This window comes from Blautia acetigignens (assembly GCF_025566865.1).
In the GTDB taxonomy this organism is placed as follows: Bacteria; Bacillota; Clostridia; order Lachnospirales; family Lachnospiraceae; genus Blautia_A; species Blautia_A acetigignens.
Map to the genome: position 1 here is coordinate 57,672 of NZ_JAOQJM010000002.1, position 56,624 is coordinate 114,295.

The window sequence follows — 56,624 nt, forward strand, 5'->3', positions numbered from 1 at the left end:
AAGGCAGAAGAATTTGTGGAAATGAGCCGTGCACGTCTCAATGAAATCATGAAAACAGAATATCCGGGAAATGACACAGAGCGTGAAGCTGCATATCTTGCAGATGTAATGGCTGCAGTAACAGATGCGGATAAAACAAAGCGTCCAAGTGTAGAGGCCTTGCTTCACAATTTATTTGCCTACACCTATGTGCTGCATGTTCATCCTACACTTGTAAATGGTCTGACATGTGGTAAAGGCGCAAGTACACTTTCCAGGCAGCTTCTTGGAAACGAGGTTCTCTGGATCGACATCTGCAAACCGGGATACACACTTGCACGTATTTGCTATGAGAAGATGAACGCTTACAAAGAAGAATTCGGAAAAGACGTTCAGGTTCTTCTGCTTCAGAATCATGGTATTTTTGTTGCCGCCAATACAGTAGAAGAGATTGGCGTTTTATTTGACAGCGTGATCTCCAGGCTTGAAAAGCAGGTAAAAAGAACAGCCGACGTAACCGATGCTGTTACACCGGAAAAAGAAGCTGCTGCACAGAAGCTTTCCCAGTTACTTGGACATGCGGTGGAGGTTGTTCCGGCTGCTGAAGCTGATAACTTCGTAAAAAATAAGGAGACTGCTGCACCGCTTCTGAAGCCTTTCACTCCTGATCACATTGTATATTGTGGCCCGTATCCTTTATTTGTTGAGAACATAGATCAGGCGAAGGAAGCACTGGATGCGTTCATGACCAAAAACGATAAGGAACCAAGATTAATTCTGGTTCAGGATGTCGGTGCGTTTATTATGGAGGATGATAAAGGCAAAGCTGCCAAGGCTCAGCTTCTGGCTAAAGATGCTATCAAGCTTGCTGTATATGCCCAAAGCTTTGGCGGTCCTCTGCAGATGACAGATGATATTACATATTTCATCACACATTGGGAGGCAGAGGCTTACCGCAGTAAGAAATAAATAAAAGAAAAAGATTCTGGTAAAAACAGGAGATTACGTCTTGTTTCTACACAGAATCTTTTTTATTTGCTATAGCTTTCGCATTTCTTTACTGAGGCATAACAGCCTCTGCTGCCTCGATGTACGGGTTATCAATCTCATCGAATGCGCCTTCATCTACCTTGGCTGCATAGGCCGGGTCAATTGGCATCTTGCCAAGTACCGGAACATTTAAGGATGCTGCAATCTCATCAATGTGGCTCTCACCAAATACCTTCAGTTCCTTACCGCAATCCGGACATTTCACATAGCTGTAGTTCTCCACAAGTCCTAAAACCGGCACATTCATCATTCCAGCCATATTGTATGCCTTCTTCACGATCATGCTTACCAGATCCTGAGGAGAGGTTACAATCACGATTCCCTCAATCGGAAGGGACTGGAATACAGTCAGCGGAACATCGCCAGTTCCCGGAGGCATGTCCACAAAGAGATAATCTACATCACCCCAGATTACATCTGTCCAAAACTGCTTTACCATATTTCCAAGAATAGGTCCTCTCCAGATAACCGGTGTATCCTCAGTTGGAAGAAGCAGGTTAATAGACATTACCTTGATTCCGTTTTTGGTCTCCATTGGGAAAATGCCACTGTCATTTGCCTGGGCAGCACCCTTCAGTCCGTACATTTTCGGAATAGACGGTCCTGTAATATCAGCATCCAGGATACCTACCTTGCAGCCTTTCTTTGCCATCTGGTTTGCCAGAGAAGCTGTAACAAAGGATTTGCCAACACCACCTTTACCGCTTACAATGCCGATCACATGCTTAACATTGGAGGATGCATTCATAGCAGCCTGCATGCTCTGTGGATTTTTCTTGCTGCTGCAGCCTTCACAGCTTGTTTTGTCACAAGTCTTGCTGTCACATTCTTTTGCCATTTCTATATCTCCTTTTCCTTATATTTCAGAATCTATTTGCAACTGTTCAGTATCTTCCCAGCTATATTATTTCATAAATCTGTCAATTGCACGTTCCAGTTCCTTAAGTGCTTCTTTATCACCATGCTCTACTGCATCTACAATACAGTGTTCAATATGATCCTGTAAAATGATCTTGCCTGTATTATTAATAGCAGACTTCACTGCGGAAAGCTGAATCAGAACCTCGCTGCAGTCGCGGCCATCCTCCACCATACGCTTAATGGATTCCATATGTCCGATTGCTCTGGAAAGGCGGTTTAATACAGCCTTAGTCTGTGCATGACTGTGATGATGTCCGTGTTCTTTGTGGGAATGGGTGACTGTAGTGCCATCTTCCAGAACATGGGTATGAATATGTGTCTCCCCATCTTCATGTGTATGGGTATGGTTGCTCTCCTCGATCATGTCATCCTCCTGTAATCACCTGTCAGTATTCCTTTGAAGCACATTTTATTATTATATCATAGTTTGACTGATTATGCACTATTTCTCAAAAATATAATTATATTTCTGTAAACGAGCATCTCTGCCTGATCTGCGATGTCTGAATATCAAATACAAGGGTTCCGTCATCAAGAACTGTTTTTTCATAGGATACTTCCCCACCTTTAAATTTTTCTTTTACATATTCCTCCGGATTCTCCAGTTCAAGTTCTTCTACAAATACATCCCGCATCTGATTTCTTGGACACTTATTAAAAATTTCCCAAATTACTTCATATTCTTTCATTTTATTTTCATCTCCTAAGCTATTATTAAGTTTATTATAGATATTTTGTATTTTTTTGTCAAAAATAATTGCACTTCTTCTAATAATGTCGTATCATAGAAATATTAAAATCAGTCGAAGCAAATCGAAAAGGAGAATTGAGCCATGCAGCTTTTAAAAGATCGAATTCTGAAAGATGGCGTTGTGAAGCCAGGTAATATCCTGAAAGTAGACAGCTTTCTCAATCACCAGATGGACATTGATCTGATTAATGAAATCGGAAAAGAATTTAAAGCACGTTTTTCAGATTGTCCCATTACCAAAATTCTTACTATCGAGGCTTCCGGTATCGGCATTGCCTGTATTGCAGCCCAGTATTTCCATGTTCCGGTAGTATTCGCCAAGAAGTCCCAGAGTGTGAATCTGGACGGTGAAATGTACTGTACCAAGATTGAGTCCTTCACTCATAAGAAGGTATATGATGTTATTCTTTCCAAGAAATTCCTTGGACCTGAGGATCATGTACTTCTGATTGATGATTTTCTTGCCAACGGCTGTGCACTTCTTGGTCTGATCGATATTGTGAAGAAGTCAGGCGCCACTCTTGAGGGAGCAGGAATTGTAATCGAGAAAGGTTTCCAGCAGGGCGGACAGCAGATTCGTGATATGGGCGTTCGTCTGGAATCTCTTGCCATCATCGATTCCATGACAGATGATTCCCTGACTTTCCGGGAATAAAATCTTTAGGAAAAACCTCTCTTTCTGTAATGGGAGATTCCAACGGAATTTCCTATTACGAAAAAATATCCTGTCAAATCACTTCGTCACCAAATGCGTTGTGATTTGTACAGGATATTTTTATTATAAATGTTCTTCTTTCACAGACGGAACTTCTTCGGTTGTAATCTCAGGACCATCCCCTGAAGCAGGAGCCGCGTTTTTCCCATCTGTAGTCTTCTTATTATCTGGCGCAGGACTTGCTTCTGGAACCCCCGTTACTTCTGCTGCAGGAGTAGGGCTTACTTCCTCCGGTGCAGGTGAAACTTCCGGTGTCAGCGTAGGCGAAGCTTCCGGGATCTGTGTAGGAGAAGCTTCCGGCGCAATCATCTCCGCCAGATAGAATCCATTGTCCACAAGAATCTGGTAATTGTCCTTGTCGATCAGTTTTCCGTCACAGGTCACAGTGCCGATGATCTTCACCCCGTTGTCATACTGGGAGTAATTGCTGACTTCCACGTCATCGCCCTTCAGATAAGTGTCCACAAGGGTCGCACACGCCTCTGCAAGGTCTCTTCTGTCCATCATCACAGTAAATCCCATTTTGCCCTCTGCAACGCTTTTCACGGCGTCTGTATCTGCATTTAGCCCTGTGATCAGAGGCCAGTTCTCATCTCCCGGATAAATCTCCTCATTTTCCAGAATGTCCATTGCAGCCAGGGCGAAAGCATCGGAAGCAGTACAGATAATATCCGGTGTCTTTTCCAGAGAATAGAATTCACTGATCACAGAATTCAGCTGTGTCATGGCATCAGCTGTATTTTCATCCGCAATTCCATTCTGGTCAAAGGTAGTTCTTCCGGAACGGCACACCAATGTGCCATCCTCCACATATTCTCCCAAAACCTCCATGATTCCGTTAAACAAAAACAGGGAAGCATCGTCATCCAGGGAGCCCATCAGAAACTCAATGGTGCGGCAGCCTCTGTCCTCCCGGACTTTATCCAGCTCTGCCTGCTTCACAATGTTTTTGCCAATCTCATTTCCAATGGCACGGGTATTAAAGGTCACATAATATTTGATCTTATCCGTATCCATGATCAGATCATCATAATCAATGACCGGAATAGACTGATCAGACGCCTCCTGAAGCACATCAGATAAAGAATAGGGATCCACAGGTGAGATCACAAGTGCCTTCAGATTCTCATCCTGCAACAGCTCCCGAATCTGGCTGATCTGGGTATCTGCATCCTCTTTGGCGAAATAAAGGGCTGCGTCATAACCATTCTCCTCAAGACGGGATTTCAGCTCTGCACGCTCCAGACTGCCGTTCATATCACTTCTCTCTTCTGGCAGCAAAATTCCAATCTTGTCCAGAACTACTTCCGGTGCCTGATCTTCTCCACTGCTTTCCTCTGTGCTGCCATCCGTTTCTTCTGCATCGGATTTTTTGTCCTGGTCTTTTCCTTCTGCTTCTGTAGATTCTCCGTTTCCTTCTTTTTCTGTTTCCACGCTCTCCTTTACTGCCTGGGTGGCCTCATTTTTGCCGCAGCCGGCAAGGAACGCACTGCAAACAAGAAGTCCGGTAAGAATTCCTGCGATTTGCCTTTTCATAAAAAGTCCTTTCTGTTATTTATATTCTTTCAAAATACCCTTCAGATAATCCCGGTATGCCTGCACAGCCTTTTTGGGCTTCACAATCACCGCATCACGTCCCAGACCTGCCAGCCAGCCGAAAAACTGCGGAGTCTCCTCTGCATAAAATGCTGCAGTAAAAGTACCAGATTCCTTCTCTTTATACTGGGCACGGTTTCCAAGAGCCTCTGTGATCTCATCTTTTCTTTTGCTGCTGTAAAGAAGCTTCACCGGCTTGTCATCCTCCGAATCGGAAAATGGGAGAAGCCAGTCCGGTCTGGAGTTCTTCTGTACCGGAGGCATCTCTGCCGCATCTGCGGCTTCTGGAATTTCTACTGCCGCAGTCTGGGAGCGCTCTTCCCGTACACCATCTGCCAGCGCTTCTGTCGCTGCTTTTTGTCCGGTTACATAATAACCTGTGGACTTTCCTCTTTTGAACTTAATGTCCATGCCAAAGCTTCTAAGCACTTCCATGTCATCATAAATACTTTTTCTTTCTGCACTTATCCCATATTCCTGGAGTCTGCCCAGGATTTCCTGCATGGTGCAGGGATGGGTCTCATCGGTTCCCTGAAGAATTTTTTCAAGATAAAGGATTTTCGCTTTCTGATTCGTTGATTTTGCCATATCGTTCCCCTTATTTCTTATCTGTGTGTATATTTCTGTCTGCTTTTTCTGAATGTTTCTGAAAAATCAGCTTTCTTTTACAAATCTGTGGTATACGTAGTCGTTTGCAGCCTTCTCTTCTGTGTCATCAAGAGGTGCAAGCTCCACTGCTTTGCCATACTTTTTCTCAAGCGCGTGAGCGATCAGCCAGTCTGCCAGCTGCGGGTTCTTGGGAAGCAGCGGGCCGTGAAGATAGGTTCCGATCACGTTCTTATAAACTACGCCCTCATAGCCTGTCTGGCCGTCGTTTCCGGAGCCGTACAGAACTTTTCCAAGGGGCTTGCAGTTGTTGATGCAGGTCCTTCCGCCGTGGTTCTCAAAGCCTACGATGGGCATGTCAAAAAGGTCGCTTTTCAGCACGATGTTGCTGATCAGGCGTCCCTCGCCCTGCTCGGTATAAAGATCCACCAGATCAAGGCCTGTGATGGTTCCCTGTTCGGTCTTGTAGTATTTGCCGAGAAGCTGATAGCCGCCGCAGATGGCGATAACTACGCCGCCGTCCTCCACATATTTCTTGAAATCCGGCTGGATCTCTTTGAGCTTCTCGCAGACCAGCATCTGCTCCCTGTCGGAGCCTCCGCCCAGAAGCACAATGTCCAGTCTGGAAAAATCAATTTTGTCGCCTAACTCAAATGCAATTGTCTCTGCCTCGATTCCGCGCCACTGGCAGCGTCTCATCAGGCACTGAATGTTTCCTCTGTCTCCGTACAGGTTCAGGAGATCCGGATATAAATGTCCGATCGTCAGCTTCATTCCTTTTCTCCCTCCATTTTCTTCAGTATATTGTGAGTACCAAACAGTGCAGTGTAGTTTACCAGCACGTATAGGTTGCCCACGCCGTCTGCAATACGCTTGCGGATGGCTGTCTCCACATCTGCCTCCAGCTGCACCGGAATGTCCACATATTTCATACGCAGGCGCATATCCTGGCAGCGGATTCCGCTGACTGTAATGGAATGGATGCTCTCATCTCCCAGAAGGTCAAAGTCCACATCCCAGAGCCAGGAAATATCGGTGCCGTCCTGGGCATTGTCGTTAATGGTAATAATAATATCCTTGGGTGATTTATCCTGCATCACTGCGGAAATATTCTGGTTAAAGCCTGCCGGGTTCTTGGCAAGGTTCAGCATAACCCCTGTGCCCTTAATGCGGAACTGCTCCATACGGCCGTTCTCCGGATTAAACCCATTTAACATATCCTGGAAATGCTCCCCGGAAAAACCAGCAGTGCGAAGTCCTGCATAGGCAGCCAGAATATTGTATACATTGTAAAAGCCCTTGTAATTGGCTGTAAGGTGCTTGTCCTCCACCTGGAAGGAAAGCTGGTCGCCTACCTTTACATCATGGGCATCATACTGGATCGCCGGTCTTGCAAAACCGCAGGACGGGCATTTATAATCCCCTAACTGGCTGTAATGGTAAAAGCTGTATTCCAGCTTGGCTCCGCACTTCTTGCAGAAACGTCCCTCACGGATCTCGTTTGCGGCACTTTTCTGGACCGGTTTGCTGATTCCATAGGTAATGTACGGATTGCCGCTGTCCATGGCAAGGTACGCGGAAAGTGCATCATCAACATTGACGATGACCTGCATCTTTGGCACTGTGCGGATCATCTCTTCCAGAATATTCATGGTAATATCGATTTCCCCGTAACGATCCAGCTGATCACGGAACAGGTTTGTAAGAAGCATGTAGTCCGGCTTCAGGCCTGGGAATACATGCCTTGTGGAAGCCTCGTCAACCTCGATGCAGGCGTAATCTGCATCCAGCCTGCCTGTAGGTCCGGCAGCAAGCACAAAAGCCGCTACAACGCCGTTCAGCATATTGGAGCCGGTATGATTGCACACTACCTTCTGGCCTTCCCTTTCCAACGCCGCACAAAGCATATTGTTGGTTGTTGTTTTTCCATTGGTTCCGCAGGTTACGAAGATTTTGCCCCGGATCTGGGAGGAAAGGTCTTCCAAAATATGGGGATTGATCTTCAGTGCGATCTTGCCTGCCCAGGTAACACCCTGGCGTCCCATTTTCCTGCAGATAAAGCCTGCAGATTTCGCCGCACATACGGCTGCCATTGTTCTTATATTCATGTGTATTCTAATCCTTTTTCAAGTGTTGTGTTCGTTGTAATAGTAATGCTATTCCAGATTTTCTGAGATCAGGGTATCTGTGCAAACGCCCTTTGCCCCTGCTTTCACATACTCTCTGGCTTTCTCTTCATCATTTATGGTATAAATATATACCAAAATGTCCCGTTCGTCAAAAATTTTCTGCACATCTTCAGACCAATACTCGCAGTACAGGCTGACAGCCTGAATTTGGTTAGCCTGACAAAAATCAGCAATGTCGTTCAGCTCCTCTATGGAATACTCCTGCCACAGAGAATAGAGATAGGCCGGGAACTTGTACACAAGCGTTGTGCCGGAATACATGGCAGAATTGTAAAGCTCCGGGATGATCTGCCCCAGCGTGTGCTCCAGCCCTGCATTAATTGCAATTTCCCGGTACTGTGCATAGTCCTCCAGGGTCCGCTGATAATTGCGCACAGAATACTGTTTGGAATCTATGGTCACAAATGCATCCGGATATTCGTCCAGGAGCTTCAGAAGGTCTTCGAAGGACATTGGCGTATATTTCCCGTAAATGGGTGTGTTCAGAAATTCTTCTGCGGAAAGTACTTTCTTTTTGTCCCCTTCCCACTGTCCCATAGGTTCCTTCCAGTTATGGCGGCATACCCATACTCCATCGCTGGTCTGGGATAAATCCACCTCAAAAAAACGGCAGCCCTTGTCGTAATGGTTGATAAAGCTTTCCCGGGAATTTAAATAAGTGTAGCCATCAAGGCCACCCAGCGCGTGGGTTATGATATTGTAATTTTCCCAGTTAAATTCCGGCGTATTCACAGCAATTTCTTCTTTGGCATTCCCATATGGGACAGAACCTGTAAAGAGGCAGGCTGCCAGAAGGATTTCGATCAACAGTATAATTCTTTTCACGAATGCCTCCATATAGAAAAAAAGAGATATCTACGAAACGTAAATATCTCTTTTAATATGATCAGTAATTCAGTTTCGGATTAAACCAGCTCGATGAGCACTTCCATAGCGCCATCACCTTTACGCTGTCCAATCTTAACGATTCTGGTGTATCCACCGTTACGGTTAGCGTATTTTGGTGCGATCTCCTCGAACATTTTCTTAACCATATCTACTTCTTTAGTGTTTTTCTTCTTGCCAGCGCCCTTAGCCGGAACTTCTTTAACCGGGTAGAACACTTTCATCATCTGACGACGAGCGTGAAGTCTGGAAGGAGCGTCTTTTGTGATCTGCTTCTCAACTTCGTCATATACGGTTTTCTTCTTTCCGTCTACAACTTCTTTTACTCTCTTGCCTTCAGCGTCTTTTCTTGCAACCTTAGCTGTTACAGTAACAGTCTCAAAGTTGTCTTTCTCGCGAACTGCCATAGCAACAAGACCCTCAGCGATTTTGCGGATCTCTTTTGCTTTCGCTTCTGTTGTAACAATCTTGCCGTTGTATAACAGGTTTGTTACCTGGTTTCTTAACAGAGCTTTTCTCTGGTCAGCTGTTCTGCTTAATTTTCTATATTTTGCCATTTTAATTTTCCTCCATCTGTGGGACAGCAGTCCACGCTTGTTCGGTCTTACTGGACTGCTGCTTAGCAAATCCCCACTGTAATATGCTTACGAAGTGTCTTTGCAATCACTGCGATGCAGCGGTTCTTACTCCTCTGTTGGCTGAAGCTGTAAGCCCAGCTCTTTCAACTTGGCAAGTACTTCCTCTAAAGACTTACGTCCAAGGTTACGTACTTTCATCATGTCGTCGGAAGTCTTGTTGCAAAGCTCTTCAACTGTATTGATACCAGCTCTCTTCAGACAGTTATAAGAACGTACGGAGAGCTCAAGTTCATCAATGCTCATTTCAAGAACTTTTTCTTTCTCATTGTCTTCTTTCTCGATCATAACCTCAGCGGTCTTCGCATTCTCGGAAAGGTCAATGAAAAGGCTTAAATGCTCGCTTAATACCTTAGCAGCAAGGCTTACTGCCTCATCAGGATCCAGCGTGCCGTTTGTGTATACATCAAGTGTCAGCTTATCAAAGTCAGTCACCTGTCCTACACGTGTATTCTGCACGACCATGTTGACTCTGTCAACCGGGCTGTAGATCGCATCAACTGCAATCACGCCGATCGGCATGTCATCAGATTTGCCCTTATCCGCACTCACATATCCGCGGCCTTTTGTAATGGTAAGTTCCATTGCAAGTCTGCAATCCTTACCACCGTTTAAGGTAGCGATTACCTGATCCGGATTCATGATCTCGATATCCTGGTCAGCCTGAATATCAGCAGCTGTTACAACACCTTTGCCCTCACACTCGATGTATGCGGTCTTCGGCTCATTGTCAGCACTGTTATTCTTGATTGCAAGACTCTTCAGATTCATGATGATCTCTGTCACGTCTTCTTTCACGCCCGGGATTGAGCTGAATTCGTGAAGGACACCGTCAATCTTAACCTGGCTTACTGCTGCTCCCGGCAGGGAGGACAGCATAATTCTTCTAAGAGAATTGCCAAGTGTCGTACCGTAACCTCTCTCAAGAGGCTCTACAACGAATCTTCCAAATTTTTTATCTTCAGATATCTCGGTAATTTCGATTTTTGGTTTATTAAAATCAAACACTATAAGTTTCCCTCCTTCTGGGTATTCAACATGTTGAGGGTATTATTAGGGCTCATTATTTGGAGTACAACTCGACGATAAGCATCTCATTTACAGGAACGTCGATTTCTTCTCTTGTAGGAAGCTCTTTAACAACGCCCTTAAGGTTCTCCTGATCAGCCTCAAGCCAGTTCGGAACAAGTCTTCCGCCTGTTACTTCCAGGATTCCTTTGTATCTCTCAGAACCTTTGCATTTCTCTTTGATCTCGATGCTGTCACCAGCTTTTACAAGATAAGAAGGAATGTTTACGCATTTTCCGTTTACAAGAACATGCTTGTGGTCAACGATCTGACGAGCTTCTTTTCTTGTTCTTGCGAATCCCATACGGAAAAGAACATTGTCAAGTCTGGACTCAAGCATGATCATCAGGTTCTCACCAGTCTGACCTTTCATTCTGTCTGCTTTCTTGTAGTAGTTACGGAAAGGTTTCTCCAGAACGCCATAAATGAATTTAGCTTTCTGTTTTTCTTTTAACTGAAGACCGTACTCAGATACTTTACGGTTTGCACGTTTTAACTGTCTTGTGGATTTTTTATCAATTCCTAAATAAATTGGATCCATTCCAAGGGATCTGCATCTTTTCAGGACCGGTGTTCTATCTACTGCCATCTTGGCTTACCTCCTAATTCAATTAGACTCTTCTACGTTTTGGTGGACGGCATCCGTTGTGCGGAACCGGAGTTACGTCACGGATACTTGTTACTTCAAGACCGCATGCCTGAAGGGCACGGATAGCAGCCTCACGACCTGATCCTGGTCCTTTAACCATTACGTCTACTGTTTTTAATCCATGAATTAAAGCAGCCTTTGTTGCAGTCTCAGCTGCCATCTGTGCTGCATAAGGGGTAGATTTCCTTGAACCTCTAAATCCCAGACCGCCGGCACTTGCCCATGAAAGAGCATTTCCTTCGTTGTCAGTCAGAGTAACAATTGTGTTGTTAAAAGAAGACTGGATATGTGCCTGTCCGTGTTCAACGTTTTTCTTGACACGACGTTTTGTAGTCGCTTTCTTAGTTGTTTTTGCCATTTTAAAACTAACCTACGCTTTCCTTAATCAATTAAAATTTATAGTTAGGATACTGAATTATTTCTTCTTATTTGCTACTGTTCTCTTCGGACCTTTGCGAGTTCTTGCATTAGTCTTAGTCTTCTGACCACGAACCGGAAGTCCTTTACGATGACGGATTCCTCTGTAGCATCCGATTTCCTGCAGTCTCTTAATGTTCAGGGCGATTTCTCTACGAAGATCACCTTCTACCATCATTGTCTCATCAATGACAGCCTGAAGTCTCTTAACTTCATCATCAGTCAGGTCTCTGACACGTGTGTCAGGATTTACATTTGCCTGAGCAAGGATTTTGTCTGCACTTGGTCTTCCGATACCATAAATATAGGTAAGACCGATTTCAATTCTTTTCTCTCTTGGTAAGTCTACACCAGCTATACGAGCCATGTACTGTTTCCTCCATTTTCTTTACTGAAAGTCCTGCGTCCTGTACACCACTTGTATCAGATACAAGGTGAAATGGGGTGCATCTTAACGCACTCTTTCTTCTTTTTTAGTTCCTAATTGGGGTGCCTCGGTAAAACACCCAGCTGCTTTTGGCGATTCGCAGCCTTTCCGAAATTTGCGGCCAACGGGCCAACGTTGCCTCCGGTATTAGGCAATACATGCTTAGTTCATTATTTGTCAGATGTTACAACCCGTCCGGGTGTTCCATCTACAGCCGCATTCACAAACTAATCGGATTCATCAACCCTGACGCTGTTTGTGTTTTGGATTCTCACAGATAATTCTGATAGAACCTTTTCTCTTAATGACCTTGCATTTCTCGCAGATCGGTTTTACAGATGATCTTACTTTCACTGGAAATCCTCCTTCCGTAAAATATAGCATTAAAATCTGCAGTTTAGGCGCAGCTATACATAGGTACAGGCGCGTCCGCATTGTATTGTAGCATTATGGTCTACAAAATGCAAGCAGTTTTTTTATTTATTTGCAAATTTTTTTCATCTTTTTGGAAATCCGCTCCCATAAGATGAGAAACGAATAGAAAAACTCCTACATCCGGGAATCTGGGATTCACAGAGGCAGGAGCTTCGTTTTATAAAATCATTTTCTATTATAGAAGAATAAGCGAATAATGATTATTTATCTCTCCAGATGATTCTTCCCTTGGAAAGATCATATGGGGAAAGCTCCATTGTTACTTTGTCTCCCGGAAGAATACGGATAAAGTTCATGCGCAGCTTGCCGCTGATGTGTGCAAGTACAACATGCTTGTTCTCAAGTTCCACTTTAAACATTGCGTTTGGCAGCTTCTCTAAAACAGTGCCTTCTACTTCAAGTACATCTACTTTTGACATTTTATACCTCCTGTATCGCCTTATATAATGATGTCAGGGTCAGAATCCTTTCCCTGATTCAAGTCTGGTGCCTGAAGCATCAGAACTTTGTGAGTGTCAGAATCTCCGGTTCGCCATCTGTAATCAGTATGGTGTTCTCATAATGTGCGGAAAGGGAACCATCCATGGTCACCACTGTCCATTCGTCATCCAGCCAGCATACATCTGCCCTGCCCATATTGATCATAGGCTCAATGGCAAGCGTCATGCCTGGAAGTAATTTCACTCCCCTGCGTTTCTGAGGGAAGTTGGGAATCTGCGGATCCTCGTGGAGATGGGTACCAATCCCATGTCCTACCAGATCTCGTACAATACCATAACGGTATTTTGCCGCATACGCGCCGATTGCCTTGGAAATATCATTGAGATGATTTCCTGCTTTCGCGAATTTTATTCCTTCAAAGAAGCACTGCTTGGTTACGTCCATAAGCTGCTTGGCTTCTTTGGAAACTTCTCCGACTGCATAAGTACGGGCCGCATCAGAATGATATCCTTTGTAGATCAGACCTGCATCGATCTTTACCAGATCACCATCCTGGATAATTTTGTCCTCCGAAGGAATTCCGTGGACCACTTCATCATTCAGGCTGATGCAGAAGGAGCCAGGAAAGCCTCCATAATTCAGAAAGTTCGGAATGCATCCCATGGAGCGGATCATATCTTCACCGATACGGTCGATCTCCTTGGTGCTCATTCCCGGTTTGATATAAGGGATCAGTCCGTCATGGACCTTTTCCAGAAGATGTCCAGACTCCCTCATAAGTTCAATTTCTTGTGCTGTTTTTATTGAAACTGACATTACTTCTTATCCTCTATTCTATTCGCCAAGGATCTTAACAATATCACCAAATACCTCATCCAGGTTCTTGGTACCGTCTACAGTTTTGAGTACGCCCTGTCCGGTATAGTAATCGATAAGCGGCTGAGTCTGCTCATGATATACGTTCAGACGCTTCTGTACAGTCTCCGGCTTGTCATCATCACGCAGTACAAGCTCTTCGCCGCATGTATCGCAAACGCCCTCTGTCTTCGGAGCTGCGAATACAACGTGATAGGTTGCGCCGCATTTTACGCATGCGCGTCTTCCGCCCATACGCTTTACAATGTTCTCATCCGGAACATCAACGTCGATTGCATAGTCGATCTTGCTTCCCAGCTTGCTTAAGGCATCGGTAAGGCACTCTGCCTGCGGAATGGTTCTCGGGAAACCATCCAGTACATAGCCGTTCTTGGCATCCGGCTGCTGGATTCTGTCCACAACAAGGTCGCACGTAAGTTCATCCGGTACAAGCAGACCCTGATCCATATAAGTTTTTGCTTTCTTTCCAAGTTCTGTGCCATTCTTGATATTGGCACGGAAAATATCGCCTGTGGAAATGTGCGGAATGCTGTATTTCTCAGCGATTTTCTTTGCCTGGGTTCCTTTGCCTGCACCTGGTGCACCTAACATGATAATTCTCATAAAAAGCCCTCCACTTTCTCATACTACGAATTAAGGCTGTGACGCATAAGCACCACAACCTTTATTCTTTTAGTTGTTCAGGAAACCTTTATAATTGCGGACAAGCATCTGTGACTCGATCTGCTTCACAGTCTCCAGGATAACTCCAACAATAATGATGATGGAAGTACCGCCGAAGGATACGTTTGCTCCGAATACTCCATTGAAGAAGAACGGAATAACCGCAACGATAATCAGGCCTACTGCACCTATAAATATAATATAATTTAAGATTTTAGTCAAATAGTCTGACGTAGGTTTTCCTGGACGGATACCAGGAATAAAACCACCCTGCTTTTTGATATTGTCTGCTACTTCCAACGGGTTGAATGTGATGGAAGTATAGAAATATGCGAAGAATACGCATAATACAATATACAGAAGCAGTCCCCAGCTATACTGAAGCTGATTTGGATTACACCAGTTATTGGATGATAATCCTCGGATGATCTCACTGCCGATTCCAGTTCCGTTTGCTTTACCTGCAAGCTGTGCGATTACGCCCGGGAAGGACATAATTGAGGAAGCAAAGATAACCGGGATAACACCAGCAGTATTCACCTTCAACGGGATATTGGTAGTCTGACCGCCCATCAGTTTTCTGCCGACCATCTTTCTGGAATACTGAACAGGAATTCTTCTCTCAGCACCGTTGAGGATCAGTACGAATACGACCATAACAACAATGATTGCAAGAATAATAAGTCCTGCAAGCAGTCCTTTCGCAATTGTTTTACCTTTGATGAAGTTCTCATAAAGCAAAGATAAATCACTTGGGATTCTGGAAACAATATTAATAGTCAGGACGATGGAAATACCATTTCCAACACCCTTCTCAGTAATACGCTCACCGATCCACATCAGCATGGCTGAACCAGCTGTGAGACAAGCAACTACAGTTAAGCCCTTGAAGAAATTCATATTCGGGATCAAGCCCTGGCGACCGAAACCGATTGCCATAGCTACTGACTCAAACAACGCAAGACCAACAGTTACATAACGGGTAATGGCAGTAATTTTCTTTCTGCCCTCTTCTCCATCTCTCTGCATCTCTTCCAGTGCCGGAATGGCAATGGTAAGAAGCTGCATGATAATGGATGATGTAATGTATGGCGTGATGTTCAATGCAAAGATTGACATCTGGGTAAATGAGCCTCCGGTGAACGCATCAAAGAAGTTAAATGCGTCACCGGTGTTTTTTGCAAACCACTCTTTAAAGAAATCGCTGTCTACTCCCGGAACCGGAAGCTGTGATCCAATACGGATGACAAGAATCATCCATATAACATAGAGGAGTTTACGTCTCATCTCTTTTACTCTGAAAACGTTTTTGAGAGTTTCAAACATTTGATCACCTCTATTAGATCAGCTCTACTGTACCACCTGCTGCTTCGATTTTCTCTTTTGCAGTTTCACTTACAGCGTTAACCTTAACTGTAAGCTTCTTGGTAAGTTCGCCGTTTCCAAGGATCTTAACACCGTCGCCGGCTTTGGAAATAGCGCTGCTTGCGAGTAAGCTCTCAACTGTTACCTCTGCACCGTCCTCAAAACGATTCAGAACATCAACATTGATAGCAATGATCTCTTTAGAGTTTCTGTTTGTGAATCCTCTCTTAGGAAGACGTCTGTATAAAGGCATCTGTCCACCTTCAAATCCCGGTTTCTTGTGTCCGGAACGTGCTAACTGTCCTTTATGGCCTTTACCGGCTGTTTTGCCGTTTCCTGAACCATGTCCACGGCCTCTTCTGAAGTTATCGCTGTGCTTAGAACCCTCTGCTGGTCTTAAGTTTGATAATTCCATTATGGCACCTCCTTTTTGTAATTATGCTTCTTCTACTTTTACCAGGTGCTGTACCTGCTGAATCATTCCTCTTGTTGCCGCATTGTCTGGCATTTCAACTGTTTTGTGCATTTTGGTAAGACCCATTGCCTTAACAGTAAGTTTGTGCTTCGGAACTGCGCCAATCGGAGATTTTACTAAAGTAACTTTTAATGTATTTGCCATTTTAATATTCCTCCTTAAGCCAGAATCTCATCAACAGATTTTCCACGAAGTTTTGCAACTTCTTCCGGAGTTTTTAACTGTCTTAAGCCTTCGATGGTTGCAAGAACAACATTCTGCTTATTTCTGGATCCCATACATTTTGTACGGATGTTTTTGATACCAGCTAACTCGATAACGGCACGAGCCGGGCCGCCGGCGATAACTCCAGTACCTTCCGGAGCTCTCTTAAGAAGCATGGAAGCGCTTCCGTAAGAACCTACGAAGTCATGTGTGATGGAACCATTCTCATCTCTTGCTACGGTTACTAATTTCTTAATAGCGTCCTCTTTTCCTTTGCGGATTGCTTCCGGAATCTCGGCTGCCTTTCCAAGTCCTGCACCAACGTGTCCATTGCCGTCACCTACAACAACTAAAGCTGTGAAACGGAAGTTACGACCACCTTTAACAACCTTGGTAACACGCTTGATTGATACTACTTTATCTTCTAACTCTAACTGACTAGCATCAATAAGATTACGTTTCATGTGTTTCGCTCCTCCTTATTAGAATTTCAGTCCAGCTTCTCTTGCTGCATCTGCCAGTGCTTTTACTTTACCGTGGTAAATGTATCCGCCTCTGTCAAAAACAACTTCCTCGATGCCGGCTTCCACTGCCTTCTTACCGATTACAGTGCCAAGATATGCTGCTGCTGCAACATCGTCGGTGTTCTCAAGCTGTGCTTTTACGTCTTTCTGAAGAGTAGAAGCAGATACTAAAGTCTTTCCAACGGTGTCATCGATAATCTGTGCATAAATGTGTTTATTGGAACGAAATACTGCAAGACGCGGAGTTGTTGCAGTGCCATTTAAATGATGACGTAATCTTCTATGCTTTTTCTCGCGAATTTCCGCTCTAGATGCTTTATTAACCATTTTCTCACTCTCCTTAATTATTTCTTACCAGTCTTACCAACTTTACGTCTGATAACCTCAGTCTCATATTTGATTCCCTTGCCCTTATATGGCTCAGGTCTTCTCTTATCTCTGATTTCAGCCGCAAACTGTCCAACTTTTTCCTTGCTGATACCGGAAACGATAATCTTGTTACCGTCAACTTTGGTCTCAATACCTTCCGGATCTTCCATTTCTACCGGGTGAGAATATCCAAGGTTTAAAGTAAGCTTCTTACCCTGCTTAGCTGCTCTGTAACCAACACCGTTAACTTCAAGTGTCTTTGTATAACCTTCGCTTACACCAACAACCATGTTGTGGATAAGGCTTCTGGTTAAGCCGTGAAGGGCTTTCATTTTCTTTAAGTCGTTTGGTCTTGCAACAACTACATGACCATCTTCAACTTTGATTTCCATTTCTGTTGGAAGCGCTCTTTCAAGTGTTCCTTTTGGTCCTTTTACGGTTACTACATTTCCTTCTGCAACAGATACTTCAACTCCTGCCGGGATAGCAACCGGAAGTCTACCGATACGTGACATACTATGTGTCCTCCTTACTTAGATTATCGGAGAGGTTACTGGAACCTCTCTGTTTTCAGTGTTTCGTCTACTTCTTGAATATATGGGGCCAAAGGCTTACCATACAAATGCAAGAACCTCGCCGCCTACCTGAAGTTTACGAGCTTCTTTGTCGGTGATAACACCTTTATTAGTGGAAAGGATTGCGATTCCAAGTCCTCCAAGAACCTTCGGAAGCTCATCCTTGCCAGCATAAACACGAAGACCTGGTTTAGAGATTCTCTTTAAACCTGTGATGATCTTCTCGTTTTTGTCTTCGCCATATTTCAGTGTGATATGGATGTTTTTTGCAACACCATCTTCAACTAAATCATATTTTGCAATGTATCCCTCATCAACAAGGATGTTAGCAATTGCAATTTTCATTTTGGATGCCGGAACATCTACTGTGTCATGTTTTGCAGTGTTTGCATTACGGATTCTTGTAAGCATATCTGCGATTGGATCGCTCATTGTCATGTTAGTTTCCTCCTCATATTCAGACTTTACATGTCATAGTGTATATAATAAATTTATGTGTTACCTGTAATAGCGGCTTACCAGGAAGCTTTCTTAACTCCCGGGATCTGTCCTTTGTAAGCTAACTCACGGAAGCAGATTCTGCAGATTCCGTATTTTCTTAAGTATGCATGTGGACGTCCACAAATTCTGCAGCGGCTGTACTCTCTTGTGGAGAACTTAGCTGGACGCTGCTGTTTGATTTTCATTGCTGTCTTAGCCATGAATCGTTCCTCCTATATCAGATCTGCTGACCCCGGCAAGAAGCCGGCGGTCAACTTTGGAATGTTCCTCTACTTATTTCGCAAAAGGCATGTTGAACAGCTTCAGTAACTCACGAGCTTCCTCATCAGTTTTTGCTGTTGTAACGAAGATAATGTCCATACCTCTTACTTTGTCAACTTTATCGTACTCAACTTCTGGGAAGATCAGCTGCTCTTTGATACCAAGAGCATAGTTTCCTCTTCCGTCGAAAGCGTTAGGATTAACGCCGCGGAAGTCACGTACACGTGGAAGTGCCAGGTTGATCAGACGATCAGCGAACTCATACATCTTCTCGCCTCTTAATGTTACTTTACATCCGATCGGCATTCCCTCTCTGATTTTGAAGTTAGCGACAGATTTCTTTGCCTTTGTAGCAATTGCTTTCTGTCCTGTGATCAGCTCCATATCTGCGATAGCAGCGTCAAGAAGCTTAGCGTTTTCTTTGGCCTCACCAACACCCATGTTAATTACGATCTTGTCGAGTTTTGGCACTTCCATAACGTTTTTATATCCGAATTTCTTGGTCATGGCATCCATGATCTCATTAGTGTAAAGTTCTTTTAATCTACTCACTTATGTCTGCCTCCTCTCTCAATTAATCGATAACCTTACCTGTTGCCTTAGCAACGCGGACTTTTTTGTCTCCATCCATCTTAAAGCCGACTCTTGTAGCTTTTCCGTCTGCCATAAGCATTACGTTGGAGATGTGAAGCGGAGCTTCTTTTGTAACGATTCCACCATTCTGGTTTGCAGCGGATGGTTTGGTGTGTTTTGTAACCATATTAACGTTCTCTACTAATACGGTATTGTCTTTTACGTTAACGGCAAGGACTTTGCCTTCTTTGCCTTTATCTTTACCAGCGATTACTGTAACAGTATCACCTTTTTTAATCTTCATAGCTGACATTAGGCACCCTCCTATAATACTTCCGGAGCTAAGGAAACGATCTTCATGAATTTCTTCTCACGAAGCTCTCTGGCAACTGGTCCAAAGATACGTGTTCCTCTCGGAGTTAAGTCGTCTTTAATGATTACGGCAGCATTTTCATCGAAACGGATATAGGATCCGTCTTTACGACGAGCGCCTTTTTTGGATCTAACTACAACAGCCTTTACTACGTCACCTTTTTTAACAACGCCGCCTGGTGTTGCATCTTTAACAGTAGCAACGATTGTATCGCCAATGTTTGCATATCTTCTTGTAGAGCCACCCATAACACGGATACAAAGGATTTCTTTTGCACCAGTGTTGTCGGCAACTTTCAGTCTTGTTTCCTGCTGAATCATACTGGTTATCCTCCTTATTTAACTCTCTCTACAACTTCAACCAGTCTCCATCTCTTATCCTTGGACAGCGGTCTGGTCTCCATAACCTTTACGGTATCACCGATGTTGCACTCATTGTTTTCATCATGAGCTTTTAATTTATATGTTCTCTTCACGATTTTCTTGTAAAGAGGATGTTTTACATGGTCTTCAATTGCAACTACGATGGTCTTGTCCATCTTATTGCTGACAACCTTACCCACGCGGGTTTTTCTCAGATTTCTTTCCACGATTATGTCCTCCTAAATTCACTATTTGGAAGCGTTAGCTTTCGCAGTGATCACTGTCTGGATTCTGGCAATATTTCTGCGAACCTCTTTGATTCGTCCTGTATTGTCTAATTGATTGGTTGCATTCTGAAATCTCAGATTGAAAAGTTCTTTCTTAGCAGCTACTAATTCGTCGTTTAATTCTGCAGCTGATTTTGCCTGTAAATCTTCTACGAATTTATTAATTTTCACTGTTATCACCGCCTTCTAACTCTGCACGAGAAACTATTTTGCATTTACATGGTAACTTGTGCATTGCAAGACGTAATGCCTCACGAGCGATTTCTTCAGAAACGCCTGCGATCTCAAACATAACACGTCCTGGTTTAACAACTGCTACCCAGTATTCCAGGGCACCTTTTCCGGAACCCATACGAGTTTCTGCTGGTTTTGCTGTTACTGGTTTATCTGGGAAAATCTTGATCCAAACCTTACCACCACGTTTGATATAACGGGTCATAGCAACACGGGCTGCCTCGATCTGATTAGATCTGATCCAGCAAGGCTCGGTAGCAACAAGACCGAATTCACCATAATTGATCTGATTACCTCTAAGGGCTTTTCCTCTCATGGAGCCACGGAATTGTTTACGACGTTTAACTCTTTTTGGCATTAACATTATTTATCGCTCCCTTCCTTAGTTCCTTTTGTTGGAAGAATCTCACCATTGTAGATCCATGCCTTTACACCAACTTTGCCATATGTGGTGTCTGCTTCTGCGAAACCATAATCGATATCTGCACGAAGTGTCTGAAGCGGGATAGTTCCATCGCTGTAGAACTCTGTACGAGCCATATCAGCTCCGCCAAGACGTCCGGATACGGATGTTTTGATTCCCTTAGCACCGGATTTCATTGTACGCTGCATTGTAGATTTCATAGCACGTCTGAAGGAGATACGGTTCTCCAGCTGAAGAGCGATGTTCTCTGCAACAAGCTGAGCATCTCTGTCTGGTCTCTTAACTTCTTTAATATCAACGATAAGCTTCTTGTCTGTATATTTAGCAAGTTCAGCTTTTACTTTCTCGATCTCTGCGCCGCCTTTACCGATTACGATACCAGGTTTTGCTGTGTAGATGATAACTTTTACTCTGTCAGATGCTCTCTCGATCTCGATTTTGGAAACACCTGCGCTGTATAATTTCTTTTTAAGGAATGTTCTGATGTTGTAATCCTCAACCAGATAGTCTGCGAAATCGCTCTCTGCATACCATCTTGAATCCCAATCCTTGATAACACCGACTCTAAGGCCATGTGGGTTAACTTTCTGTCCCATGTTTATCCTCCTTATTTCTCATCCAGCACGATGGTAATATGGCTTGTTCTCTTCTCGATTCTGTAAGCTCTACCCTGTGCTCTTGGCTGGATTCTCTTCATTGTAGGTCCTTTATTTGCATAGCAGGCTGCAACTACGAGATTGTCTGCGTTCATTCCGTTATTGTTCTCAGCGTTAGCAATAGCTGATTCCAGTAACTTTTTGATTACGCTGGAAGCGTATCTTGGGTTGTATGTCAGGATACCAAGTGCTGTCTGCACATCTTTGCCACGGATTGCATCTAAAACGTAGCAGGCTTTCTGAACAGAAATTCTTGCATAAGATAATTTTGCAGACGGTCTTGTCTCTCTATTATTCTCATTTCTGGCTCTCTTAATCTGGCTTCTATGTCCTTTTGCCATTTTAAAGTGCCTCCTTTCGTCATATTCAATATTCAGGGAAACACCGCGCATGCCCGAACCGCTCCTTGCGGATCAGGCAGCCTGGTGAAAAATTCTAACTAGCGAACACCGGATTTCTTTTCGTCTTTTCCGTGTCCTCTGTAGGTTCTGGTAGCAACAAACTCACCAAGTTTGTGACCAACCATATCCTCAGTAATATATACCGGCACATGTTTTCTTCCGTCATGGACAGCGATTGTATGTCCAACAAAAGACGGGAAGATTGTGGAACGGCGAGACCAAGTTTTGATTACGGATTTATCATTTGCAGCGTTTAATGCGTCTACTTTTTTAAGTAAGCTCTGATCTGCAAAAGGTCCTTTTTTCAGTGAACGAGACATTCTTAATCCTCCTTATTATTTGCTTAAAGCTTTTCCATCGCGTCTTCTTACGATGAGCTTGTTGGACGCTTTGTTTTTCTTTCTTGTCTTCAGACCAAGAGCAGGTTTGCCCCAAGGTGTACACGGACCTGGACGTCCAACCGGAGCGCGGCCCTCTCCACCACCATGTGGATGGTCATTCGGGTTCATGACAGAACCGCGAACTGTAGGTCTGATTCCCATGTGACGCTTACGACCAGCTTTACCGATGTTAATCAGGTTGTGATCGCCGTTTCCGATGATACCTACTGTTGCACGGCAGATGATCGGAACCATTCTCATCTCACCAGATGGGAGACGAAGTGTAGCGTACTTGCCTTCTTTAGCCATAAGCTGAGCGCCGTTTCCTGCGGAACGAACCATCTGGCCGCCCTTTCCAGGATGAAGCTCGATGTTATGAACCATAGTACCAACCGGGATAAGCTCTAACGGTAAGCAGTTACCTACACGGATTTCAGCTTCCGGTCCGTTCATAACTTTCTGTCCAACTTTAAGTCCTTCTGGAGCAAGAATGTATGCTTTCTCGCCGTCTGCATAGCAGATAAGAGCGATATTAGCTGTTCTGTTTGGATCGTACTCAATAGATTTCACTACTGCCGGGATTCCATCTTTTCTTCTCTTGAAGTCGATGATTCTATATTTTCTTCTGCTTCCGCCTCCGTGGTGTCTTACAGTGATCTTACCCTGGTTGTTGCGTCCAGCAGTTTTCTTTAAAGACACGGTAAGGGATTTCTCTGGTGTAGTCTTAGTGATCTCAGAGAAGTCGGAACCAGTCATATGTCTTCTAGACGGTGTATATGGGTTATAACTTTTGATTCCCATTTCTTTTCTCCTTTCAAATTTGTTCTCACGCTTTTGAATGCGTATAAAGTGCTATCAATTAAAGGCCTTCGAAGATCTCGATGTCCTTGCTGTCCTCTGTAAGGGCAACGATAGCTTTTTTGGATTTAGCAGTTTTTCCAACTACCATTCCACGGCGTTTTTTCTTACCATCAAGATTCATGGTATTTACGCTCTTAACTTTTGTTCCATCGAACATTTTCTCAACAGCTTCTTTGATCTGAGCTTTGTTTGCTTCCGGATGAACAAGGAAAGTGTATTTCTTCTCACCCATAGCAGCCATGGATTTTTCAGTGATCACTGGTCTTTTGATCACGTCATAATATTTAATATCAGCCATTATGCGTATACCTCCTCGATGGATGCTACAGCGTCTTTAGTTACTACTACAGTACCGTGGCTCATAACATCATATACGTTGATGCCGTTAGCTGCTACTGTCTGTACGTTCTCGATGTTTCTTGCGGAAAGGATTACGTTCTTATCTTCCTCTGCTGTTACGATAAGAGCTTTCTCTGCTTTCAGGTTTGTAAGAACCTTCTGCATTTCTTTTGTCTTAGCTTCAGCAATTGCAAGGCTGTCAACAACTACGAATTTATTGTCCTGAACTTTGGAAGTCAGAGCGGATTTAAGAGCTGCTCTTCTTTCTTTCTTGTTCATTTTCACTTCATAATCTCTTGGAGTCGGTGCGAAAATAATTCCGCCGCCTGTCCACTGTGCAGCACGGATGGATCCCTGTCTTGCATGACCGGTTCCTTTCTGTCTCCACGGTTTTCTTCCGCCGCCGCTTACTTCAGAGCGAGTTTTCGCTTTCTGAGTACCCTGGCGTTTGTTTGCAAGCTGACGAACAACTGCAAGATGAACAAGATGCTCATTGATCTCAACGCCAAATACTGCATCGTTCAGCTCCATTGTTCCAACTTCATTGCCTTCCATATTATAAACAGTTACGTTTGCCATTTGTGTGCTCCTCCTTTCTTATTATAAGGACTTTACTGTCTCTTTGATTGTAACCAAGGATTTCTTAGGTCCTGGAACAGCACCTTTAACTAACAGTAAGTTATTCTCTGTATCTACGCGTACGATCTCAAGATTCTGAACAGTTACCTGCTCGCTTCCCATATGACCTGGCATGTGTTTTCCTTTGAATACCTTGCTCGGATCAGAACAAGCACCATTGGAACCTGCATGACGATGATATTTGGAACCGTGAGCCATAGGTCCTCTGGACTGTCCATGTCTCTTGATTGCACCCTGGAAACCTTTACCTTTGGAAACAGCTGTTGCATCGATGTGATCGCCAGCTGCAAAGATATCAGCTTTAATTTCCTGTCCTACTTCATATTCAGCAGCGTTCTCGAAACGGAACTCTTTTACGAATCTCTTAACTGCAACGCCTGCTTTTGCAAAGTGGCCTGTTTCCGGTTTGTTCACCAGTTTCTCTCTGATGTCGCCGAAGCCAACCTGAACTGCTGTATATCCATCGTTCTCATCTGTTTTAACCTGAGTTACAACACATGGACCAGCCTGTAAAACGGTTACCGGAATTAACATTCCATCTTCGTTGAAGATCTGAGTCATTCCGACTTTGGTAGCTAAAATAGCTTTCTTCATCTTTCTTCCTCCTATAGCGGATTGCCCTCTCGGGTAATCATATAATAAATAGCTAAATGCTTATGCATTTACAAGATTAATTATTTTGCCTTCATCTTGATGTCGATATGAACACCAGCAGGCATTTCCAGTCTGGACAGAGCATCAACTGTCTTCTGGGTCGGAGCAATGATATCAATCAGTCTCTTATGTGTTCTCTGCTCGAACTGCTCTCTGGAATCTTTATATTTGTGAACAGCTCTTAAGATTGTAACAACCTCTTTCTTAGTTGGAAGCGGAACTGGACCGCTAACTGTTGCACCATTCTTCTTAACAGTATCGATGATCTTTGCAGCAGATGCATCTACTAACTGATGATCGTAAGCTTTTAATGTGATTCTCATTACCTGATTTGCCATAAAAAAAGTCTCCTCCTATTCGTACTCACTATCAGTACGACAAGCGGCGACTGTACACATCTCCGTGTGTGTCCTAAAACATCTTCGTGCTTTGGTCCTTCACACACTCCCATCCCCTAGATGGCTATTGAACTTGTACAGTGACTTGTCGTCAGTTTCCTAACTTGACATTCGCTCCACGGAAAACCTGCCTTTCTGGCAGCAACCTCACGCTTCATTGCTATCATGTCACAGCAGATATTAGTATACACAAGGTTTTCAAAGATTGCAAGTGTTTTTTTCAAAAAATCGAAATACTTTTTGTACTAATTTAAATACAATTTTTGTGTAGATATTTTGTCTTTTTTCCTATTATAATAATACCAGCATCCAAAGATTCAATAGCTTAATTCAGAACAATGCCGTTGCAGGAAAGCATAACCGCAACTGCCTGATGCCCGTAATCCTGTTTTCACTTTAAATGAGACTGATGAAAATACGCATCTTCAATCGGATGCAGAGCCCGTGACGAAGGCTTTGTCTTTGAAACTATCGTATCGTCTACAATACAAAAAACAGGCTTTCCGGTGCGTGCTACTTCTGAATAAATAATCTCAATGACAGAACGCTTTAATATATCTGAAAGTAATAAATCATCCCATTTCCCAGAATTGAGAAAATGGGCAATTGTAGTTCTATGACAAGAACTGCTTTTAGCAAAGTCCGTGGTTTTCCCATGGGATCCTGAGCTGAAAATGCTGATCAGAATGCTCATGAGGTGATTTACCACTCTGTTGGAATAAGATTTGCATAAGTCAAATTTCTTAAACTGGTTGTATATGAATGACGAATGATGTATCGTATCTGTGAGAGACACCTTCTTTCTCGTGAATGTTGCAAATATTTTGTTTGGTCACTTTCATTGTACAACATAATCGAATTTAAGGTTTCTTTCTTTTATGCAAAATCACAAACTTGCTCATTTATAGCTGAAATAATATGAATATCCATATTTTAAGCAGTTATTCATTTTTTAGTAGGCTTTTACGATTTAGCAAGTAAAAGTTTTCTAGAAGAAAAATAGCCGCCAGCCAAATGAACACCTTAGAGTCTGTTAAAAAACGCTCTAAAGCGCACATCAGCCAGCAGCCTTTTATCAGGAAGCGTATTTATTATGTAGCAATTACATTATCTTTTTTGTGAACTTCCAGTTTTTATTCCATTATCAGTTCAGCACGTTTTTCTTCCGAAAGCATCACTGCTTGTATATCATTTTTAAATGTTCTTCCAGGTAGCAGGCACAGTATATGTGCACATTCTTTATGAACAGCATACTGTGAGCCATGAATAATAAATGGATCTAATTTTACAAAAGTGCCCTGCGGCACCAGAAAGGCTTCCAGATTATCAACACTGAATGTCTTTCCCGGCAAAGGTGTTCCCACAAATATAATCATATCATCGTCAAGAGCAAGCAATCCTTCACAGGTAAACTGATGTGCCTCCAGCATAGAAATTTCCATTTTTTCTGGCTTCACTGCCTGACATACCGATATTGTTGGCAATGTTGTATTACCAAGATCCAGTTTCACTACATCTGCAAAAAAACTATACGGAAAAATAGATTTCTCAGCCAAGGATTTATCATCCAGTAAATTTTGGTACTCTCCATATTTTGCAAATTTTTCCTTACTTAACAGCTGTACTTTTATTGTTTTCATATCAGCATCCTCCACTCATAAACAGCTCGGGCCAGGTTCATCTACAGAATCCAACTTTATATCCAAATATCTTGCAGCTTCCTTTAATACAGAAAACATCTTTCCATAAATGCCTCCCAAATGATGGATATAAGGACCAAACATAAGTTTTTCTTCCCACTTTTTCCAGTTATCTGTTTCCATCCAGACATAGGTACCAGTTGTAGCCGGTCCAGTTGTTGTTCTTGCTTCTCCAGCAAACAGACAATATTCGCCATTAACTTCATCGAACCTACATACAGTCAATTCCCCCTGCTTCAATTCAAACTGCCCCTGTCCGCCTACAATTTTCGCCTGGCTGTTCTCTGCCTTCAAAGAATATGGAAATGGTCCACAGTGCCATAACAGTTCTGCATTATCATTTTCCGGATGTCGAATTGTCAAGTCTGCTAAAAACTCAGCCTGTTCTCCCAATGTACAAGCACGTAAAATTGACATGGTAATAGCCCCATTAATGTCTGTTTCACATGCTACCGGAATTCCTAAGTCTGTCAATTCTCCAATTACAGCACAAGATGGCAACTTCATTAAAGCGCAGGTTGGCCAGCATTCGATTGCAGCTACATTACAATGATTCCGGGTAAGTGTTGATACTAATGCTATCTTAAATGCCACAAGTCTATCCGTATAATCATCGTCCATGGCAGAACAATCCATACGCATTTTTAAATCCTTCACCTGTTTCTCAAAATCTTCGCCTCTGGCTTCCAGTATTTTGTTTACTTCCATCTGCAGCATTACTGGTGCAATTGCTACCGTCTGAATACCAAACTTTTTCATTAATTTGGTTTCATCTGTCATCACACTGCGAAATGGAGAAGGCCGTTCGCCAATTTTGGCAATACGCAGACCTCTTACATCTTTAACAATGCAGGCTATACGGACAAATTTTTCATAACCGTTGCGAAATTCCTCAGTATCTGCCGGAACATTAAAAATATAACTGTATGTAATGCCATAACGTCGTAATACCTTAGTTGCTGCAAACATACCACATTGCGTATCTCTTCCTCTCTTTTGCGGTGTGTTTGGATATTCATCCCGTGCTCCCCAGATTAGCACCGGAACATGGAACTTTGATACTACATCAACAACAGCGCCTTCCTCACCAAAATCACAAAATGGTACAAATATTGCATCTACATTTTCTTTGCGAAACTTATCCACAACCGCCGGTGCAAAAGCCTCATTCTCAATAATTCCATTGGTACAGATATCATCAATATCCACCAAAGTAACATTTTCAGTTTTAATGCTTCGGATAACCGGCATGAATTTTTCTTTTTCTCTGGTTGCTGTCTCAAGGTCCAGCATTCCTCTTCTTGTAGGCAAAACCCCAATTTTAACATTTGCTTTATACATGCTCTAACCCTCTCCGGTAAAAATTAACTCTCTCATCAATCTCCGTGTAATCTATTTCGCCAGTATCTAAAAATTTTTGCAATGTTTCCGAATTTGGAATTCCTGCTCTTCCTCCAATTCTGGTACATTTAATAGCGGAAACAGCACTGGCGGCCCTTGCACACTCCATTACGCTCTGTCCTTTAAGTAACTGTGCCAGAAATGCACCATGAAAAACATCTCCAGCTCCTACCGTATCTACAACATCAACAGAAAACGCCGGAAGGACAAAAAAGCCTTCCTTGCTGTAGCCTACACAGCCTTTCTCGCCGAAAGTGAACACAACGATCTTCGGTCCTGATGCAGAGATTTCCTTACATTCTTCTTCCAGTTTCTCCAGTCCTTTTTCCTTGTGCTCGGGAAATAAACCGTCAAATACAAATTCGGACCCAATAAAAACATCAATCTTTGGAATCATCTCTTTAAGTGCATCAGAATAAAAGTCCGCATCGATAAAGATTTCTGTTCCGTTTTCCCTCGCAAAATCTACTGTTTTTCTGGTTAGCTCTGATGTGTCTGCAATAAACAGATATTTGGAATTCTTAATTTTATTCCAATCAACTTCAGATTCAAGAAGCTTCGGTATAGTTCCTTTCTTAAATAAAATCGTCCTTGACTGTGTTTTCTGGTCGCTTACTACGATACTGAAATGTGTTGCCTCATTTTTATGCAACACCATATCGTCCACGTTAATTCCATGACGCACAAAATCAGCGTAACAGAATCTTCCATAGACATCATCTCCTAATACTCCCCCGGCAGCACACTTTCCACCCAGCCTTGCGCAGGCTACCAGTCCACTTGACACCTTGCCGCCACCTTGCCAGGATAAGTCTGTAACTAATGCTCCATGATTTTTCTGCGGCAAATCTTTAAGATTCAAATTCAGATCTATGCAGGGAGTATCCAATCCATATACGTCAAACTGCCTTCCCATATTTCTACCTCCGTTTTACAGAGAAAATTTATTAGGATTCAATAAACGCATTTTTCCTGCTACAAAATCAATCATTCCTTTTCTGGAAATAAACAGCATTTTCAATCCATTGCCGTCATGCCCTGTTGCTTCCATTCCCTGCTCCATAGAACGATACATAGCGGTAAAATATTCCGTTGCAATATTAAACTTGCTCATGCCAAGATTCACAGCTTCCTGCATTTGTTCGTCAGGGATTCCGGAACATCCGTGCATAACCAGCGGAATTGAAACTGCCCTTCTGATTTCTTTAATACGATCAAAATCCAGATTTGGTTTCTGGATGTAGTTACCATGTGCATTTCCTACAGCAATTGCAAGAGAACCACAACCTGTCCTCTCCACGAACTCCACAGCCTTGTCTACATTAGTAAAATGATCTGTATTTGTCAAATCATCAAGATTCTGTGCATTTCCTACATGCCCCAGTTCAGCTTCCACATCCACATCAAAAATAGATGCTGTCTCCACCACCGCTTTGGTAACTTCAATATTTTTTTCATACGGCAGCGCAGATCCATCAACCATAACGGACGGAAAACCATCACGTATACCGCTAACTGCAATTTCGTAAGAAGCAGAATGATCCAGATGTACAGCAACCGGTACAGTAGCTTTATTCGCAAGATCCTTTGCCATATAAGAAATATGTTTCAACGGAATATACTTATCCAACCCCGGAAAAAACTGAATAATTACAGGTACTCTTTCAGCCTCAGCAGCCGCAATTGCACAGCTGATGGTTTCATAATTAACTGTATTAATGGCAGCAACACCGTAATGATGTTCGGTAGCATGCTGAAGTAATTCGTTTACTTTTACAAGTGACATTTTTATTCCCCCTTTACTTTTGTATCAAAAAACAGCTGATACTCAGGCATTTTTTCGCAAAATGCACTGCTTATTTCATCTATTTTTTTGTAATCTTCCTGCTCCATGATAAAATCAAGCGCTTTCAGATTGTCAAGTGCATGCTCGGAATTTGCACCTCCCACAATCGGCGCTGTAAGATTTGGATTTTTTACAAGCCAGTTAATACAGATCTGTGTTGCGCTGTGATCATATTTTTTTCCTAATTCAATAAGGGCATCCGTTACCTCCAGGCATTCTTCATAAACACCTGGCTGGAACAATGCAGCCTTCGCACGCCCACCTGTAATCTGAGTATCTTTTGTAAACCTGCCGGTAAGCAATCCCTGTGCCAGTGTACTGTAAGGAATTACCCCAATATTTTCTTTTACACAATAGGGGAGGATATCTTTATCAATATAGCGCCACAATAAATTATAACAGGGCTGAATCACATCTACCGTGCCATAGGCAGATGCTTCCTTAAGCATATCTAAAGTGAAATTTGAAACACCAATACTTCTGATTTTTCCCTTTCTCTTCAGCTCATTTATGCTCTCCATAGCCAATTCCATTGACGTTCCTGCCTGCGGTGGATAATGTAAAAAATAAACATCCAGATAATCCATTCCCAGCCTCTTTAAGCTTTGATCGCAAGCCTCTTCCATTTCTTTCTTTCCATAATGCAATGGCCATACTTTAGAAAAAACAACAACAGACTCTCTGTCCGTCCCTTTTAATGCTTCTCCCAGCACTTTCTCCGCTCTTCCCATTCCATAAACTTCTGCAGTATCAAAAGTATTGATTCCATGTTCCAGGTATGTCTTAATGCATCGAATGCTGTTTGTATCCTCTACACTTCCAAAATAATCACCGCCTACAGACCAGCATCCCATAACAAATGGTGATACTTTTATTGCAGTGTTTCCTAATTTTTTATATTCCATAAGTATATCCTCCCACAAGATTATCTTTCTTGTCCTTCATTGTTTTTACGATATTCATTTGGTGTCATACCATTCATTTTTTTAAATTGCTTGGAAAAATGTGCAAAACTTGGATATCCAACTGTTTCTGCAATCTGGCTGATACTAAGAGTACTTTGCAGGAGTAATCTTCTTGCCTCTCTCATTCTGCTTCTTTGAATATATTCACTTAACGATATTCCATTCTGGCTACGAAACAGTTTAGACAGATAACTGGGAGATAAATAAAAATCACTTGCTATCTGGCTTCTTGTTACACTGTCCAGGTACTTTTTTATATATGCTTTAATATCTGCAATAATCTGATCTTCTTTTTCCACATAGTTAATCTGTTCTGAAATCATAGCCGCCTCAGATAAAATCAATTTCTCCATGCAGGAAACATTAACAACTGCCCGTTCTTCTAGCTCCTTGTTACGCAATTTTGTCACTACTTGATACGTTGTAAGATTACATTCTTTTAAAATATTAACTGACATCATATTCCAGTCTGCCAGAACCGCATGCAAAAAATGAGAATCAATTGCCTGTGCACGCTTTACTCCGTCAAAATATCCACAAACCCTCTGTTCAAACAAATCCAGTCTTTTCTCCAGAAGCAATGCTCTCCATTCATCAATTTCTGGTGCGTTATAGGTAGTGTCCAACCTTTTACTGAAATCTTTTTCCAGGAAAACGCCGCTCTCACGGTTCAAATTATCCAGAAATATTTCTTCCAGTTTTCGGATATGTGAATGAACATTTATAATCTCACAACATTCACTAAGATAACAAATTGTCTTATGATGATAAAAAGAAGAAAAAGTTTCAGCAAAACATTCTGCTGTATGCTTCAACTGTTTATATGGAAATGGATTTGCACCTGAAAAAACAGCAACAAACTGGGCATAACTGTTATATGACAAAAATTCCAGTCCGATATGCTCTTTTTCCACAATCTCTCTCAATATATTCTCACAGGTGAAGCTTAACAGCTCTTTGCTAAAATTCTCTTGTTCTTCTTCAAGACAGATCAACATCGCTACAAAGCTTTGTCCCTGCGTATAACTCAGCTTATCCTTTTTTATCCTGCTCGCCAGATTTTCCTGGGTTACTATATTTTCCTCATTTACCAATTCTCGCCAGAACATTTCTTTCACCAGATTCTGATGCGATATCCAGTTATTTCCAAGTTCCTGCAGCTGTTGCTGTTTCTGATAATCAATTCGTTTCGTGACAAGCTTCTTTACAATGTCTTCTAGAACGTTTCTGTCTACTGGTTTCAGAAGGTAATCAAAGCACTGATATTTCACAGCCAGCTGAGCATAGGAAAAATCAGCATAGCTTGTGAGCAATATCGTCTCTGGACATATGTTCTGATTTTTCAGCCACTCCAGAAGATCAAATCCATTTTGCACCGGCATTTCAATATCTGTGATCAAAAAGTCAATCTGCTTATTCAGAAAAACCTCTTTTGCCTGCTCCACACTATACACTCCGATAAGCTCCTCAATGCCAAAGGCTTCCCAATTTAGTTGTTTGCGCAAAAGTGCAACAACGTATTTGTTATCATCTACAATCAAAAGCTTCATCTGTTTCCTCCTGTGGTATATGAATTTCCACACATGCACCTCCACTCTCGGTGCAGGAGAACTCAACATTGGCCCGTCCTGTATAAATTAATTTCAGTCTCTGAATCACATTATTGATACCAATGTGCCTTCCCAGCTCTTCCTTCGGATAAATCCCCAGCTTGAATCCTTCAAGCATTTCCTTCTGAAAGCCTTCTCCATTATCTGTGATACGAATACATAATACCTTTTTTTCTGTCCATACTTTTAACCCAATTCGCAGAGTTCCTTCCCGTCCAACCGTATGCTTAATGGAGTTTTCCAGAAAGGTACTGATCATCAATACCGGAATTTTCCGATTTTTGGTGCTTTCCTCTATCTCAGAAGTAAATACAATCTGATTACTGTTCCACTCATCATTGACCGCTATGACATCGTTCATATGGGATATTTCCTGTCCCACGGTAACCATATCCATGCAATCATGCATAATATATCGGTAATAATTGGCAAGACATACTGTAAGCTTATTGATTTTCTCTATTTCATTATTCTCCGCCATCGCAGACAACATTGTAAGACAATTGGCAAAAAAATGAGGCCTGATCTGTAAATTTCTGAAGTTAATTTCCAGCTGCTTTTTTTCAAGTTCGCTTGCATAGAGCTTCGTTGTAAGGCTATCCGCTCTTTTTCCAAGCTTATCCAAAATTTCATAAGCATCTTGTAAAGAAGTGTCATTCTCTGGCCTTCCTGTTTCATTGTCTGCTGTCTGATATTTCTCTAGTATCTCCGTCAGATTTTGAGTCGGAACCAAAAAAGAACGTCTTACATACCTAGTTAATTCAATCAATATTCCAATCACCCAAATCAACATAAGTATTTGGAAAATTTGAATAAGCATTTGCCATTTAAGGCCTCCATCTTTAGAAATGGTAATCTGAATTGAAAAGTCCGTATTACAGTTTGGAAAGCTGTAACACAACAAACTGTTTCCCCACAGATGAAATTGCTTCTCATCTTGTTCTTTGTGCCCTGGCAGAAGTTCCACCTGCCCATATTTTCCCCAGTCAATTGTATTAATTCCAGACAGGAGATCACATTCTCTCGTCCAGGTACCCAGCATATAGTTTTCATAATGCCAGTTGGACAGAATTACCCTGCCAGCTGGTGTTTCTGCAAGATACCAGACTCCGCTTTTGTTTTCTTCATTATCCACCTTCAGGCGTTCTTTTAATGTATTTCGTATTTCCCGATATTGTGAAAACTGTATGTCGACCCTGGTCAGTTCAAGAAAGCTGTCCTTCTCTCTGTCATATACGAAATAGTTATAAGGAATGTCAGCCATCTCTCCCAGCAATTTATAAATCATCTGTAAATCTGATATTTTATTGACTCTTTCCAAATCGTTCATCTGATACATATTACGGTAATCCCGCCTGAGAATTACCGTCTGGTTCATGTAATTTGAATTATTCTGCAATTCTGACTCTATTTTCTTTACAAAACGATCTGCAATCTGCACCATCTGCTGCTCATCTGTCTGACGTTTCTGCACGTAAAAAGCAATCAGTACCAAAGTGCATATACATTGCAGTACAATACTAATAATCAGGAACTTTTTTAAATATCTGACAAAAAAGGGCTGAGTCATAATAATAAAACCTATCCTTTCACAGCTCCCAGCGTAATTCCTTCTTCAAAGTATTTTTGTAAAAATGGATACAAAATCAATACCGGCAGCATTGCTACAAAAGCAATTGCCATTCTGAGACTGATGCTGGGGATTTGTCCTGTCCCGCTGCTTCTGCCAAACTGTGTCAGATACTGAATATTTTTCACCATGACGTTCAGAAGCTGCTGGATAGAATATTTCGATGAATCACTTACATAGTATAATCCATTCATCCAGTCATTCCAATACGCCAAACCGGAAAAAATACCGATTGTAACAAAAATAGACTTTCCAAGGGGTAACACAATGTTTGTAAAAATTTTAAATTCTGAAGCCCCATCTATTCTGGCAGATTCATAAAGTGCTTCTGGAATGTTCCCTTTCAAATAAGTTTTTACAATAATCGCATTAAATGCACTGAACAGCAGGTTCGGAACAAGCAGTGCAAAATATGTATCTTTAATATGCAAAACGGTAGTATAGATCATATACGTCGGCACCATTCCGCCATTAAATAACATTACAAATAAAATCAGAAATGAGAAAATCTTTTTGCCGGGCAACTTGTCCAGAGACAGTGGATAAGCTACCATTGCAGTAATCAAAACGTTGATAACAGTACCCACCGCAGTGACGCAGATTGTCGTAATATAAGCCCTAAGTATTGTTGCTCTGGATTCCCAAATATAAGAATAAGCTGCGAAACTGATTTCTTTTGGAAAAATAGAATATCCATTGATCAGAAGGGAATTTTCTTCCGTTATGGATGACATAAACAGCAGCAGGAATGGGAAGAAAATAACCAGCATTATAATCGACAGGATAATATATGCGGCAATTTCAAAATGTTTGTCTTGCTTTGATTTTACCATGTCACTCTCCTCCTAAAACAATGCGTTTTCCTCGCTGAATTTTCGTGTAATTGTATTAAATATTAAAATCATGATAAGCCCCATCACCGACTGGAAAAAGCTGGCAGCCGCCGACATTCCAATATTGCTCTGTGTAATCAGTGCCTTATATACAAATGTATCTATTGTCTGAGTTACATCCGATATCAGGCCAGAATTCTGTGGTACTTGGAAGAACAGACCGAAATCACTGTTAAAAATTCTTCCTATAGAGAGTAATGCTACGGTGATAATCGTAGGTTTCAGAAATGGAAGGGTAATATAACGTATTTTTTGAAATTTCGTTGCGCCATCCAGAGACGCAGATTCGTAAAGTGATGAATCAATGCCCAGGATTGTTGAAATATAAAGAATGCAACCATATCCAACGCTTTTCCATGTATTTACAAAAATCAGAATGAAAGGCCAGAATTTCTCAGTATCGTACCAGGATATCTTCTGGTGTCCTATGGACACCAGAAGATGATTAAGCATTCCTGCTTCTGGATCAAGAAACGCTCTTACCATATATGACACAATCACTATGGACACTACAAATGGAAACAAAATACTACTCTGTGCAAATTTTCGAAACGCAAGATTACCGATTTCCGTTATCAGAATAGCAAGCGCAACTCCAAAAATAATATTAATAATAATGAAACACAGATTATATCCCAATGTGTTTCGGAACAGAATCGGAAGTTCGTTGCTTTTGAGTAGGAATTTAAAGTTTTTCAATCCTACAAATTTACTTCCCCAAATACCATCCTGCACATTGTACTTTTCAAATGCAAGCACAAGACCGGACATAGGAAGATAGTTATTAATGAACAGATAAAGCAATGCCGGCAACATCATCAGATAAAGCGGCAGATATCTCTTATAGGGCTTAATCCGTTCTGCTAAAGTTTTTTTCTCTTTAACTTTATTACTCATAGCAGTCTCCATTCCGCAGACAATGTCTTAATGTAATGCCTGTTCTTTATTTTGATGCCAGAAATTCATCCAACTGTTTCTGTGATTCTGCAATAATATCCTGCATACCTGCATCATCCATTTCTTCAAGGAGCTTCGGCAGATATTCGTCAGGATCTACTGCTCCAACAACTAAAGCTTTATAATATTTATTTCGTACATTCGTTACTGCTGCAACTTCATCAGCAACTGGTTCAGAGTCAAAGGTAAATCCAAGCGCTTTAGATACTACAGCGGTATTGTTATAATCCACAATTTTCTGGTAAATGTCTGCACCATCTATTGCCCATGGAGTACAGATAAACTGGTTCGGAAGAATCCAGCCTGCACCCAAGTGATATCCTACTGAGCTTGCATCCTTGCCTTCCGGATAGTCTAACAGCCCATCAGAATTAACTACATAATCTTCGCCTTCTACTCCCCAGTTGAGCAGATTCATAATATCAGAATCTGTTTCAAGCAGATTTAACATCTTCATTGCCTTCGCAGGATCTTTGGAACCGGAAGAAATCGCATAAGAGAAAATTGCTGCTGTAGAAGTTGTGGCATAAGGCTCGCCTAAATGTACCATCGTGAGATCTACGCCACCGCAGTTGTTTTCCTGGTCAGCCTCTGAAAGAGGATGTCCATAATCACTAAAGAATGAAAATGCCTGTCCGGATGCAATATAAGAATAATATGACTCTGTATCAGAAGCAGCACCGGAATTAATCCAGCCATTGTCAAACCATTTGTGATTGTATTCACACCATTCCTTAAACTCCGGAGATGCAAAAAGATTGGTAACAGTTGTATTATTTGCGAAGTCCATTAAACCGGCAAATGAAGTACCACCTACAGACATATCAAACACGACAGCTTTACCAACTCCAAGATTATCTGCTGCCAGCATCCACATACCTGGTTCTTTTTCAGCTACCTGCTCATAAATAGCGTCTACATCTGCCATTGTTTTTACATTGCTTACATCAATATCATACTTATCCAGAATATCTGTACGGAAGAAAATAGTTGGCTGCTGTGCAATTTCTTTATGAACCGGCAAACCAAAAATCTGACCATTTAACTGAGCAGCTTTCGCAAGATCAGGAGAAGAATATGTAGCAATTGCCTCTTGACCATATTCATCCAGAAGGTCTGTCATATCAAGCAGATAACCGGAACTTACCCATCCCTGTGCATATCCGGTAATCGCAGTAAGAATATCAATATCACTTCCAGAGCTTAACTCCAAAGGAATCTGTTCCAGGTAAGTAGAGTATGGAAGCAACTGCAGGTTTAATGTCATATTCAGTTTCTTTTTCGTGATTTCATTTACATGCTCAACTACTCTGTCAATTTCACTCTGGCTTGGAGACGCCGCAGGAAGAGTAATCACCATATTAACCTCATATGGATCCTCTGAGAAATCAATGTCCTCATCAGCAGTTTCTGTCTCCTCATCTGCCCATACAGTCTGTGTTGCAAACAGCCCTGTTGTCATTACTGCACATAGCAGTAAGCTCATTAGTTTTCTTTTCATTTACATTTCCTCCTTTGAAATTATATGTAATAAACGCTTCATTACATCCATTTTACTTGCAAAGCCTTACGTGGTACGCTTCTTATGTAGGTAATACCCGGATATCCCAGAAGCATACAACAACGTAATTTTTCTGCATCAATTTGTATAAGTTTTAGTGCTTCCGGATTATTTTTCAGCCCCAGCTCTATGAACCCGGAATACAGACATCCCAGTCCTTCTGTTGCTGCCATCAGCTCTATATTTGAAGCTGCCAAGGCTCCATCAATTGGCATATCTGAAGATATTAGCAGCAGTACAGGTGCCTCAAAAAATAAACTATCCTGTCCATTTTTATATTTTTCATAAATTCGATTCAAAGTTCCACTATATGGATTATCTGGTTTCTCTTTATGAAATTGCTCTGCACCCTGTCTAACGCCTTCAAATATTTGCGGAATCAGTTCTGGCAATCTGTCCTGCACTACCGTATAACGGACATCCTGTGCATTTCCTCCGGTGGGTGTATATCTTCCAGCCTGCAAAATTTCTGTCAACAAATCCTTTTCCACTGATCTTTTTTGATAATTTCTTATGCTTCGTCTACATTTAATCGTATGCAGAAACTGTCTGGGAGTCATATTTTCTACCTGTCCACTACACTCCTCAAGTTCATCATCTGGACAGCTATCTATATGAATTGCTGATACTGGACAAAGTGCAATGCAGTGTCCACACTCAAAACAGCTTCCTCTTACTTCCATCTTGCCATGCTCCATGGTCAGGTTATAGCCAAAACAATCCTTCGCACAATTTCCACATCCGATACACGTTTCTTTATCAATAATGATCATACGTTATCCTCTCGTAGCTCTGAAACCGTGTTCAGTTTTTTCCAATTTCCATGCATTTTTGTTAACTACGCAATTATGAATTTCTTTTTCACTGTATACTTCAAACAGCTCTATTTTCATCTTTGCGCTTTCTATTATGAGAGTTTCATTTACAATTTTAGTAAATAACTTTCCACAGACGCCATCATCATAATAGTGCGTTTCTAACTCCTCCTGCAAATTTAGTATAACAACAAGCTTTTCAAAATTTCTGTTTTCAATATGCATTGGTGCTTCCTGAAGCATTGGAATCATATGATTCTCTCTTAAATACAACGGAATCTGATCCAAACGTTTCTCTGCCGTAATCCATTTACCACCTTCCAGCCGTTCCCCGGTATAAAAATCTGTCCAGCTGCCTTTCGGAAGATAAACCTTTACAATTTCCTGGTCGAATACCGGTGCTACGAGAAGGCTTTCCCCAAGCATATACTGTCTTGACAGATTTCTCGCATTCCAGTCTTCCTGAAATTCCAGCACCATAGCACGCATCATAGGTAATCCCTTATAGTGTGTTTCATATGCTGTAGAGTATAAATACGGAAGGAGTCTGTACCTCAGCTTATTAATTTTTAAAAACGTTTTCTGGGTTTCACGGGAAAATACCCAGGGTTCTCTCGGCGTAGACTGTCCATGGCTTCTGCTAAGAGGTGACATAAGTCCCATCTGCACAGACCGGATATATTCATCATCGGAAGGGATGCATCTTCTCCCTTCATAGTCGCAGTTATAAAAACCTCCGATGTCAAATCCCCAGAATGAAACTCCACTCATTCCCATACTCAGGCCGCCGTTTAGTACTGCTGCCAGATTATTTTTTGCTGCGGAAGAATCGCCAGCCCAGTTTGCCGGATAATTCTGGCTGCCTGAGTATCCGCTTCTGCCCCACAGAAGCGCACTTTCTCCCAATTCTTTTTTTGCTTCAGCGGAAGCTTCATAAATCGTGCGGGCATATAGTAATGTGTATTTATTATGTGCTTCTTTTCCTGTCGATCCATCCCAAAATACCGCATCTTCAGGAACCTCCTCCGAAAAATCGGTCTTAATCACTCCAACTCCCATTTTCATCAGGCGTTTCACACGTTCTTTCATATATAGAACAAACTCTGGATTGGTAAAGTCAAGTGCTGCCACTCCCCATCCTGCTGCGTCTCCCTCGCCTGGAGAAAAAATATAGGGTTCTCCGTCTGTACGTTTCACCAGAAAGCCTCTTTCTTTCATAGAAAGGTACTGACGGGACACTCTCTGTGTTCCATCTACCGTAATCTTTGTCTGTACATACGGGAACATCCAAAGAGAAAGATGAAAGCCTTTCTTTCTCAGTTCTGCAATCATTTCCTCCGGTTTCGGGAATCGCTTCTCGTCAAAGCTTAGTAGCTCCGAAGCATTGCCAAACATATCCATCCAGGCATCAATATGAATTACATCTGCAGACATTCCGAATTCATTCATCTTTTCTGCAATTTCTTCCACTTCTGCTCTGTTTAAATAGCTCATTTTGGACATCCAGAAGCCAAAAGCCCATCTTGGAATCATCGGTGATCTTCCGCTAGCTTCTGTATAATCGGCTAAAAGCCCTTTCATATTACGATTTGCAAACAGATAGTAGTCAAGATACGGATCTTCAGTTTCCATCGTATATGACACTCCTGACGAAGCCCCCATATTAAAGTGCGTTCTTGTAAACGTATTTACCAAAATGCTATAACCTTGTGTACTGACAAAGTATGGCATTCCTTTATAAGAAATATCTGAATTGGTAGATTGTGCATCTCTCTGCCAGACACATATCTTCTGGCCTCGTTTATTGAAATCTGTAAATTTTTCTCCAAATCCATAGAATGCCTCATCACTGTACATATACATGGTTTCAAATGTGTCTGTTACTCTTCCATTTTCATCCACGGAAAATCCTGTTGGAACCGACTTGTATTTCTGACCCACATCCTGATCTTTTATCTGCTCCTTCGTTAATTCCTCGCCATCCAGGTATACACTCATCTGCCATGGACACTTCTGAAACCTAAGCATCAGTCTCTCTGTAGATGCTGTAATTTCTTCCTCTTCTTCCTTAATTGTCATTGGTATTGTATCTGTTTTAGGAAGAACTGAATTTTCACAATATGTCTTCCCCGCTTCCGGATACATCCGGAAACGAAAAGCAGTCTGTGATATAAATTCTACTACAACCTCGGCCTGTTTCTTTCGGAAGGTCTGTAATTCAAAAGTAATCTTTGAACATCCTGGTTCATACGCAATCATCTTGTTCAAAAAATCTTTCTGTCCAGTCTGATTAAAATGGCAATATCCTTCCTTCAATTTAAGAGGGTCCTCAACAGTATGCTGACAATACCCTTTTTTCTCATTATCTGCTAATTGAATCATGATATCACCTCACTTTGCTTTAAATACGATAAATCTGTCATTTGCTTCAAAAGGAACTTCTTTTCCGTTAACTGTAACTGTTTTAGGAGTCTGCTCAGTATAAACATAAATTTCAGAAATATCCATCTGTCTGATTCCTACTTGCAACGTGTCTCCCTGTAAGTTTGCACACAAACATCCTTCCACTCCATCATCATAATATGTCTGCTCCATCTGCCCGCCCAGATTGATCCATACCCTCAGTGATGTAAAGTTAGACTCAGCAATATGGTTCGGAGCTTCCGATAACATAGTAATCATACTGTTTTCTCTTAAATAAAGTGGTATCTGATCAAGTGGAGTGTCCAATTCTATCCAGTCTCCACCCGTCAGGCGCTTTCCTGTATAAAAATCTATCCAGCTTCCTTTCGGAAAATATACCATATGCTTTTTCTTATCAAATACCGGTGCAACCAGAAGTGATCTTCCCAACATATATTGTGTAGAAATTTCTGACACGTTTAAATCTTCAGAAAACTCCAGTAACATAGCCCTCATCATCGGTATTCCTTCACGATGTGTTTCCCATGCTGTACTGTAGAGATACGGAAGCAGCCTATAACGAATCTTATTAATTTTTAGGAATGCACTCTGCGCTTCCTCAGAATATTCCCATGGTTCTCTCGGTGTTGCCTGCCCATGACTTCTGCTTAAAGGTGCCATTAACCCCATCTGTACTGAGCGGATATATTCTTCATCAGAAGGCATTGCACGATTGCCTTCATCATCAGAATTATAAAAGCCGCCGATGTCGAATCCCCAGAACGAGATTCCGCTCATTCCCAGGCTCAGTCCGCCATTTAAAATAGAAGCCAGATTGTTCAGTGCCGCCGAAGAATCACCAGCCCAGTTTGCCGGATAATTCTGACTTCCCAGATATCCGCTTCTACCCCAAAGCAGAGCCTTTTCTCCCATTTCTCTTTTTGCTTCAGCAGATGCCTCATAAATTGTTTTCGCATAAAGCAAGGGGAACTTATTATGGCTTTCTTTTCCGGTCGTTCCATCCCAGAACACTGCATCTTCCGGAATTTCCTCTGAAAAATCAGTTTTTATTACGCCAACTCCCATCTTCATCAGGCGCTTTACACGTTCTTTCATGTACTGCACAAGCTCCGGATTGGTAAAGTCAAGTGCTGCTACATGGAATCCATCGCCCTCACCTAATGCAAAAAGATACGGTTCTCCGGCCTGATTTTTTACCAGAAATCCTCTTTGTGCCATATTCTGGTACAGTTTACTATTGCCTGGCACTGCCTTTTCTCCCATCATTCTGAATGGCAGTACATAAGGAAACATCCACAGCGATAAATGTAGTCCACGTTGTCTCAGCTTCTGAATCATTTCTTCCGGTTCCGGGAAGCGTTTTTCGTCAAAGTTTAGCAATTCTCCACTGCCTTCCTCACCTCCCATATTATCGAGCCATCCATCAATATGAATAACATCCACAGACATACCAAATTTTTCCATCTTATCTGCGATGTTCTCTACTTCTGCACGATTCATGTAACTCATCTTGGACATCCAGAAGCCAAAGGCCCACCTCGGTATCATATCAGATCTGCCACTGAGTGCTGTATAATCACGAATAAGTCCTTTATAGTTCCTGTTGCAAATCATATAATAATCCAGGTATGAGTCCTCTGTTTCCATCGTATAGGAAACGCCGGAAGTTGCTCCCATATTGAAATGAGTTCTACTGTACGTATTCAGCATTACTGCGTAACCTGCTGAACTTATGAAATAAGGCATCCCTTTGTAAGAGGAGTCCGAATTGGTTGACTGGGCATCCTTTTGCCATATGGTGATTTTCTGACCCCGCTTATTGAATTTTGTAAATTTTTCGCCAAAGCCATAAAATGTTTCGTCACAATGTAGATACATTGTCGTAAACGCATCCGTAACCTTCCCTTCTGCATCTACAGTAAAGCCGGTAGGTATTGCCTTATACTTCTGATCCACATTATAGTCTTTAATCTGTTCGCATGTCAGTTCTGTTCCATCCAGCTCAATGCTCATTTCCCAGGGGCATTTACGAAATTTTAATGTGACTCGGTCTGTTTTTACACTAATAAAATTGTCATCTTCCAGTGTCTTCACTCCTGACATTTCCGAAAAATGAAATACTTCATTCAACCTGCAGATGTTTTCCCCTTCCGGCTGCATATAGAAACGAAAAACATTGTTTTTCTGGAAAGTAACAACAACTTTTGCCCTCTTCCGTCGAAAAGTTTCTGTTTCAAAAATACATCCCGCATCTGTCGGTTCATAGCCAATCATTCTGACTAAAAAATCTTTCTGTCCCTGATGATTAAAATGACAATATCCCTTTTCAACTGACAATGGATCTCCGTCCATCTGCGGATGATACCCTTGTAGTCCATTATTCTGAATCTGAATCATTAATGCTACCTCCGACTATATTTCTTAACTTTCTCTATTGTATAACACGGAAACTTTCTTCACTATAATTTAAAAAACCCAAATTATAACTTTTGTTACATTTTCACACTCAGTTCTATCTCAGAATAATCATATATGCGGATTATTACAGTACCATCATCCTGTACAACCCATCCTTCTTCAAAATACAATGCAGTCTTTGCCAGGCACTGCTGGTACTCTCTGTGATTAACCGTTATACCAACAGGCTTGTCTTTCAAACCTTTGATAATCAGATAAGTCCATTCTCCAGTTCCCTGACACCGCATATAAAATCCATCTTTTTGCGGAACCATACAATATCCTATCCGATCAGTGCGATCACGATGCCAGGTTCCCATTCTCTGTGTCACCGGCGGCGTGATCAGCAAAGCTTTTTTGCGGCTGGTTGTCATACTTTCACCCAAATGTAAGCTGCCGTTTAATTCCAGTGGCAGGAAAGTTCCTTCTCTTAAATAAACAGGAATCCTGTCAAGAGGTGCAAAAATCTCCAGCTCTTTCCCACCTTCTATAACATTCGTATTGTCCCAAAAATCTACCCAGTTTCCCTCCGGGAAAATAACATTTCTGTGTTCTCCTTCCGTATGTACAGGTGCCACCAGTAAATCAGGTCCATACATATAGGAGTCCTCGCATCCGATAAGTTCCGGATGGCCTGGAAATTCCATTGCCATTGTCCGCATCATCGGCATACCAGTCTCATGTGCCTGTATTGCCAGTCCATATGAATACGGAAGAATATTCTCACGAAGCCATGCATATCGCTTATATATTTGTACTGTTTCAGGGCTGTATTCCCAGGGCTCCCTTGGCTCCGTGCCATGATAGCGCATAATCGGACAAAATACTGCCCATTCTGTCCATCTGAGATATGTCTCCTCATCTGAAAATCCGTCATACCCTGTTACATCCACTCCCCAAAATGGAAGGCCGCTGGCTGCTGCTGTTATTCCTCCATGGAGTGCATATGTCATTCCAAGGAAACTCGTTAAATGGTCTCCACCAAACTGACAGGCAAATGCCTGAGAACCAGGTGCTGCGCCTCTTGTATAAAGGACATGATCTTCTCCATAACGTTCGCAAAACAATTTTCGATAACTTTTGGCATACTCATAGGCATACCCATTATGCATCTGATCCCCACATCTGCCATCATAAAACTGTGCTTCATCTGGTACGAAATCTCCAAAATCAACCATCGTTCCACGAATTCCTGCATCCAGACGTACCTTCCATTGTGCACGCAGTAGATCCATTCCCTTCGGATGTGTAAAATCAATATAAGTAGGAAGTTTCTTATTCCCTTCATGTGGTGCAATCTTATTGATCGGAATATCCTCTGGTTCTATATCTGGAAGATATCCCCTAGCTTCTTCCATTGACATATCTGGATACTGCCAGGAAAATGCACGAATTCCTTTTTTCTCTGCAAAAGCTACAATTTTATATAATTCCTCACTCTTTGGATTCTTAAACCAATGGGCACCTGCCCCCTCTGCATAAATTCCAGAATGAGGAATATCCAGCTCTTCAAACTGTTCCAACACTGCCATCTGCTCTTTGCATACATCGTGAAGAGGACCGTGATACCACCTTCCCGCTCCACCTCCCGCCCATGGCTCAAATACCCATTTGGGCGGAAGAATTGGTCTTCCCGTCAACTGTGTGTAGCCATTCATAGTCTGCTCTGGTCTTCCTCTCCATATAAAGAAGTCCACAACAGGTCCGGAAACATGAAAGCGCAAAAGGTCTGTTGTCTCATTGGCAATATCTGCACGTACACGGTACTGACTGTTGATAAACACAGAATATCCTGAACTGATATGCGCTAACGGTATATTTTTGTAGGACTGATTTCCGATGGATGCTAGACATCCTTCACAGGCATCACGTTGCCATAATGAGCGAATTTTCCCTCTCTGGTTCACTGCATCAAAACATTCTCCAAAACCATAGACCCCATCTTCCCTATTGAGACGTAAATCCCATTCAGCACCTGCAATTTCATCCTTCTTTTCGTAATAAATCTTCAGTTGATCTGACCGAATCTCAAAATCTGTTCCTTCCAGATGAATTTTCCAGAGTAATCCAGGTGTTATTCTTATTTTTCCGTATACACTTTCAGCCACCCAGAAATCTTCCTGCCTGCTCAACTTAAGCTCTTCTTTCTCTGCATCAAAAAAACCTTTTTGAGCTTTATGAAAGCGAAAACCGCCTGCCCCTGCAGCAAGATACAGCTGTTGTCCGTCAGCAAAAGTCATGCAGACTTCCTGGTCTTCCTTACTTACTTTTTCCAGTCTGCCAAATGTTGTCCAGGCATTGCTGCGATTTCCCAGTGTGTGGTCGGTGTACCACCACTCAGTTAGTTGTACAAAATATGCTATTGCAATGTCCAATTCTTTACATACAGCATCAATATCCCCTTTGAGGAATGCCTCGTTGCATAGTCTGCGTTCAACCCATGGTTCTCTAAATTCCCACGGGTTTGCTACAGACTGTCCTGTAAAATAGTCCATTCCTTCCAGCGTTAAAACATCCTGCCATCTTTGCAGAAGCCTGATTCTATCTGCCATATTTGCCAGAGTCGTAGCCTCTTTTGTATGGTGTAGTTCCTCTATTTCTCTTCTTTCTTCTTCTGATGGCCATACCAACTTTACAGGGCGCTGCCAGCGTTTTACTCCATCTGGAAGAGTACATAATACTTCTTTTTCAGAAGAAACTCCCCTTTCCCCATTTAAAAATACTTCCAGAAAAGTCAATGGGTCATACTCGAATCGATCTGAAAAATTCACCTGCATATCTAGCGGAAATGGAGTACTGATCTCACTGGTCTGATGTTTTTTTCGATATACCTGAAGTGCAAACTGCTTTTCCGGTCTTCCTCCAAATAGCTGCCACGGCAATGCCAGAAATGCCATCCAACCATTCTCTATTGTCTTGGTTTTACAAGTATACATATCTTGTGTGATTTCTGTAATCTCAGCCTGATTCTCAATTCTGTCACATCCACCCAGATATCCCTTGTCACCTCCCAGGTAGGTCATCCCTCTTTGTGTAACAGCTTTTGCTACTCCCGTATTTTCGACTGTAAACACACTGAAGTCACGATGTCCAAATATTCCACTCTGTAGTGCAATTTCAACACAGTCCTTCCGTTTCAACCTTATTCTGTCTTTATCCTGAACCAGCTTTTCGCTGTCAGTCCTCTTCTTTTCTTTACATAAAAACAGTACATAAAGAGCTTCCGCATCCCATAAAAAACAACATTCTGTATCTGAAGCTGGTAAAAAGTGTCCACCAGCCCGATAGAACTTGGAAATTTTCACTGCGTTTTCCCAATCGGAAATTTTAACCTCAGGAGATGGTTTTTTCTCCACAGCAGCTCCAAGGTTCATAGATGAAATACCAAATCTTAATTGCTCCATATAGACTTCTCCCTTCTGTGTTCTCTTTATTTCAAGTTTATTGTAAATATCCTCTTTTCGACTATAATTTTCCACTCCAGAAATAGCACTTTTGTGTGCTTCTTATTGTCTTCCAAAATTAATAAGAAAAAAAAAGAGGCATCTCTCAAATGCCTCTTCTTCTCATAATGATAAATCAATCTTCATCATCATAGTAATCTTCATCGTCATCTTCTTCGTCAGCAAAGATATCAGAGTAATCAAATAAAGTAACCTTTGTAATCTCATCCTTTACAATGTCAGGTGCATCTCCCTCTTTCTTCGCCTTCGCAGCAAGCTGCGCCGGTGAATATCTCGGGATTGCCAGCTTCTTAATCTCTACTGGCTCATCATCCTCTTCAGGAGTTTCCTGTACCGCTTTCTTCTTAGGTGATGCTTTCCTGGTCTGAGCTGCAGGTTTAGCAGACTTTCTGACTGGTTTACGATCCTCAGCAGTAGCTGCAGCGATTTCTTTCTTCAGAAGCTCATGTGCCTCACTTGTAGCACTCTGCACTGCTCTCTGTGGGCGCTCATCCTCCTCTGTATCAAAATCATCCTCGTCGATCTCATCAACAAAGCCACCTGTACGAATCTTGCGTTTTTCCTTCTTGCTGCGTTTGCTCTCAGCCTTAATCTCACGCTCTTCATCTCGGTACTCGCGTTCTCTGCGTTTTTCTTCCCGCTTCAGTTCCTTGCGGCTCTTCACATATCCCGGTTCTGTATCATCCGGATAATCATCATAGTCATCATCCGGATCCTTTTTCCACAGCTCAGCGATCACATAAAGGATAATCAGGAACAGAACTACAAGTCCTAAAACGATCAATCCCTCAATGCTCTTGGTAGCAGCCATCAGATAACCGATGAACGGAATTGTCACAACAATCTTCGGAAGATAGCTTCCAATTGCAACATTAATCGGCTCTCCCTGTGAAACAGTAGGGTCCATGGCAGTTCCTGTGCCATTCTCCACATCAGCACTTGCAAGTGTATAACGATATACAGCATTGTCTTCGTCATTTACAAGGATCGGTGTACCCAGAGCTGCTTCTTCTGTTTTAACCGGAATTGCATATGTAACAGATCCCATTGCAAGATTGGACTCGATTGTGGAGTCGTCCCGAATTTCGGTAGTCACTCCGAAGAACGGAGGCACCGCTAATGCAACTACGCAAAGTATGGTGCATATCACAACAAAATGTACAATAAATTTTAGAAATTTAGACATTGGTAACCATCCTCACTTTTTATAGCATCCTTTACTGGTTGCTTAAGTACTGTTCAATACTGCTCATGGCAGCATCTTCATCTTCTCCGTTAGCTGAAAGTGTAATTTCCTCACCAGCATCCAGTCCCAGTGTCATCATGCCCATGATACTCTTGGCATTGACTTTCTTCTTGCCTACTTCAACGTAAATCTCACTGTTGAACTGGCTTGCCACCTGTACAAGCTGTGCAACGGGTCTGGCTTCAAGTCCTGTGGACAGGTGAATGGTGATTGGCTTTTTGATCATAATAACTCCTCCTTGTTTTCCCTCAGATCATCCGCGAGCAGGCTTAGCTTACGAAGTCGATGATTTACTCCGGATTTCCCGACCTGTGGGTTCAACATCAATCCTAATTCTTTAAGTGTTGCTTCCGGATACTGCAGCCGCAATCTTGCGATCTCCTCAAGTCCTTCACTCAGACTCTCCAGGCCCACCTTTTCCTCAAGCAGTCTGATATCTTCGATCTGCTTCACAGCCGCATTAACCGTTTTGTTGATATTTGCAGTCTCACAGTTGACCTTCCGGTTCACAGAATTACGCATTTCCTTCAGGATGCGGATATTCTCCAGATCCATCAGGGCCACATTTGCTTCCATGATAGCCAGCATATCCACAATCTGTGCACCTTCCTTCACATAGAACACATAGGACTTCTTGCGAAGCACGATCTTGGCATCTATGTGAAAGCTCCGGACGATTTCCTGTAACTGCACGCCAATCTCCTGGCTGGGACATACAATCTCAAAATGATATCCCTTCCTTGGATCACTGATGGATCCCGCACAGAGAAAGGCTCCGCGTACAAACGCCCTTTTGCAGCAATCCCGCTGATATACAATGGAATTAGATACGAATGGCATTCCTCCGCTGATTCCCGAAATTTCCAGTTTCAGAGAGTCCAGTATTTCCTTGATCAGAGCCTGATCGGTAACGGAAATACAGGAAAGATTCCCCCTTCTGAAACAGTCGGTCCGGGAATTTGATACATCTGTCTCTATATTAAATGTTTTTTGCAATAATGTAAAGCTTTTTCTTGCAAGTGCCTCATTTTCTGTCTGGATACGGAGGAAAAATTTCCCATCTGATCCAGTGCCCAGGCTGCCGCAGAAAGTGAAAATCGCAGCCAGTTCTGCAATCTTACAGTGCCTTCCGGTGCCTATATGCCTGGAAAGTTCTTCTTTCACCATCCCTGAAAAAGACATTTCCAAAACTCCTTTTTATTTTTTCAGCAGACGATCCTTATCCACATCCCTGTGCTCCAGCCGGAAACCGTATTCCCCGTTTCGGGCAATTCTGCTGTACAGCTCTCTTGCAATGGTAACAGAACGATGCTTGCCGCCTGTACATCCAATGGCGATCACAAGACTTGTTTTGCCTTCCTGGGCATACTTGGGAATGAGAAACTCCGTCATATCCTCCAGCTTGTTTGCAAAAATCCTTGCAGTCTCATTGTCCATTACATAATTAAAAACGCTCTCATCCATACCCGTCAGCGGCCGCAGCTCATCCTCGTAATATGGATTTGGAAGAAAACGGACATCAAACACCAGGTCTGCATCTGCCGGGATTCCGTATTTGAATCCAAAGGACAGCACCGTAACCATCATATTGCAGAACTTTTCGTCATTTACAAAAATCTTCTCGATTTCCTGACGAAGCTCTCTGGTGAGCAGATGAGTGGTATCAATGATGTAGTCCGCTCTTTTCCGAAGAAATTCCATTTTCTGGCGTTCCAGCCGGATCCCGTCATCCACTCTTCCGGAAGCGGCAAGGGGATGACTTCTTCTGGTCTCCTTGTATCTCTTTACAAGCACGGAATCCTCCGCATCCATGAAAAGAATCTCAAAATCATATCCGGCTTCCTTCATGTGATCCAGAACCTGTGCCAGTTCTTCCAAGGAGCGTCCGCTTCTTGCGTCAATTCCAAGTGCCGCATTCTGCACGCCTTCCTCATGCACCTCCAGCATCAGTGAAGCAAATTTCTCCACCAATGGAATGGGAAGATTATCCACACAGAAATAGTGGGCATCCTCCAGCATTTTCAGCACTGTTGATTTACCAGCGCCAGAAACGCCTGTAACTATTACAAATCGCATATCTTATCTCCTGATGGGACAAATTTTTATTTCGTCCTGAAACATAAATTTCTGGCCTGAATTTCTCAGTCAGAATTCTCCAAGAAACTTCACTTCCGGCTCCAGTGTCACGCCAAACTTTTCTCTGACAATCCGCTGTACATCTTCCATCAGCCTGCATACATCTTCTGCGGTGGCATTTCCTGCATTGATCACAAAGCCGCAGTGCTTCTCGGAAACCTGGGCACCGCCTACCTGATATCCCCGAAGTCCGCTGTCCATGATCAGCTTGCCTGCAAAATATCCCTCCGGTCTTTTGAATGTGCTGCCTGCACTTGGATAGGAAAGGGGCTGCTTGCTGCTTCTCATGCCAGCCAGCTCCTGCATCCGGCTGCGGATTGCTTCCGGATCTCCCTTCGCAAGAGAAAGCACGGCCTCCAGAACAATATAGCCGGCTTCCTTTACAACGCTGGTCCGATATCCCATGTGAAGCTCATCTGCCTGCAAAGTAAGAATCTCACCTTCCGGTGTCAGAACCGTCACTTCCTTCAATACATCCTTCATCTCTCCGCCGTAAGCACCTGCATTCATCACAACAGCACCGCCTAAGGTTCCCGGAATTCCGCCGGCAAACTCAAAACCGGTAAGAGATGCATCTCTTGCCGCTGCCGCAATTCCGGATAAAAGAGCACCCGCCTGGGCATGAATTTCCTCCCCGGAAACCGTAATCTTCCCAAAGCCGCGATACAGCTGTACCACTACGCCGCGGTATCCCTTATCACTTACCAGAAGATTGCTCCCGTTTCCAAGTATAAAATAAGGAGCCTTCTCTTCCCTGCAGATTTTCAGGACTTCTGCGATCTCATCCACTGACTTCGGTACCACGAACAGATCTGCCGGGCCGCCAATGCGAAATGTGGTGTGTCTGCTCATAGACTCCGCTTCCAGAACCTGCTCCTTTTCCAGAACCGTCTGAAAACGCTGTTTTATTTTTTCATTCACAGATTTACATCCTCTATCTTTCTAACTGATTTCATAAGGTTAAGAATAAATTATTCCATCTGTGCAGCAACGTGATTCTTCCCATTGCCGCATCGTTCTATTATACTATCTAACTGCCCAAATGTACAGGAAAAACGTATATTTTTCAACATTCTTTCTATACTAATAAATGTTCCACAGAAAGGAGATATCCATCATGTTTCAGCAGATTTTTCTGGCAGTCATCGGCTTCTGTGCAGGAGTCATTATCGCAGGCGGTGTAGTGGGCCTTCTCATCGGTCTTTCCATTGTGCCAAGATACGCCGGCGTTACCCACACAGGAAAACACATATTATTATATGAAGATATTACGCTGCTCGGAATTGTTTTCGGCAATCTTTTCTTTCTATATCGCTGGCCCATTCCAGGGGGCATGGTGTTTCTTGGCCTTTGCGGACTTTTCTCCGGCATTTTCCTGGGGGGATGGATCATGGCACTGGCCGAAATGGCAGATGTCTTCCCCATCTTTTCCCGAAGGATCAAGCTGACAAACGGGATCCGCCTGGTGGTAATCGCCGTAGCCCTGGGAAAAGCACTAGGCTCTTTGTATTACTTTTATCAAAGATGGTTTCCGTAAACTTTCCTATAATAAATAGGAGGGAACATTCTTGCCCTTTGCAGCTGCGCCGGACTTCTTCGGCGCTTTTTCTTCTCCCTGATCCGGATTTGCTGCCGCTACCGGGCATTCTTCGTTAATTCCCTTGTACCACTTCCGGTAATCCGCAGGGGAGCATCCCATCTCCTTGCGGAAAGTCTCGGAGAAATAGCTTGCTCCAGCGAACCCATTGGCAGATGCAATCTCGCCCATGGAGGCCGTCTTGTCGATCACTGCATCCATGCTGTTCCAGATCCTGCATTTCTGGAGATATTCAAATGGGGTCATGCCCATATGTTTCTTAAAGAACCGGCAGAAATCTCCGGTGCTTACCTGGCATGCCTCCGCCATTCCCGCAAGGGTCAGCTTCTCATTGCAGTTTGAAGCCAGGTATCCGGTCATGCGGTTTAACTTTGTACGCTCACGGATCACTGCATTTTTGCAGGATGGGGCAAGCTGAATGAATTTTTTGTAAAGACTTCCCCACGCAGTGAACATCCAGCTCTTCATGTCCAGCTCATAGGCCAGGTCTCTTCCAGCTGCAGTCTGCGCTGCTGCCAAAAGTGCCTGCAAAAGGATATCCTCATCTGTGTCTTCCTCTTCTGATGGCACGAATCTGCAATACGCAAAAGCCTCTGCCTCTGCCACAGGTGCAAGGTATTTCTCCCGAAGGCTCTCATCTCCTGCCGCCAGATAGCCTGCTGAAACTTCAATTACATAAAACCGACATCTTTCATTCCGGCTGGAGATCAGGCGGTAAGACTGATTCGCGTTGATAAACAACGCTTCCCCTGCCTGTAAGTCTGTTCTCTCCTGGTTTATCTGGCACTGCATTTGTCCCTCTTCGGCCAGAATAAAAGTAAAAAACTCCCCCTTTATACATGGCATATGTCCAAATTCAGGGGAAAGCAGCTCCAGCTGGCGTATCCGGATCTTTTCCTCGGATTCCTCTGTCAGAAGCTGCGCCCCTTTTCCTATATAATATTTTCCCATAAGGCACCTCTTTTCTTTTGTCCATAACAATACTAACATCATATTATAATTCCGCTGAAAAAGAAAGTATATTTTACATCTTTTTTCACATACTAACTGTAAATTCCATAACAATCTTATCCGCAGCAACTTTACATTTCCGTATACACAGGAGGCAGCAATGAATCAAGAACAGCAAAAAGAACAGCAGAAAAAATATGCCGATTATGTAAAAGAGGTCACACCGACTCACAGCCTGCCGCTTAACATGGCAAAAGCCTTTCTCACAGGCGGCCTGATCTGCGTTCTGGGACAGATCATAACAAATTTCGCAAAGTCACAGGGGCTGGATCAGGAGATGGCAGGAACCTGGTGTTCTATTACCCTGGTTTTCATCAGCGTCATTCTCACCGGATTTAATCTTTATCCCAAAATCGGCAAATTCGGCGGCGCCGGAAGTCTGGTTCCCATCACCGGATTTGCCAACTCCGTGGCAGCACCTGCCATTGAATACAAAGCCGAGGGACAGGTTTTCGGAATCGGCTGCAAGATCTTCACCATTGCAGGGCCGGTTATCCTCTACGGAATCATGAGTTCCTGGGCCGCCGGAGTGATCTACTATATTCTGAAAATCATGGAGGTGATCTCATGAACACACAATCCCCCGCCAGACTTGCCGGCTCCGCCAGCATTGCCTTTCAGACTCCGGTTTATATTTCCAGCTGCGCATCCGTCGTTGGAAAAAAAGAAGGGGAAGGTCCCCTTGGAGATAAATTTGATCTGATCTGCGAAGATCCTATGTTTGGATGCGATACCTGGGAAGCAGCGGAAAGCACCATGCAAAAAGAAGCCGCCTCACTGGCTCTTGGAAAAGCAGGCCTTGCGCCAGGCGATATCCGCATGACCTTTGCCGGAGACCTTCTTGCCCAGACCACAGCTTCTTCCTTTGGCATTGCAGGTATGGGCATTCCTTTTTACGGACTTTTTGGTGCCTGCTCTACCATGGGGGAATCCCTTTCCCTGGGAGCCATGTCCATTGCCGCCGGATATGGAGAGCATATTTTATGCGCCACCTCCAGCCATTTTGCCAGCGCGGAAAAAGAATTCCGCTTTCCTCTGGCTTACGGTAACCAGCGCCCCCTTTCTGCCACTTGGACGGTAACCGGAAGCGGTGCCTGTGTTCTCTCTGGCGCACTGCCCCAGGAAGAAATCCCCCGGAAAACAAAACCTCTTCTCTCGGACAAGTGCTGCGTGCAGATTACCGGTCTTACCACCGGAAAGCTGATCGACTACGGACTTAAGGATTCCCTGAACATGGGCGGCTGCATGGCGCCTGCTGCCTGTGATACCATTTACCGGAATCTGTGTGATTTTGACAGAACACCGGAGGATTACGATGCGATTTTCACAGGCGACCTGGGGGCTGTGGGACAGAGAATTCTGTTTGATCTTCTGATGGAAAAAGGGTACGACATCCAGTCCATTCACCAGGACTGCGGACTTCTGATTTTTGACGGGGAGACACAGGACACGCACTCGGGAGGAAGCGGCTGCGGCTGCAGTGCATCTGTTCTTGCCGCCCACATTTTGCCGGAGCTTGCCAAAGGGACCTGGAAACGGGTGTTATTTGTTCCCACCGGGGCACTGCTCTCCAAAACAAGCTTTAATGAAGGCGATTCCATTCCGGGAATTGCCCATGCAGTGGTGCTGGAACATTGTCCTGTTTAATTCTTAGAAACGGAGGTTACACTATGGATTATTTCAATGCATTCTGGGTAGGCGGGCTGATCTGCGCCCTGGTCCAGATTCTGCTGGATAAAACAAAGCTGATGCCCGGCCGGGTTATGGTACTGCTGGTGTGTACCGGTGCCATCTTAGGAGCTGTGGGCATTTACCAGCCGCTGATCGATTTTGCAGGAGCCGGAGCTTCGGTGCCTCTTCTTGGATTCGGCAATACCCTTTGGAAGGGACTGAAAAAAGCCATCGACCAGGATGGCTTTATCGGACTTTTCACCGGAGGCTTCACTGCCTGCGCAGCCGGAATTTCCGCCGCACTTATTTTTTCCTATCTGGCCAGCTGGGTATTTAAGCCTAAGATGAAAGAATAATACAACTGGAGGTACTTTTCCATGAGCGATACCCTTTACATTCAGACAGAACAAAACGTGGAGGTTCATCACCCCCACGTTTATTTACAGGACATTGCCAAACTCTCCTGCAGCAATGCCAAAATATTAAACCGCCTGCGCGTAATGCCGGTAGCCAATCTGGACCCGGATAAGCCAGGACGCTACGTGATCTGTGCCATGGACTTAATCAAGGACATCCAGCAAAAGGAACCGGACCTGGACATCACCAACATTGGAGAGCCTACCTTCATCATCACTTACCAGAAGGAAGGCAGCGTCAATGTTGTTCTCAGATGGTGCAAGGTGATCTTCGTGTGTCTCGCCACCTTTTTCGGCGCAGGCTTTTCCATTATGACCTTTAACAATGACGTAGATGTCCCGGCGCTTTTTGAGCAGATCTACACTCAGGTCACCGGGCAGGCAACAGACGGCTTTTCTGTTTTGGAGGCTTCTTATTCCATCGGGATTGGGTTTGGCGTTCTGTTCTTCTTCAATCACTTTGGAAAAATGAAACTTACAGATGACCCCACACCTATGCAGGTACAAATGCGCCTTTACGAAGATGACGTAAATACCACCATCATGGAGGACGACTCAAGAAATTCGGAAAATAAATAACTATCTTCATACTTTGCCGGATCACAGAGAACACCATACATTAAAGCAGCTCCCATGATTCTTCATCATGGGAGCCTCTTTTTAACCCTCGTGTCCCTGGGTTTCCATAATATAATCTTTGCCAGCCATTGTGATGATCGTGCACACATGCCCTCCGCAAAATGCAGAGCCGAAATGGTAATAGACATCACCGTAGCCTTTTTCGTAGTCATACTGAGGACCTACAAAACGGTATCTTGCAGTAAGTCCCAAGTCTCTGGCTGCATACAGAAGCGCCTGTGCGCCTGCATTGCACATCACGCCATCGGTTGTGTAGGTATAATTGTCATAAATGTATTTCTTTATGGCAGTTAATTTTTCCATCACAGTCATGCCGCTTGTCCAGGCTTTCTGCTCAAGTTCATTCATCCATTTCCGGTATTTTACCACTTTGCTGTCTGCCCCTGTTACGGTTACCTGGCAGGTTCTAAGCAACGTATTTTTGTAATAAACACTTACTGGAAAAGTACCGGCCTGCAGCTGATTGTAAATTTCAACTCTGTGTTCCAGATACATTTCCGGCTCATAAGAAGTCTTTATATAAGCAACCATGTTTTTCCAGTCTGATACATAATAATCAGATTCATATTCGGTTCCATAACCTAAATGCAGATTTGGTGTTGCCGGGGAACAAAGCTGCTGTACATTTCCATTTGCAATTTTATAGGTAATATCTGTCGGCTTAATTGTACTTTTCGGAATAACTGACAGGCATTCCATATCATCGCCTACTATTGCTGTTTCGGGAAAATAACTCATATCAAAGGTTACGCCATGGGCTGTCACTGTGTTTGCTGACGGAGCCTGGGTTGGAATCGGAGTTGCCGTCGGCTGCGGCGTTGGCGGAACTGTTGGCTTTGCTGCAGGTTTGGCAGGCACTTTTACCGTAATGCCTTTTGCATCATAGGAGCCCCACTTTTTTGAGGAACTGTTGTAGGCTCTGACTGTGTACACATATTGGGTTCCAGCTATTAATGCGGCACTTTTGCTGCTTTTATGCACGTAGCTTCTCAGACTGCCCTTTACGTCGGTAACCCTGGTCCAGTTC

General features: G+C 42.9%; 68 protein-coding genes (2 of these 68 cut by a window edge). 7 read left to right on the forward strand and 61 right to left on the reverse strand.

Annotation, left to right across the window (positions count from 1 at the left end):
* Positions 1-948: the 3' portion of a class II aldolase/adducin family protein gene (locus tag OCV70_RS03070; RefSeq protein ID WP_262579193.1), read on the forward strand. The gene continues 141 nt to the left of window position 1, outside the view; the window shows 948 of its 1,089 coding nt (coding positions 142-1,089); its start codon lies beyond the left edge, outside the window; it ends in the stop codon at positions 946-948.
* A gap of 88 nt (positions 949-1,036) precedes the next feature.
* Here OCV70_RS03070 and OCV70_RS03075 read toward each other — a convergent pair whose 3' ends face one another.
* From OCV70_RS03075 to OCV70_RS03085, 3 genes are all read right to left on the reverse strand, one after another.
* Entirely contained in the window at positions 1,037-1,867 is an 831-nt protein-coding gene (locus OCV70_RS03075) for an Mrp/NBP35 family ATP-binding protein (protein ID WP_288217400.1), read from the reverse strand.
* A gap of 66 nt (positions 1,868-1,933) precedes the next feature.
* On the reverse strand, positions 1,934-2,314 hold the full coding sequence (locus OCV70_RS03080; protein ID WP_262579195.1) for a metal-sensing transcriptional repressor: 381 nt from the start codon (positions 2,312-2,314) through the stop codon (positions 1,934-1,936).
* 97 nt (positions 2,315-2,411) lie between these two features.
* Complete coding sequence (locus tag OCV70_RS03085; protein WP_262579197.1) at positions 2,412-2,639, reverse strand: hypothetical protein; 228 nt, start codon at positions 2,637-2,639, stop codon at positions 2,412-2,414.
* Positions 2,640-2,783: 144 nt separating this feature from the next.
* Between OCV70_RS03085 and OCV70_RS03090 the strand changes: the two genes are divergently transcribed.
* Positions 2,784-3,356 (forward strand): xanthine phosphoribosyltransferase, encoded by a 573-nt coding sequence (locus OCV70_RS03090; protein ID WP_021924654.1) that lies wholly within the window; start codon positions 2,784-2,786, stop codon positions 3,354-3,356.
* A 123-nt stretch (positions 3,357-3,479) separates the two neighbouring features.
* Here the strand turns inward: OCV70_RS03090 and OCV70_RS03095 are convergent, their stop codons facing one another.
* The 56 genes from OCV70_RS03095 to murB all read right to left on the reverse strand — a co-directional run bounded on the left by OCV70_RS03095 (position 3,480) and on the right by murB (position 51,184).
* Positions 3,480-4,952, reverse strand: coding sequence for a substrate-binding domain-containing protein (locus OCV70_RS03095; protein WP_021924655.1), 1,473 nt, complete (start codon positions 4,950-4,952; stop codon positions 3,480-3,482).
* A 15-nt stretch (positions 4,953-4,967) separates the two neighbouring features.
* Positions 4,968-5,600, reverse strand: a complete 633-nt coding sequence (locus OCV70_RS03100) for a WYL domain-containing transcriptional regulator (RefSeq protein WP_117852583.1) — start codon at positions 5,598-5,600, stop codon at positions 4,968-4,970.
* Positions 5,601-5,666: 66 nt separating this feature from the next.
* Positions 5,667-6,392 (reverse strand): type 1 glutamine amidotransferase, encoded by a 726-nt coding sequence (locus tag OCV70_RS03105; protein ID WP_021924657.1) that lies wholly within the window; start codon positions 6,390-6,392, stop codon positions 5,667-5,669.
* Positions 6,389-7,726: a MurT ligase domain-containing protein gene (locus OCV70_RS03110; protein WP_117852581.1), complete on the reverse strand. Its 1,338-nt coding sequence runs from the start codon at positions 7,724-7,726 to the stop codon at positions 6,389-6,391. The genes OCV70_RS03105 and OCV70_RS03110 overlap by 4 nt, the downstream gene beginning before the upstream one ends.
* A gap of 48 nt (positions 7,727-7,774) precedes the next feature.
* A complete protein-coding gene (locus tag OCV70_RS03115) occupies positions 7,775-8,632 on the reverse strand; it encodes a phosphatidylinositol-specific phospholipase C/glycerophosphodiester phosphodiesterase family protein (RefSeq protein ID WP_243000234.1) in 858 nt (285 codons plus the stop codon).
* 80 nt (positions 8,633-8,712) lie between these two features.
* Positions 8,713-9,249 carry a bL17 family ribosomal protein gene (locus OCV70_RS03120; protein ID WP_117852577.1) on the reverse strand — a complete coding sequence of 179 codons (537 nt, stop codon included), beginning with the start codon at positions 9,247-9,249 and terminating at the stop codon, positions 8,713-8,715.
* A gap of 126 nt (positions 9,250-9,375) precedes the next feature.
* Positions 9,376-10,335, reverse strand: a complete 960-nt coding sequence (locus OCV70_RS03125) for a DNA-directed RNA polymerase subunit alpha (RefSeq protein ID WP_173767410.1) — start codon at positions 10,333-10,335, stop codon at positions 9,376-9,378.
* 55 nt (positions 10,336-10,390) lie between these two features.
* Positions 10,391-10,984: a 30S ribosomal protein S4 gene (gene rpsD, locus OCV70_RS03130; protein ID WP_117852573.1), complete on the reverse strand. Its 594-nt coding sequence runs from the start codon at positions 10,982-10,984 to the stop codon at positions 10,391-10,393.
* A gap of 22 nt (positions 10,985-11,006) precedes the next feature.
* Complete coding sequence (gene rpsK, locus OCV70_RS03135) at positions 11,007-11,402, reverse strand: 30S ribosomal protein S11 (RefSeq protein WP_117852570.1); 396 nt, start codon at positions 11,400-11,402, stop codon at positions 11,007-11,009.
* A 57-nt stretch (positions 11,403-11,459) separates the two neighbouring features.
* A complete protein-coding gene (rpsM, locus tag OCV70_RS03140; protein WP_117852568.1) occupies positions 11,460-11,828 on the reverse strand; it encodes a 30S ribosomal protein S13 in 369 nt (122 codons plus the stop codon).
* 300 nt (positions 11,829-12,128) lie between these two features.
* A complete protein-coding gene (gene rpmJ, locus OCV70_RS03145; protein WP_003022746.1) occupies positions 12,129-12,242 on the reverse strand; it encodes a 50S ribosomal protein L36 in 114 nt (37 codons plus the stop codon).
* Positions 12,243-12,523: 281 nt separating this feature from the next.
* Positions 12,524-12,742 (reverse strand): translation initiation factor IF-1, encoded by a 219-nt coding sequence (infA, locus tag OCV70_RS03150; RefSeq protein WP_117852566.1) that lies wholly within the window; start codon positions 12,740-12,742, stop codon positions 12,524-12,526.
* Between the two features lie 79 nt (positions 12,743-12,821).
* Positions 12,822-13,580, reverse strand: coding sequence for a type I methionyl aminopeptidase (gene map / locus OCV70_RS03155; RefSeq protein WP_117852563.1), 759 nt, complete (start codon positions 13,578-13,580; stop codon positions 12,822-12,824).
* An 18-nt stretch (positions 13,581-13,598) separates the two neighbouring features.
* Positions 13,599-14,243, reverse strand: coding sequence for an adenylate kinase (locus OCV70_RS03160; protein WP_117852561.1), 645 nt, complete (start codon positions 14,241-14,243; stop codon positions 13,599-13,601).
* 69 nt (positions 14,244-14,312) lie between these two features.
* Positions 14,313-15,629, reverse strand: coding sequence for a preprotein translocase subunit SecY (gene secY, locus OCV70_RS03165; RefSeq protein WP_117852559.1), 1,317 nt, complete (start codon positions 15,627-15,629; stop codon positions 14,313-14,315).
* Positions 15,630-15,642: 13 nt separating this feature from the next.
* A complete protein-coding gene (gene rplO / locus OCV70_RS03170; protein WP_117852557.1) occupies positions 15,643-16,083 on the reverse strand; it encodes a 50S ribosomal protein L15 in 441 nt (146 codons plus the stop codon).
* Between the two features lie 21 nt (positions 16,084-16,104).
* A complete protein-coding gene (rpmD, locus tag OCV70_RS03175) occupies positions 16,105-16,287 on the reverse strand; it encodes a 50S ribosomal protein L30 (protein ID WP_117852555.1) in 183 nt (60 codons plus the stop codon).
* Positions 16,288-16,301: 14 nt separating this feature from the next.
* Positions 16,302-16,811: a 30S ribosomal protein S5 gene (rpsE, locus tag OCV70_RS03180; RefSeq protein WP_117852552.1), complete on the reverse strand. Its 510-nt coding sequence runs from the start codon at positions 16,809-16,811 to the stop codon at positions 16,302-16,304.
* Between the two features lie 18 nt (positions 16,812-16,829).
* Positions 16,830-17,198, reverse strand: a complete 369-nt coding sequence (gene rplR, locus OCV70_RS03185; protein WP_117852550.1) for a 50S ribosomal protein L18 — start codon at positions 17,196-17,198, stop codon at positions 16,830-16,832.
* Between the two features lie 17 nt (positions 17,199-17,215).
* Positions 17,216-17,755, reverse strand: coding sequence for a 50S ribosomal protein L6 (rplF, locus tag OCV70_RS03190; protein WP_117852547.1), 540 nt, complete (start codon positions 17,753-17,755; stop codon positions 17,216-17,218).
* Positions 17,756-17,851: 96 nt separating this feature from the next.
* Positions 17,852-18,253, reverse strand: a complete 402-nt coding sequence (gene rpsH / locus OCV70_RS03195; RefSeq protein ID WP_117852545.1) for a 30S ribosomal protein S8 — start codon at positions 18,251-18,253, stop codon at positions 17,852-17,854.
* Between the two features lie 77 nt (positions 18,254-18,330).
* Positions 18,331-18,516 (reverse strand): type Z 30S ribosomal protein S14, encoded by a 186-nt coding sequence (locus OCV70_RS03200; protein ID WP_117852543.1) that lies wholly within the window; start codon positions 18,514-18,516, stop codon positions 18,331-18,333.
* A gap of 73 nt (positions 18,517-18,589) precedes the next feature.
* Complete coding sequence (gene rplE / locus OCV70_RS03205; RefSeq protein WP_117852540.1) at positions 18,590-19,129, reverse strand: 50S ribosomal protein L5; 540 nt, start codon at positions 19,127-19,129, stop codon at positions 18,590-18,592.
* 22 nt (positions 19,130-19,151) lie between these two features.
* Positions 19,152-19,463, reverse strand: a complete 312-nt coding sequence (gene rplX, locus OCV70_RS03210; protein ID WP_117852538.1) for a 50S ribosomal protein L24 — start codon at positions 19,461-19,463, stop codon at positions 19,152-19,154.
* A gap of 11 nt (positions 19,464-19,474) precedes the next feature.
* On the reverse strand, positions 19,475-19,843 hold the full coding sequence (gene rplN, locus OCV70_RS03215; protein ID WP_022067326.1) for a 50S ribosomal protein L14: 369 nt from the start codon (positions 19,841-19,843) through the stop codon (positions 19,475-19,477).
* Positions 19,844-19,857: 14 nt separating this feature from the next.
* Positions 19,858-20,112 (reverse strand): 30S ribosomal protein S17, encoded by a 255-nt coding sequence (gene rpsQ, locus OCV70_RS03220; protein ID WP_302672207.1) that lies wholly within the window; start codon positions 20,110-20,112, stop codon positions 19,858-19,860.
* Positions 20,113-20,133: 21 nt separating this feature from the next.
* The gene (gene rpmC, locus OCV70_RS03225) at positions 20,134-20,343 is read right to left on the reverse strand and encodes a 50S ribosomal protein L29 (protein WP_117852533.1); all 210 of its coding nucleotides are present in this window, start codon (positions 20,341-20,343) and stop codon (positions 20,134-20,136) included.
* Positions 20,333-20,770, reverse strand: a complete 438-nt coding sequence (rplP, locus tag OCV70_RS03230; protein WP_117852531.1) for a 50S ribosomal protein L16 — start codon at positions 20,768-20,770, stop codon at positions 20,333-20,335. The genes rpmC and rplP overlap by 11 nt, the downstream gene beginning before the upstream one ends.
* Positions 20,770-21,426, reverse strand: coding sequence for a 30S ribosomal protein S3 (rpsC, locus tag OCV70_RS03235; RefSeq protein WP_117852529.1), 657 nt, complete (start codon positions 21,424-21,426; stop codon positions 20,770-20,772). Before rpsC ends, rplP begins: the two co-directional genes overlap by 1 nt.
* An 11-nt stretch (positions 21,427-21,437) precedes the next feature.
* Positions 21,438-21,827, reverse strand: a complete 390-nt coding sequence (rplV, locus tag OCV70_RS03240; protein WP_117852663.1) for a 50S ribosomal protein L22 — start codon at positions 21,825-21,827, stop codon at positions 21,438-21,440.
* A 98-nt stretch (positions 21,828-21,925) separates the two neighbouring features.
* Positions 21,926-22,207 (reverse strand): 30S ribosomal protein S19, encoded by a 282-nt coding sequence (rpsS, locus tag OCV70_RS03245; RefSeq protein WP_015526921.1) that lies wholly within the window; start codon positions 22,205-22,207, stop codon positions 21,926-21,928.
* 15 nt (positions 22,208-22,222) lie between these two features.
* The gene (gene rplB, locus OCV70_RS03250; protein ID WP_117852526.1) at positions 22,223-23,068 is read right to left on the reverse strand and encodes a 50S ribosomal protein L2; all 846 of its coding nucleotides are present in this window, start codon (positions 23,066-23,068) and stop codon (positions 22,223-22,225) included.
* A 58-nt stretch (positions 23,069-23,126) separates the two neighbouring features.
* Complete coding sequence (gene rplW / locus OCV70_RS03255) at positions 23,127-23,426, reverse strand: 50S ribosomal protein L23 (protein WP_117852524.1); 300 nt, start codon at positions 23,424-23,426, stop codon at positions 23,127-23,129.
* The gene (gene rplD, locus OCV70_RS03260) at positions 23,426-24,046 is read right to left on the reverse strand and encodes a 50S ribosomal protein L4 (protein ID WP_117852522.1); all 621 of its coding nucleotides are present in this window, start codon (positions 24,044-24,046) and stop codon (positions 23,426-23,428) included. The genes rplW and rplD overlap by 1 nt, the downstream gene beginning before the upstream one ends.
* Positions 24,047-24,067: 21 nt before the next feature.
* On the reverse strand, positions 24,068-24,700 hold the full coding sequence (gene rplC, locus OCV70_RS03265) for a 50S ribosomal protein L3 (protein ID WP_117852520.1): 633 nt from the start codon (positions 24,698-24,700) through the stop codon (positions 24,068-24,070).
* Positions 24,701-24,780: 80 nt separating this feature from the next.
* Positions 24,781-25,098, reverse strand: a complete 318-nt coding sequence (gene rpsJ / locus OCV70_RS03270) for a 30S ribosomal protein S10 (protein WP_117852518.1) — start codon at positions 25,096-25,098, stop codon at positions 24,781-24,783.
* A gap of 451 nt (positions 25,099-25,549) precedes the next feature.
* Positions 25,550-25,852 carry a transposase gene (locus tag OCV70_RS03275; protein ID WP_243000233.1) on the reverse strand — a complete coding sequence of 101 codons (303 nt, stop codon included), beginning with the start codon at positions 25,850-25,852 and terminating at the stop codon, positions 25,550-25,552.
* Positions 25,853-26,291: 439 nt separating this feature from the next.
* Positions 26,292-26,798 carry an ureidoglycolate lyase gene (locus tag OCV70_RS03280; protein WP_117852516.1) on the reverse strand — a complete coding sequence of 169 codons (507 nt, stop codon included), beginning with the start codon at positions 26,796-26,798 and terminating at the stop codon, positions 26,292-26,294.
* Positions 26,799-26,813: 15 nt separating this feature from the next.
* Entirely contained in the window at positions 26,814-28,199 is a 1,386-nt protein-coding gene (locus tag OCV70_RS03285) for an L-fucose/L-arabinose isomerase family protein (RefSeq protein ID WP_173767408.1), read from the reverse strand.
* Positions 28,192-29,175, reverse strand: coding sequence for a carbohydrate kinase family protein (locus tag OCV70_RS03290; protein WP_173767406.1), 984 nt, complete (start codon positions 29,173-29,175; stop codon positions 28,192-28,194). The genes OCV70_RS03285 and OCV70_RS03290 overlap by 8 nt, the downstream gene beginning before the upstream one ends.
* A gap of 15 nt (positions 29,176-29,190) precedes the next feature.
* Complete coding sequence (locus tag OCV70_RS03295) at positions 29,191-30,045, reverse strand: class II fructose-bisphosphate aldolase (protein ID WP_173767404.1); 855 nt, start codon at positions 30,043-30,045, stop codon at positions 29,191-29,193.
* A 2-nt stretch (positions 30,046-30,047) separates the two neighbouring features.
* Positions 30,048-31,010 (reverse strand): aldo/keto reductase, encoded by a 963-nt coding sequence (locus OCV70_RS03300; protein ID WP_173767402.1) that lies wholly within the window; start codon positions 31,008-31,010, stop codon positions 30,048-30,050.
* Between the two features lie 20 nt (positions 31,011-31,030).
* Positions 31,031-32,620 (reverse strand): response regulator transcription factor, encoded by a 1,590-nt coding sequence (locus OCV70_RS03305; protein ID WP_173767391.1) that lies wholly within the window; start codon positions 32,618-32,620, stop codon positions 31,031-31,033.
* Positions 32,598-34,154 carry a sensor histidine kinase gene (locus OCV70_RS03310; protein WP_173767389.1) on the reverse strand — a complete coding sequence of 519 codons (1,557 nt, stop codon included), beginning with the start codon at positions 34,152-34,154 and terminating at the stop codon, positions 32,598-32,600. Before OCV70_RS03310 ends, OCV70_RS03305 begins: the two co-directional genes overlap by 23 nt.
* Positions 34,155-34,261: 107 nt before the next feature.
* Positions 34,262-35,143 carry a carbohydrate ABC transporter permease gene (locus OCV70_RS03315; protein ID WP_173767387.1) on the reverse strand — a complete coding sequence of 294 codons (882 nt, stop codon included), beginning with the start codon at positions 35,141-35,143 and terminating at the stop codon, positions 34,262-34,264.
* 12 nt (positions 35,144-35,155) lie between these two features.
* The gene (locus tag OCV70_RS03320; RefSeq protein WP_117852499.1) at positions 35,156-36,100 is read right to left on the reverse strand and encodes an ABC transporter permease; all 945 of its coding nucleotides are present in this window, start codon (positions 36,098-36,100) and stop codon (positions 35,156-35,158) included.
* A 46-nt stretch (positions 36,101-36,146) separates the two neighbouring features.
* The gene (locus OCV70_RS03325) at positions 36,147-37,661 is read right to left on the reverse strand and encodes an ABC transporter substrate-binding protein (protein WP_173767385.1); all 1,515 of its coding nucleotides are present in this window, start codon (positions 37,659-37,661) and stop codon (positions 36,147-36,149) included.
* Positions 37,662-37,702: 41 nt separating this feature from the next.
* Positions 37,703-38,494 carry a nitroreductase family protein gene (locus OCV70_RS03330; protein ID WP_173767383.1) on the reverse strand — a complete coding sequence of 264 codons (792 nt, stop codon included), beginning with the start codon at positions 38,492-38,494 and terminating at the stop codon, positions 37,703-37,705.
* A 3-nt stretch (positions 38,495-38,497) separates the two neighbouring features.
* Positions 38,498-40,918, reverse strand: coding sequence for a TIM-barrel domain-containing protein (locus OCV70_RS03335; RefSeq protein WP_173767381.1), 2,421 nt, complete (start codon positions 40,916-40,918; stop codon positions 38,498-38,500).
* 9 nt (positions 40,919-40,927) lie between these two features.
* Complete coding sequence (locus OCV70_RS03340) at positions 40,928-43,357, reverse strand: glycoside hydrolase family 31 protein (RefSeq protein WP_173767379.1); 2,430 nt, start codon at positions 43,355-43,357, stop codon at positions 40,928-40,930.
* A 95-nt stretch (positions 43,358-43,452) separates the two neighbouring features.
* The gene (locus OCV70_RS03345) at positions 43,453-46,821 is read right to left on the reverse strand and encodes a TIM-barrel domain-containing protein (protein WP_173767377.1); all 3,369 of its coding nucleotides are present in this window, start codon (positions 46,819-46,821) and stop codon (positions 43,453-43,455) included.
* Between the two features lie 175 nt (positions 46,822-46,996).
* Complete coding sequence (locus OCV70_RS03350) at positions 46,997-48,067, reverse strand: hypothetical protein (RefSeq protein WP_173767375.1); 1,071 nt, start codon at positions 48,065-48,067, stop codon at positions 46,997-46,999.
* 31 nt (positions 48,068-48,098) lie between these two features.
* Positions 48,099-48,353 (reverse strand): HPr family phosphocarrier protein, encoded by a 255-nt coding sequence (locus OCV70_RS03355; protein WP_021924589.1) that lies wholly within the window; start codon positions 48,351-48,353, stop codon positions 48,099-48,101.
* Positions 48,350-49,309 (reverse strand): DNA-binding protein WhiA, encoded by a 960-nt coding sequence (gene whiA / locus OCV70_RS03360; protein WP_173767373.1) that lies wholly within the window; start codon positions 49,307-49,309, stop codon positions 48,350-48,352. The genes OCV70_RS03355 and whiA overlap by 4 nt, the downstream gene beginning before the upstream one ends.
* A 15-nt stretch (positions 49,310-49,324) precedes the next feature.
* A complete protein-coding gene (gene rapZ, locus OCV70_RS03365) occupies positions 49,325-50,203 on the reverse strand; it encodes an RNase adapter RapZ (protein WP_117852482.1) in 879 nt (292 codons plus the stop codon).
* 69 nt (positions 50,204-50,272) lie between these two features.
* The gene (gene murB, locus OCV70_RS03370; protein ID WP_173767371.1) at positions 50,273-51,184 is read right to left on the reverse strand and encodes a UDP-N-acetylmuramate dehydrogenase; all 912 of its coding nucleotides are present in this window, start codon (positions 51,182-51,184) and stop codon (positions 50,273-50,275) included.
* A 196-nt stretch (positions 51,185-51,380) separates the two neighbouring features.
* On the opposite strand from murB, the gene OCV70_RS03375 reads away from it, so the two are divergent.
* Entirely contained in the window at positions 51,381-51,800 is a 420-nt protein-coding gene (locus tag OCV70_RS03375) for a stage V sporulation protein AB (protein WP_021924585.1), read from the forward strand.
* Positions 51,801-51,806: 6 nt separating this feature from the next.
* On the opposite strand, the gene OCV70_RS03380 is transcribed toward OCV70_RS03375, so the two are convergent.
* Positions 51,807-52,811 carry an AraC family transcriptional regulator gene (locus tag OCV70_RS03380; RefSeq protein WP_021924584.1) on the reverse strand — a complete coding sequence of 335 codons (1,005 nt, stop codon included), beginning with the start codon at positions 52,809-52,811 and terminating at the stop codon, positions 51,807-51,809.
* Between the two features lie 160 nt (positions 52,812-52,971).
* Here OCV70_RS03380 and OCV70_RS03385 point away from each other — a divergent pair, with 160 nt between their 5' ends.
* Genes OCV70_RS03385 through OCV70_RS03400 form a run of 4 tightly spaced genes read left to right on the forward strand, consistent with a single transcriptional unit; the run spans position 52,972 to position 55,537 of the window.
* Positions 52,972-53,442, forward strand: coding sequence for a SpoVA/SpoVAEb family sporulation membrane protein (locus OCV70_RS03385; protein WP_173767369.1), 471 nt, complete (start codon positions 52,972-52,974; stop codon positions 53,440-53,442).
* The gene (locus OCV70_RS03390; protein ID WP_173767367.1) at positions 53,439-54,518 is read left to right on the forward strand and encodes a stage V sporulation protein AD; all 1,080 of its coding nucleotides are present in this window, start codon (positions 53,439-53,441) and stop codon (positions 54,516-54,518) included. Before OCV70_RS03385 ends, OCV70_RS03390 begins: the two co-directional genes overlap by 4 nt.
* Positions 54,519-54,541: 23 nt before the next feature.
* Positions 54,542-54,898 carry a stage V sporulation protein AE gene (spoVAE, locus tag OCV70_RS03395; RefSeq protein ID WP_117852474.1) on the forward strand — a complete coding sequence of 119 codons (357 nt, stop codon included), beginning with the start codon at positions 54,542-54,544 and terminating at the stop codon, positions 54,896-54,898.
* A 21-nt stretch (positions 54,899-54,919) separates the two neighbouring features.
* Positions 54,920-55,537, forward strand: a complete 618-nt coding sequence (locus OCV70_RS03400) for a stage V sporulation protein AA (RefSeq protein WP_117852471.1) — start codon at positions 54,920-54,922, stop codon at positions 55,535-55,537.
* Between the two features lie 81 nt (positions 55,538-55,618).
* On the opposite strand, the gene OCV70_RS03405 is transcribed toward OCV70_RS03400, so the two are convergent.
* Positions 55,619-56,624, reverse strand: partial view of a fibronectin type III domain-containing protein gene (locus OCV70_RS03405; protein ID WP_173767365.1) — the 3' portion only. It continues 539 nt past the right edge of the window; the window shows 1,006 of its 1,545 coding nt (coding positions 540-1,545); the start codon falls outside the window, past its right edge; its stop codon occupies positions 55,619-55,621.

Coding starts and splice junctions, on each gene's coding strand:
- OCV70_RS03075 (WP_288217400.1), bottom strand. CDS start 1,867: ATGGCAAAAGAATGTGACAGCAAGACTTGTGACAAAACAAGCTGTGAA.
- OCV70_RS03080 (WP_262579195.1), bottom strand. CDS start 2,314: ATGATCGAGGAGAGCAACCATACCCATACACATGAAGATGGGGAGACA.
- OCV70_RS03085 (WP_262579197.1), bottom strand. CDS start 2,639: ATGAAAGAATATGAAGTAATTTGGGAAATTTTTAATAAGTGTCCAAGA.
- OCV70_RS03090 (WP_021924654.1), top strand. CDS start 2,784: ATGCAGCTTTTAAAAGATCGAATTCTGAAAGATGGCGTTGTGAAGCCA.
- OCV70_RS03095 (WP_021924655.1), bottom strand. CDS start 4,952: ATGAAAAGGCAAATCGCAGGAATTCTTACCGGACTTCTTGTTTGCAGT.
- OCV70_RS03100 (WP_117852583.1), bottom strand. CDS start 5,600: ATGGCAAAATCAACGAATCAGAAAGCGAAAATCCTTTATCTTGAAAAA.
- OCV70_RS03105 (WP_021924657.1), bottom strand. CDS start 6,392: ATGAAGCTGACGATCGGACATTTATATCCGGATCTCCTGAACCTGTAC.
- OCV70_RS03110 (WP_117852581.1), bottom strand. CDS start 7,726: ATGAATATAAGAACAATGGCAGCCGTATGTGCGGCGAAATCTGCAGGC.
- OCV70_RS03120 (WP_117852577.1), bottom strand. CDS start 9,249: ATGGCAAAATATAGAAAATTAAGCAGAACAGCTGACCAGAGAAAAGCT.
- rpsD (WP_117852573.1), bottom strand. CDS start 10,984: ATGGCAGTAGATAGAACACCGGTCCTGAAAAGATGCAGATCCCTTGGA.
- rpsK (WP_117852570.1), bottom strand. CDS start 11,402: ATGGCAAAAACAACTAAGAAAGCGACTACAAAACGTCGTGTCAAGAAA.
- rpsM (WP_117852568.1), bottom strand. CDS start 11,828: ATGGCTCGTATAGCTGGTGTAGACTTACCAAGAGAGAAAAGAATTGAA.
- infA (WP_117852566.1), bottom strand. CDS start 12,742: ATGTCAAAAGTAGATGTACTTGAAGTAGAAGGCACTGTTTTAGAGAAG.
- map (WP_117852563.1), bottom strand. CDS start 13,580: ATGTCAGTTTCAATAAAAACAGCACAAGAAATTGAACTTATGAGGGAG.
- OCV70_RS03160 (WP_117852561.1), bottom strand. CDS start 14,243: ATGAGAATTATCATGTTAGGTGCACCAGGTGCAGGCAAAGGAACCCAG.
- secY (WP_117852559.1), bottom strand. CDS start 15,629: ATGTTTGAAACTCTCAAAAACGTTTTCAGAGTAAAAGAGATGAGACGT.
- rplO (WP_117852557.1), bottom strand. CDS start 16,083: ATGGAATTATCAAACTTAAGACCAGCAGAGGGTTCTAAGCACAGCGAT.
- rpmD (WP_117852555.1), bottom strand. CDS start 16,287: ATGGCAAATACATTAAAAGTTACTTTAGTAAAATCTCCGATTGGCGCA.
- rpsE (WP_117852552.1), bottom strand. CDS start 16,811: ATGAAACGTAATCTTATTGATGCTAGTCAGTTAGAGTTAGAAGATAAA.
- rplR (WP_117852550.1), bottom strand. CDS start 17,198: ATGGTTAATAAAGCATCTAGAGCGGAAATTCGCGAGAAAAAGCATAGA.
- rplF (WP_117852547.1), bottom strand. CDS start 17,755: ATGTCACGTATCGGTAGACTTCCGGTTGCTATCCCGGCAGGAGTTGAA.
- rpsH (WP_117852545.1), bottom strand. CDS start 18,253: ATGACAATGAGCGATCCAATCGCAGATATGCTTACAAGAATCCGTAAT.
- OCV70_RS03200 (WP_117852543.1), bottom strand. CDS start 18,516: ATGGCTAAGACAGCAATGAAAATCAAACAGCAGCGTCCAGCTAAGTTC.
- rplX (WP_117852538.1), bottom strand. CDS start 19,463: ATGTCAGCTATGAAGATTAAAAAAGGTGATACTGTTACAGTAATCGCT.
- rplN (WP_022067326.1), bottom strand. CDS start 19,843: ATGATTCAGCAGGAAACAAGACTGAAAGTTGCCGACAACACTGGTGCA.
- rplP (WP_117852531.1), bottom strand. CDS start 20,770: ATGTTAATGCCAAAAAGAGTTAAACGTCGTAAACAATTCCGTGGCTCC.
- rpsC (WP_117852529.1), bottom strand. CDS start 21,426: ATGGGACAGAAAGTTAACCCACATGGCCTTAGAGTCGGTGTTATCAAG.
- rplV (WP_117852663.1), bottom strand. CDS start 21,827: ATGGCAAAAGGACATAGAAGCCAGATTAAGAGAGCCAGAAATGAGAAT.
- rpsS (WP_015526921.1), bottom strand. CDS start 22,207: ATGTCTCGTTCACTGAAAAAAGGACCTTTTGCAGATCAGAGCTTACTT.
- rplB (WP_117852526.1), bottom strand. CDS start 23,068: ATGGGAATCAAAAGTTATAACCCATATACACCGTCTAGAAGACATATG.
- rplW (WP_117852524.1), bottom strand. CDS start 23,426: ATGGCTGATATTAAATATTATGACGTGATCAAAAGACCAGTGATCACT.
- rplD (WP_117852522.1), bottom strand. CDS start 24,046: ATGGCAAACGTAACTGTTTATAATATGGAAGGCAATGAAGTTGGAACA.
- rplC (WP_117852520.1), bottom strand. CDS start 24,700: ATGAAGAAAGCTATTTTAGCTACCAAAGTCGGAATGACTCAGATCTTC.
- rpsJ (WP_117852518.1), bottom strand. CDS start 25,098: ATGGCAAATCAGGTAATGAGAATCACATTAAAAGCTTACGATCATCAG.
- OCV70_RS03275 (WP_243000233.1), bottom strand. CDS start 25,852: ATGAGCATTCTGATCAGCATTTTCAGCTCAGGATCCCATGGGAAAACC.
- OCV70_RS03280 (WP_117852516.1), bottom strand. CDS start 26,798: ATGAAAACAATAAAAGTACAGCTGTTAAGTAAGGAAAAATTTGCAAAA.
- OCV70_RS03285 (WP_173767408.1), bottom strand. CDS start 28,199: ATGTATAAAGCAAATGTTAAAATTGGGGTTTTGCCTACAAGAAGAGGA.
- OCV70_RS03290 (WP_173767406.1), bottom strand. CDS start 29,175: ATGGGAAGGCAGTTTGACGTATATGGATTGGATACTCCCTGCATAGAT.
- OCV70_RS03295 (WP_173767404.1), bottom strand. CDS start 30,045: ATGTCACTTGTAAAAGTAAACGAATTACTTCAGCATGCTACCGAACAT.
- OCV70_RS03300 (WP_173767402.1), bottom strand. CDS start 31,010: ATGGAATATAAAAAATTAGGAAACACTGCAATAAAAGTATCACCATTT.
- OCV70_RS03305 (WP_173767391.1), bottom strand. CDS start 32,620: ATGAAGCTTTTGATTGTAGATGATAACAAATACGTTGTTGCACTTTTG.
- OCV70_RS03315 (WP_173767387.1), bottom strand. CDS start 35,143: ATGGTAAAATCAAAGCAAGACAAACATTTTGAAATTGCCGCATATATT.
- OCV70_RS03320 (WP_117852499.1), bottom strand. CDS start 36,100: ATGAGTAATAAAGTTAAAGAGAAAAAAACTTTAGCAGAACGGATTAAG.
- OCV70_RS03325 (WP_173767385.1), bottom strand. CDS start 37,661: ATGAAAAGAAAACTAATGAGCTTACTGCTATGTGCAGTAATGACAACA.
- OCV70_RS03330 (WP_173767383.1), bottom strand. CDS start 38,494: ATGATCATTATTGATAAAGAAACGTGTATCGGATGTGGAAATTGTGCG.
- OCV70_RS03335 (WP_173767381.1), bottom strand. CDS start 40,918: ATGATTCAATTAGCAGATAATGAGAAAAAAGGGTATTGTCAGCATACT.
- OCV70_RS03340 (WP_173767379.1), bottom strand. CDS start 43,357: ATGATTCAGATTCAGAATAATGGACTACAAGGGTATCATCCGCAGATG.
- OCV70_RS03345 (WP_173767377.1), bottom strand. CDS start 46,821: ATGGAGCAATTAAGATTTGGTATTTCATCTATGAACCTTGGAGCTGCT.
- OCV70_RS03350 (WP_173767375.1), bottom strand. CDS start 48,067: ATGTCTAAATTTCTAAAATTTATTGTACATTTTGTTGTGATATGCACC.
- OCV70_RS03355 (WP_021924589.1), bottom strand. CDS start 48,353: ATGATCAAAAAGCCAATCACCATTCACCTGTCCACAGGACTTGAAGCC.
- whiA (WP_173767373.1), bottom strand. CDS start 49,309: ATGTCTTTTTCAGGGATGGTGAAAGAAGAACTTTCCAGGCATATAGGC.
- rapZ (WP_117852482.1), bottom strand. CDS start 50,203: ATGCGATTTGTAATAGTTACAGGCGTTTCTGGCGCTGGTAAATCAACA.
- OCV70_RS03375 (WP_021924585.1), top strand. CDS start 51,381: ATGTTTCAGCAGATTTTTCTGGCAGTCATCGGCTTCTGTGCAGGAGTC.
- OCV70_RS03380 (WP_021924584.1), bottom strand. CDS start 52,811: ATGGGAAAATATTATATAGGAAAAGGGGCGCAGCTTCTGACAGAGGAA.
- OCV70_RS03385 (WP_173767369.1), top strand. CDS start 52,972: ATGAATCAAGAACAGCAAAAAGAACAGCAGAAAAAATATGCCGATTAT.
- OCV70_RS03390 (WP_173767367.1), top strand. CDS start 53,439: ATGAACACACAATCCCCCGCCAGACTTGCCGGCTCCGCCAGCATTGCC.
- spoVAE (WP_117852474.1), top strand. CDS start 54,542: ATGGATTATTTCAATGCATTCTGGGTAGGCGGGCTGATCTGCGCCCTG.
- OCV70_RS03400 (WP_117852471.1), top strand. CDS start 54,920: ATGAGCGATACCCTTTACATTCAGACAGAACAAAACGTGGAGGTTCAT.